Source organism: Leptospira bourretii, from assembly GCF_004770145.1.
Classification (GTDB): Bacteria; Spirochaetota; Leptospiria; order Leptospirales; family Leptospiraceae; genus Leptospira_A; species Leptospira_A bourretii.
Window position 1 is genome coordinate 287,219 of record NZ_RQFW01000012.1, and the last position, 57,671, is coordinate 344,889.

55 protein-coding genes (2 of these 55 running past the window's edge) are annotated in these 57,671 nt (G+C 38.0%); 23 read left to right on the forward strand and 32 right to left on the reverse strand.

The features are described 5' to 3' along the window. On the reverse strand, window positions 1-18 hold the 5' portion of the coding sequence (locus EHQ47_RS08780) for a HEAT repeat domain-containing protein (protein ID WP_208727415.1). The gene continues 1,860 nt to the left of window position 1, outside the view; 18 of the gene's 1,878 nt are visible here — the first part of the coding sequence; its start codon is at window positions 16-18; its stop codon lies beyond the left edge, outside the window. Between the two features lie 143 nt (window positions 19-161). On the opposite strand from EHQ47_RS08780, the gene hflX reads away from it, so the two are divergent. Beyond that, window positions 162-1,721: a GTPase HflX gene (gene hflX / locus EHQ47_RS08785; RefSeq protein WP_135776987.1), complete on the forward strand. Its 1,560-nt coding sequence runs from the start codon at window positions 162-164 to the stop codon at window positions 1,719-1,721. Here hflX and EHQ47_RS08790 read toward each other — a convergent pair. Together EHQ47_RS08790 and EHQ47_RS08795 are read right to left on the reverse strand one after the other, a co-directional pair. Beyond that, window positions 1,702-2,076 carry an STAS domain-containing protein gene (locus tag EHQ47_RS08790; RefSeq protein ID WP_135776988.1) on the reverse strand — a complete coding sequence of 125 codons (375 nt, stop codon included), beginning with the start codon at window positions 2,074-2,076 and terminating at the stop codon, window positions 1,702-1,704. The two genes, hflX and EHQ47_RS08790, sit on opposite strands and share 20 nt — an antisense overlap. Before the next feature lie 6 nt (window positions 2,077-2,082). Continuing rightward, on the reverse strand, window positions 2,083-3,366 hold the full coding sequence (locus EHQ47_RS08795; RefSeq protein ID WP_135776989.1) for a homoserine dehydrogenase: 1,284 nt from the start codon (window positions 3,364-3,366) through the stop codon (window positions 2,083-2,085). A gap of 144 nt (window positions 3,367-3,510) precedes the next feature. Between EHQ47_RS08795 and EHQ47_RS08800 the strand changes: the two genes are divergently transcribed. Then, window positions 3,511-4,161, forward strand: coding sequence for a hypothetical protein (locus tag EHQ47_RS08800; protein ID WP_135776990.1), 651 nt, complete (start codon window positions 3,511-3,513; stop codon window positions 4,159-4,161). Between the two features lie 3 nt (window positions 4,162-4,164). On the opposite strand, the gene EHQ47_RS08805 is transcribed toward EHQ47_RS08800, so the two are convergent. Next, window positions 4,165-4,776, reverse strand: a complete 612-nt coding sequence (locus EHQ47_RS08805; RefSeq protein WP_020776432.1) for a hypothetical protein — start codon at window positions 4,774-4,776, stop codon at window positions 4,165-4,167. Window positions 4,777-4,870: 94 nt separating this feature from the next. Between EHQ47_RS08805 and EHQ47_RS08810 the strand changes: the two genes are divergently transcribed. Beyond that, the gene (locus EHQ47_RS08810; protein ID WP_135776991.1) at window positions 4,871-6,139 is read left to right on the forward strand and encodes a formylglycine-generating enzyme family protein; all 1,269 of its coding nucleotides are present in this window, start codon (window positions 4,871-4,873) and stop codon (window positions 6,137-6,139) included. 1 nt (window position 6,140) lies between these two features. Here the strand turns inward: EHQ47_RS08810 and EHQ47_RS08815 are convergent, their stop codons facing one another. Genes EHQ47_RS08815 through EHQ47_RS08825 form a run of 3 tightly spaced genes read right to left on the reverse strand, consistent with a single transcriptional unit; the run spans window position 6,141 to window position 9,659 of the window. Next, window positions 6,141-6,602 carry a MarR family winged helix-turn-helix transcriptional regulator gene (locus EHQ47_RS08815; protein WP_135776992.1) on the reverse strand — a complete coding sequence of 154 codons (462 nt, stop codon included), beginning with the start codon at window positions 6,600-6,602 and terminating at the stop codon, window positions 6,141-6,143. A gap of 37 nt (window positions 6,603-6,639) precedes the next feature. Then, complete coding sequence (locus EHQ47_RS08820) at window positions 6,640-8,226, reverse strand: phytoene desaturase family protein (protein ID WP_135776993.1); 1,587 nt, start codon at window positions 8,224-8,226, stop codon at window positions 6,640-6,642. Next, window positions 8,226-9,659: a DUF4139 domain-containing protein gene (locus EHQ47_RS08825; RefSeq protein WP_135776994.1), complete on the reverse strand. Its 1,434-nt coding sequence runs from the start codon at window positions 9,657-9,659 to the stop codon at window positions 8,226-8,228. Before EHQ47_RS08825 ends, EHQ47_RS08820 begins: the two co-directional genes overlap by 1 nt. Window positions 9,660-9,751: 92 nt before the next feature. Here EHQ47_RS08825 and mtnP point away from each other — a divergent pair, with 92 nt between their 5' ends. Beyond that, the gene (mtnP, locus tag EHQ47_RS08830; RefSeq protein WP_135776995.1) at window positions 9,752-10,615 is read left to right on the forward strand and encodes an S-methyl-5'-thioadenosine phosphorylase; all 864 of its coding nucleotides are present in this window, start codon (window positions 9,752-9,754) and stop codon (window positions 10,613-10,615) included. Here mtnP and EHQ47_RS08835 read toward each other — a convergent pair. Together EHQ47_RS08835 and galK are read right to left on the reverse strand one after the other, a co-directional pair. After that, window positions 10,612-11,004 (reverse strand): STAS domain-containing protein, encoded by a 393-nt coding sequence (locus EHQ47_RS08835; protein WP_135695855.1) that lies wholly within the window; start codon window positions 11,002-11,004, stop codon window positions 10,612-10,614. The two genes, mtnP and EHQ47_RS08835, sit on opposite strands and share 4 nt — an antisense overlap. Next, window positions 11,001-12,170 carry a galactokinase gene (gene galK / locus EHQ47_RS08840; RefSeq protein WP_135776996.1) on the reverse strand — a complete coding sequence of 390 codons (1,170 nt, stop codon included), beginning with the start codon at window positions 12,168-12,170 and terminating at the stop codon, window positions 11,001-11,003. The genes EHQ47_RS08835 and galK overlap by 4 nt, the downstream gene beginning before the upstream one ends. 44 nt (window positions 12,171-12,214) lie before the next feature. Between galK and EHQ47_RS08845 the strand changes: the two genes are divergently transcribed. Continuing rightward, the gene (locus tag EHQ47_RS08845) at window positions 12,215-13,561 is read left to right on the forward strand and encodes a glucose-6-phosphate isomerase (protein WP_135776997.1); all 1,347 of its coding nucleotides are present in this window, start codon (window positions 12,215-12,217) and stop codon (window positions 13,559-13,561) included. Here EHQ47_RS08845 and EHQ47_RS08850 read toward each other — a convergent pair. From EHQ47_RS08850 to EHQ47_RS08865, 4 genes are read right to left on the reverse strand one after another with little or no spacing between them, the layout of a single operon-like run. After that, window positions 13,544-14,266 carry an NTP transferase domain-containing protein gene (locus EHQ47_RS08850; protein ID WP_135776998.1) on the reverse strand — a complete coding sequence of 241 codons (723 nt, stop codon included), beginning with the start codon at window positions 14,264-14,266 and terminating at the stop codon, window positions 13,544-13,546. The two genes, EHQ47_RS08845 and EHQ47_RS08850, sit on opposite strands and share 18 nt — an antisense overlap. Next, window positions 14,263-15,246: an aminoglycoside phosphotransferase family protein gene (locus EHQ47_RS08855; protein WP_135749126.1), complete on the reverse strand. Its 984-nt coding sequence runs from the start codon at window positions 15,244-15,246 to the stop codon at window positions 14,263-14,265. Before EHQ47_RS08855 ends, EHQ47_RS08850 begins: the two co-directional genes overlap by 4 nt. 8 nt (window positions 15,247-15,254) lie before the next feature. After that, window positions 15,255-16,766: a hybrid sensor histidine kinase/response regulator gene (locus EHQ47_RS08860; RefSeq protein WP_135749125.1), complete on the reverse strand. Its 1,512-nt coding sequence runs from the start codon at window positions 16,764-16,766 to the stop codon at window positions 15,255-15,257. Continuing rightward, window positions 16,759-18,549 (reverse strand): ATP-binding protein, encoded by a 1,791-nt coding sequence (locus EHQ47_RS08865; protein ID WP_135776999.1) that lies wholly within the window; start codon window positions 18,547-18,549, stop codon window positions 16,759-16,761. The genes EHQ47_RS08860 and EHQ47_RS08865 overlap by 8 nt, the downstream gene beginning before the upstream one ends. A gap of 61 nt (window positions 18,550-18,610) precedes the next feature. Between EHQ47_RS08865 and EHQ47_RS08870 the strand changes: the two genes are divergently transcribed. Next, on the forward strand, window positions 18,611-19,420 hold the full coding sequence (locus tag EHQ47_RS08870) for an alpha/beta fold hydrolase (protein WP_135777000.1): 810 nt from the start codon (window positions 18,611-18,613) through the stop codon (window positions 19,418-19,420). Here EHQ47_RS08870 and EHQ47_RS08875 read toward each other — a convergent pair whose 3' ends face one another. Beyond that, a complete protein-coding gene (locus EHQ47_RS08875) occupies window positions 19,421-19,654 on the reverse strand; it encodes a ferredoxin (protein WP_135749531.1) in 234 nt (77 codons plus the stop codon). It abuts the gene before it with no gap. Between the two features lie 49 nt (window positions 19,655-19,703). On the opposite strand from EHQ47_RS08875, the gene EHQ47_RS08880 reads away from it, so the two are divergent. After that, window positions 19,704-20,069, forward strand: coding sequence for a response regulator (locus EHQ47_RS08880; protein ID WP_135777001.1), 366 nt, complete (start codon window positions 19,704-19,706; stop codon window positions 20,067-20,069). Here EHQ47_RS08880 and EHQ47_RS08885 read toward each other — a convergent pair. Genes EHQ47_RS08885 through EHQ47_RS08910 form a run of 6 tightly spaced genes read right to left on the reverse strand, consistent with a single transcriptional unit; the run spans window position 20,066 to window position 26,079 of the window. Continuing rightward, complete coding sequence (locus tag EHQ47_RS08885) at window positions 20,066-20,848, reverse strand: TlyA family RNA methyltransferase (protein WP_135777002.1); 783 nt, start codon at window positions 20,846-20,848, stop codon at window positions 20,066-20,068. The genes EHQ47_RS08880 and EHQ47_RS08885 overlap by 4 nt on opposite strands. Then, a complete protein-coding gene (locus EHQ47_RS08890; RefSeq protein WP_135777003.1) occupies window positions 20,829-21,752 on the reverse strand; it encodes a polyprenyl synthetase family protein in 924 nt (307 codons plus the stop codon). The genes EHQ47_RS08885 and EHQ47_RS08890 overlap by 20 nt, the downstream gene beginning before the upstream one ends. Before the next feature lie 51 nt (window positions 21,753-21,803). After that, the gene (locus EHQ47_RS08895; RefSeq protein WP_100788832.1) at window positions 21,804-22,217 is read right to left on the reverse strand and encodes a nucleoside-diphosphate kinase; all 414 of its coding nucleotides are present in this window, start codon (window positions 22,215-22,217) and stop codon (window positions 21,804-21,806) included. Window positions 22,218-22,259: 42 nt separating this feature from the next. Beyond that, window positions 22,260-24,368: a cation:proton antiporter domain-containing protein gene (locus EHQ47_RS08900; protein ID WP_135777004.1), complete on the reverse strand. Its 2,109-nt coding sequence runs from the start codon at window positions 24,366-24,368 to the stop codon at window positions 22,260-22,262. A gap of 18 nt (window positions 24,369-24,386) precedes the next feature. Next, a complete protein-coding gene (gene coaD, locus EHQ47_RS08905) occupies window positions 24,387-24,869 on the reverse strand; it encodes a pantetheine-phosphate adenylyltransferase (protein ID WP_135695879.1) in 483 nt (160 codons plus the stop codon). A 1-nt stretch (window position 24,870) separates the two neighbouring features. Then, on the reverse strand, window positions 24,871-26,079 hold the full coding sequence (locus EHQ47_RS08910) for an argininosuccinate synthase (protein ID WP_135695881.1): 1,209 nt from the start codon (window positions 26,077-26,079) through the stop codon (window positions 24,871-24,873). Window positions 26,080-26,160: 81 nt separating this feature from the next. On the opposite strand from EHQ47_RS08910, the gene EHQ47_RS08915 reads away from it, so the two are divergent. From EHQ47_RS08915 to EHQ47_RS08925, 3 genes are read left to right on the forward strand one after another with little or no spacing between them, the layout of a single operon-like run. Continuing rightward, window positions 26,161-27,309, forward strand: coding sequence for a nitrilase-related carbon-nitrogen hydrolase (locus EHQ47_RS08915; RefSeq protein ID WP_208727416.1), 1,149 nt, complete (start codon window positions 26,161-26,163; stop codon window positions 27,307-27,309). Next, window positions 27,293-27,820, forward strand: coding sequence for a hypothetical protein (locus EHQ47_RS08920; RefSeq protein ID WP_135777005.1), 528 nt, complete (start codon window positions 27,293-27,295; stop codon window positions 27,818-27,820). The genes EHQ47_RS08915 and EHQ47_RS08920 overlap by 17 nt, the downstream gene beginning before the upstream one ends. A 1-nt stretch (window position 27,821) precedes the next feature. Next, window positions 27,822-29,375: an FAD-dependent oxidoreductase gene (locus tag EHQ47_RS08925; protein WP_135777006.1), complete on the forward strand. Its 1,554-nt coding sequence runs from the start codon at window positions 27,822-27,824 to the stop codon at window positions 29,373-29,375. On the opposite strand, the gene rlmD is transcribed toward EHQ47_RS08925, so the two are convergent. Together rlmD and EHQ47_RS08935 are read right to left on the reverse strand one after the other, a co-directional pair. Beyond that, on the reverse strand, window positions 29,368-30,564 hold the full coding sequence (gene rlmD, locus EHQ47_RS08930; RefSeq protein WP_135777007.1) for a 23S rRNA (uracil(1939)-C(5))-methyltransferase RlmD: 1,197 nt from the start codon (window positions 30,562-30,564) through the stop codon (window positions 29,368-29,370). The genes EHQ47_RS08925 and rlmD overlap by 8 nt on opposite strands. Window positions 30,565-30,566: 2 nt before the next feature. Further along, window positions 30,567-31,634 (reverse strand): quinone-dependent dihydroorotate dehydrogenase, encoded by a 1,068-nt coding sequence (locus tag EHQ47_RS08935; protein ID WP_135777008.1) that lies wholly within the window; start codon window positions 31,632-31,634, stop codon window positions 30,567-30,569. Window positions 31,635-31,735: 101 nt separating this feature from the next. Here EHQ47_RS08935 and EHQ47_RS08940 point away from each other — a divergent pair, with 101 nt between their 5' ends. Both EHQ47_RS08940 and EHQ47_RS08945 read left to right on the forward strand, forming a co-directional pair. Next, window positions 31,736-33,352, forward strand: a complete 1,617-nt coding sequence (locus EHQ47_RS08940) for a sensor histidine kinase (RefSeq protein ID WP_135777009.1) — start codon at window positions 31,736-31,738, stop codon at window positions 33,350-33,352. After that, window positions 33,349-34,278 (forward strand): response regulator, encoded by a 930-nt coding sequence (locus EHQ47_RS08945; RefSeq protein WP_135749541.1) that lies wholly within the window; start codon window positions 33,349-33,351, stop codon window positions 34,276-34,278. The genes EHQ47_RS08940 and EHQ47_RS08945 overlap by 4 nt, the downstream gene beginning before the upstream one ends. 7 nt (window positions 34,279-34,285) lie before the next feature. On the opposite strand, the gene EHQ47_RS08950 is transcribed toward EHQ47_RS08945, so the two are convergent. Together EHQ47_RS08950 and EHQ47_RS08955 are read right to left on the reverse strand one after the other, a co-directional pair. Further along, complete coding sequence (locus EHQ47_RS08950; protein WP_135749542.1) at window positions 34,286-34,927, reverse strand: HAD family hydrolase; 642 nt, start codon at window positions 34,925-34,927, stop codon at window positions 34,286-34,288. Then, a complete protein-coding gene (locus EHQ47_RS08955) occupies window positions 34,917-35,630 on the reverse strand; it encodes an RluA family pseudouridine synthase (RefSeq protein WP_135777010.1) in 714 nt (237 codons plus the stop codon). Before EHQ47_RS08955 ends, EHQ47_RS08950 begins: the two co-directional genes overlap by 11 nt. Window positions 35,631-35,802: 172 nt before the next feature. Between EHQ47_RS08955 and EHQ47_RS08960 the strand changes: the two genes are divergently transcribed. Next, window positions 35,803-36,996, forward strand: a complete 1,194-nt coding sequence (locus EHQ47_RS08960; RefSeq protein ID WP_135777011.1) for an EAL domain-containing protein — start codon at window positions 35,803-35,805, stop codon at window positions 36,994-36,996. On the opposite strand, the gene EHQ47_RS08965 is transcribed toward EHQ47_RS08960, so the two are convergent. Further along, window positions 36,988-37,581, reverse strand: coding sequence for a TetR/AcrR family transcriptional regulator (locus EHQ47_RS08965; RefSeq protein ID WP_135777012.1), 594 nt, complete (start codon window positions 37,579-37,581; stop codon window positions 36,988-36,990). The genes EHQ47_RS08960 and EHQ47_RS08965 overlap by 9 nt on opposite strands. Before the next feature lie 122 nt (window positions 37,582-37,703). Here EHQ47_RS08965 and EHQ47_RS08970 point away from each other — a divergent pair, with 122 nt between their 5' ends. The 10 genes from EHQ47_RS08970 to EHQ47_RS09015 are packed head-to-tail and all read left to right on the forward strand — an operon-like array spanning window position 37,704 to window position 49,233. Next, window positions 37,704-38,315 (forward strand): hypothetical protein, encoded by a 612-nt coding sequence (locus EHQ47_RS08970; RefSeq protein WP_135777013.1) that lies wholly within the window; start codon window positions 37,704-37,706, stop codon window positions 38,313-38,315. Beyond that, entirely contained in the window at window positions 38,308-39,849 is a 1,542-nt protein-coding gene (locus tag EHQ47_RS08975) for a GMC family oxidoreductase (RefSeq protein WP_135777014.1), read from the forward strand. The genes EHQ47_RS08970 and EHQ47_RS08975 overlap by 8 nt, the downstream gene beginning before the upstream one ends. 4 nt (window positions 39,850-39,853) lie before the next feature. After that, window positions 39,854-40,735 carry a bile acid:sodium symporter gene (locus tag EHQ47_RS08980; RefSeq protein ID WP_135777015.1) on the forward strand — a complete coding sequence of 294 codons (882 nt, stop codon included), beginning with the start codon at window positions 39,854-39,856 and terminating at the stop codon, window positions 40,733-40,735. After that, window positions 40,732-41,859, forward strand: coding sequence for an acyl-CoA dehydrogenase family protein (locus EHQ47_RS08985; protein WP_135777016.1), 1,128 nt, complete (start codon window positions 40,732-40,734; stop codon window positions 41,857-41,859). The genes EHQ47_RS08980 and EHQ47_RS08985 overlap by 4 nt, the downstream gene beginning before the upstream one ends. 1 nt (window position 41,860) lies before the next feature. Then, window positions 41,861-42,832, forward strand: coding sequence for an NAD-dependent epimerase/dehydratase family protein (locus tag EHQ47_RS08990; RefSeq protein WP_135777017.1), 972 nt, complete (start codon window positions 41,861-41,863; stop codon window positions 42,830-42,832). A 14-nt stretch (window positions 42,833-42,846) separates the two neighbouring features. Next, the gene (locus EHQ47_RS08995) at window positions 42,847-43,677 is read left to right on the forward strand and encodes an SDR family NAD(P)-dependent oxidoreductase (RefSeq protein ID WP_135777018.1); all 831 of its coding nucleotides are present in this window, start codon (window positions 42,847-42,849) and stop codon (window positions 43,675-43,677) included. An 8-nt stretch (window positions 43,678-43,685) separates the two neighbouring features. Further along, on the forward strand, window positions 43,686-45,611 hold the full coding sequence (locus tag EHQ47_RS09000) for an AMP-dependent synthetase/ligase (RefSeq protein ID WP_135777019.1): 1,926 nt from the start codon (window positions 43,686-43,688) through the stop codon (window positions 45,609-45,611). An 18-nt stretch (window positions 45,612-45,629) separates the two neighbouring features. Beyond that, window positions 45,630-46,409 (forward strand): enoyl-CoA hydratase/isomerase family protein, encoded by a 780-nt coding sequence (locus EHQ47_RS09005; protein WP_135749039.1) that lies wholly within the window; start codon window positions 45,630-45,632, stop codon window positions 46,407-46,409. Window positions 46,410-46,411: 2 nt separating this feature from the next. Next, window positions 46,412-47,974, forward strand: coding sequence for a methyl-accepting chemotaxis protein (locus EHQ47_RS09010; RefSeq protein ID WP_135777020.1), 1,563 nt, complete (start codon window positions 46,412-46,414; stop codon window positions 47,972-47,974). Window positions 47,975-48,003: 29 nt separating this feature from the next. Then, window positions 48,004-49,233 (forward strand): DUF2804 domain-containing protein, encoded by a 1,230-nt coding sequence (locus EHQ47_RS09015; RefSeq protein WP_135749041.1) that lies wholly within the window; start codon window positions 48,004-48,006, stop codon window positions 49,231-49,233. 1 nt (window position 49,234) lies between these two features. On the opposite strand, the gene EHQ47_RS09020 is transcribed toward EHQ47_RS09015, so the two are convergent. The 7 genes from EHQ47_RS09020 to EHQ47_RS09050 all read right to left on the reverse strand — a co-directional run. Then, the gene (locus EHQ47_RS09020) at window positions 49,235-50,434 is read right to left on the reverse strand and encodes an MFS transporter (protein WP_135777021.1); all 1,200 of its coding nucleotides are present in this window, start codon (window positions 50,432-50,434) and stop codon (window positions 49,235-49,237) included. Then, window positions 50,431-52,212, reverse strand: a complete 1,782-nt coding sequence (locus EHQ47_RS09025) for a Vgb family protein (protein ID WP_135777022.1) — start codon at window positions 52,210-52,212, stop codon at window positions 50,431-50,433. The genes EHQ47_RS09020 and EHQ47_RS09025 overlap by 4 nt, the downstream gene beginning before the upstream one ends. After that, window positions 52,202-53,167, reverse strand: a complete 966-nt coding sequence (locus tag EHQ47_RS09030) for an SDR family oxidoreductase (RefSeq protein ID WP_135777023.1) — start codon at window positions 53,165-53,167, stop codon at window positions 52,202-52,204. Before EHQ47_RS09030 ends, EHQ47_RS09025 begins: the two co-directional genes overlap by 11 nt. 2 nt (window positions 53,168-53,169) lie before the next feature. Beyond that, the gene (locus EHQ47_RS09035; RefSeq protein WP_135749045.1) at window positions 53,170-54,063 is read right to left on the reverse strand and encodes a bile acid:sodium symporter family protein; all 894 of its coding nucleotides are present in this window, start codon (window positions 54,061-54,063) and stop codon (window positions 53,170-53,172) included. A gap of 310 nt (window positions 54,064-54,373) precedes the next feature. Beyond that, window positions 54,374-54,853, reverse strand: coding sequence for an LA_3150 family lipoprotein (locus tag EHQ47_RS09040; RefSeq protein ID WP_135777024.1), 480 nt, complete (start codon window positions 54,851-54,853; stop codon window positions 54,374-54,376). A gap of 11 nt (window positions 54,854-54,864) precedes the next feature. Further along, window positions 54,865-56,535 carry a porin gene (locus EHQ47_RS09045; RefSeq protein WP_135749047.1) on the reverse strand — a complete coding sequence of 557 codons (1,671 nt, stop codon included), beginning with the start codon at window positions 56,533-56,535 and terminating at the stop codon, window positions 54,865-54,867. A gap of 348 nt (window positions 56,536-56,883) precedes the next feature. Further along, a protein-coding gene (locus tag EHQ47_RS09050; protein WP_135749048.1) for a methyl-accepting chemotaxis protein crosses the window boundary here: on the reverse strand, window positions 56,884-57,671 show its 3' portion. Its footprint extends 1,204 nt past the window's final position; only the last 788 of its 1,992 coding nucleotides appear in the window; the start codon falls outside the window, past its right edge; the stop codon is at window positions 56,884-56,886.

The following is a 57,671-nucleotide window of genomic DNA, read 5'->3' on the forward strand; positions in this document are numbered from 1 at the left end:
TTGACCCTTTTGAAACATCTGATAGCCTACTTCCATACTTTGAATATCGGATACTTACTATAAGTAAAATTAGCGGCAATCTAGCTGGTCTCAAGCCAAACCAGTTAAAAAAGTTAAAATCTCTCTCAGAAAGGCGACTTCGGGAGGATTCTATCATCTCCATGGACCTCGCAAGGCTTGTGGGTGAGATTTCAGTGGAAATTGGTAGGCAGGTCGGACTCCTCATCGAAAGGACAGGTTATGTCACTCATTTGATTGTAGGGAATGACCACTCCATCGAAATTCCTCATTTGGACCGTTATCGCGTTGCCCATTCCAGGCTTCGCGGCCTTCGACTCTTTCACACACACCTCAAAGAACATCCGTTAAACCAAGAAGATTTGATGGACCTTGTCCTCAATCGATTTGATTCCATCACGGCCGCTTGTGTAGGTTCTGATGGAATTCCCAAATTCTTTTTTTCTGCCTTTATCAATCCAGATCCCGATGCAAAGGAACCTTGGATCCTTTCTCCCAAACAATACCCAGGCCAGTTGAAGTATGGATACTCGGAACAAGTGGAAGCACTGGAATCAGAATTCACAAAAAAAACTTCCAACCTCAAAGAATCACAAAAAGAAAACCGAGCTTTCCTTGTAGGTGTGTATGATGTTAGGAAGATGAAACGATCTCCAGAACATTCGATGGCAGAACTCAAAGAACTTTGTCGCACAGCTGGAATCCATGTTGTAGATACCTATGTCCAAAAAAGAGATCCCGATCCCAGAACTGTTGTGGGAAAAGGTAAGTTACAAGAAATCATTTTAACTTCAGTTCACAAAGACATTGAACATTTGATTTTTGATCTGGAACTCACACCTTCCCAGGCCAAAAAAATCTCTGATGCAAGTGATTTAAAAATCATCGATCGCACCCAACTGATTTTAGATATCTTTTCCAAAAATGCAAAATCAAGAGATGGAAAACTACAGGTAGAACTGGCCCAACTCAAATATTTAAAAAACCGACTTTCGGAATTGGATGACAATATGAGTCGCCTAACGGGCGGTATTGGTGGAAGAGGTCCCGGAGAAACTAAGTTGGAAATTGGAAACAGACGTGTGGAAGAAAAAATCACTCGTTTGGAAAATGAACTAAAAGACCTCAAACGCCGTAGGGAATTAAACCGTAAGGCTCGTTCTAGAAACGAAATCCCCATTGTGGGAATTGTTGGTTATACGAATGCCGGAAAGTCAACACTGCTCAATGCCCTCACCAATTCGACTGTCATTGCCGAAGACAAATTATTTGCGACTTTGGATCCTACAACTCGTAGGATTCGTTTTCCAGAAGAAAGAGAAATCATTATTTCTGACACTGTGGGTTTTATCCATGACCTTCCGCCAGACCTTTCCCAAGCCTTTAAGGCAACTCTTGAAGAATTAGGGGATGCGGATTTATTACTCCACGTGGTCGATTCCACAAATGCAAATTATGCGGAACAAATGGAAGCTGTGGATACAATTCTCAATTCATTACAATTGAATGAAATTCCGAGAATGGTTGTTTTTAACAAAGCAGACGGGTTGGATGAGGAAACAAGAGCCTCCTTCGAAAAAAACGAAGCACTCCTAGTTTCTGCGGTAACCCGCGAAGGTCTTTCTCAACTTTTGGATTTAATTGAAGAAGAACTTTGGAAAAAAAAGGAACCGAGTCCGCAGGTTACGGTTCCCAGTTTGTAATGGCTTCTTGTTTGGTATTAAAAATCTGAACCTTCTGCGGTAAATCCATTAGCCGAATCACATTTTCTAGAAAATGATTGAGCCCACCAATCATAATTTTTCCATGATGGCTTTCTACTGTTTTGATGATACCGATGAGTGTCGCTACTCCAATGCTGTTGATATAATCCAATTTGGTTAATTCCAAAATGATATTAAACACAGAATCTCTGAAGATCACGGATATATTCCGATTGATCTCATATGCATTGGTATTGGTGATCTGGCCCACAAAGGAAACAACCAGAACTCGTTCTCCTTTGATATCAATGAATTCTGTTTTGAGATCCAGGGAGGGAAACTGTAAATCCGCCATGGCGAGTTACAGTTTTTCCAAAAGCCGGATGGCCACAGTTTTCTGTTTGATGATGGTCGACATAGTATCAATTTCCTGCAGAGATTTTTGAAATTCCCCTTCCGTCGCTCCGTGTGTGACAACAATCACAGACACAGGTTCTGAAGTGGACTCCTTCTGTTGGACGGATGCAATTGAAATATTATGACGGCCAAGCACCTGAGAAATTTCAGCAAGAACCCCAGGTTTGTCCACAGTGGAAAAACGTAGGTAATAACGAACCAAATTGTCAGGCTCTGGAAATGCTTTCGCTTCCGGAAATAGATTATTTTCTTTTGCGATATCTTTGCTCCCGAGTCGGGATGCGTAGTAAATGATGTCAGAGAGAACTGCACTTGCAGTAGGCATTCCCCCAGCTCCCTTTCCCGTGATCATTCCTGAATCGGCTTCTTTAGTTTTATAAAAAACTGCATTGGATTCATTCATCACATTTGCCAAAGGATGGTCGAGAGGAACGAGAGTCGGATGGACTTTGGTGAGAACACCCGCCGAACTTCGTTTAGAGATTCCTAAAAGTTTAATTCGGTATCCAAGAGAAAGTGCGGACTGGATGTCCAAAGATTGTAGATCGGAAATTCCTTTTACGGAAAGGGAAGCGAACGAAACGTACTCACGGAAGGCAAGACTTGCAAGCAAACTGATTTTATGACCAGCATCGATCCCTTCTACATCGAAGGTAGGGTCTGCTTCTGCAAATCCGAGTTCTTGTGCTTTTTTGAGTGCAATTGCATAATCCCAGGCCTCTTGTTCCATTTTGGTTAAAATAAAATTTGTGGTTCCGTTTAGGATTCCGCAAATGACTTCAAATTCGCAAGAAGAGAGTCCATCTCGTAAAGTACGGATGATGGGAATGGAACCGGCCACTGCTGCCTCATAACCAAGCTCAGCACCGGTTTTTGCAGCGATCGGATACAATTCCCGACCTTTTTCGGATAACAACGCCTTATTGGCCGTGATGACGGTTTTACCATTTTCTAATGCGGAACGAACCGCTTGGTAAGCTGTTTCCGTTCCGCCTATCAATTCAACAATCATATCGATATCCGAACGATTTGTAACAGATAGTACATCGTCTGTTACTGGAGCGTTCGTTTTACCTTGGAGTTTTCCCGGGCTACGGGTGGCAATGGTCGTTAGTTGTAAGTTGATTCCATAATGACGTTGGATTTTTTCTCGGTTTTTATCCAAGAGTTGGAGTAAGCTAGTGCCGACAACTCCGGCACCCAATAGACCAATACGAACTTCTTTCATCTAGGATCACGATTTCTTAGGAGAAAGGGAAACACACTTAAAAAAAATTTAAAAAAAAACAAATTTGAGAAGAAGTTCTTCAGCTTTTTTTGTTTTTATGTGATAACTATAATTAGAATTGTCTCGGCAATAAGGATTATCATTATGGCAACGAAAAAATCATCATCTGCCGCTAAGAAGAAGGCTGTTAAAAAAGCGGCTAAGAAAACAAATACGGTTAAGAAACAATCTACAAGAAACGAAAGTGCATCGCTTTTCAGAAACGATGAGTCCGCGCAAGTTTCCCTTCAATCCCCGGTATCTCATTCCGAAGGATCATCCCAAACAAAAGAATCAGGAAATGGAGTGTATCTATTTTTGGTTCTCGCCGGAGTACTTGCGATCGGGTACTTAGGATACGTGAAATATTTCAAAACAAAGGCACAAACTCCAGTGGCGACCGCTTCTGTTCCAGCAGATGCACAAACAAAACCAGTGGCTGCAGAACCTGAGAAAAAAGCAGAAGAGGCTCCCGCTGCAGAAGAATCTACTGCTGGGTTCCTAGTAGACAAAGTAGCTTCTAAAAAATGGTCAGAAGCAGCTGCGTATTGTAAATCAGTAGGTGGTGTGGTTCCTTCTAAAGATGATCTCGTAAAATTTGCTGCAACAGCTCCAAAAGAGATCAAATCTAGCGAAGAGAAATATTGGACCAAAACTGAAGTGGACAAGAAGTCCGGTTTGGCTTACCGTTTTTCTAACGGAAAGGCTCCCAAAGTAGACAAAGCTACTTCTTTGAAAGTTCTTTGTAAAAACTAATCTCTAACGAGAGTTCGATTGGATCGGGGCTAGAATTTCTCTTCTGATTTTGTCTGCAAGATCAGAAGAAGCAAACATCTTCCCCGATGCATCTGTTAAATAGAAACTATCTTTGGCCCGGCCTGTTTCAAAGTCCGTTTCAATGGTCGCACTACGAATGTTAATTTGGTTTTGCATTAAAATGCGAGATACATAATACAACAAACCTCTTCCCGCACTACTTTCCAAATACAGACAAGTTTCATTTCGTTCGGGAAGATCGCTAAAAATAAATTCTGGAGTTTCACGAAAGAAGGTCGCAACGGCTGGTTCTTGGATTTGTAATTTCTCCAAAATTTCTTCAAACTTGGTATTTTTGGAAAATAAGGAATCCATCATCATTCCAAGTTTGAATGCGGCCTGGGTCGTATCCCCGCCATCTGCTTGTAAAATGAACGAATCGATTGTAAATTCTCTGCCTTTCTCAATAACTGTACTAAGTTCGCCGGAAAGGATGTCCATTTTAAGTGCATAAATGATCGTAGCGATTCGGTGGAACGTACCAATCTGGGTAGAATCCGTTTTGAGGGAAATTAAGATATTTTCCTTCTCTCGTTTGTACTGAAACTCGATCAATTTCGCATTTTCCTTTCCCACAGATTGTATACATGCACAGGAAATTTCAATCAAAAGGTTTCTGCAAAATAGGCCGATGATGATAAAAGACAGTATGAAAAACTTGTTAATGATTCTATTCGTTTGGGGAATTGTGATCTCACCCTTGGTTTCACAAGAGGAAACTTCGGAAGAATCACCTTTTGCATCGACTAAAAGGAAAGTTCAACTTTGGAAAGGCGAAGTGGTCGGTGTTTATAAAAATAGACTTTGGATCAAAGTTCGAATTTATCGTAACCAAAGGATTTCCAAACTTTCACTTGCTGAAATTAAGTCTCTATTTGCTGATACAAAGGAATTTCCCGTGTATCAAAAACTTACCAATATCAAACAAGGGTCTCTTGTGGTTCGAGATACAGTTTGGGAAGAGAAACATATAAATAAAAAAAATCAATTCATTGAAGTGGTGTTAGTAGGTGATTACAAACCTGATCTAGATTCAAAAATGAAAGAGATCACAACAGACGCTTATATTTCTAGTTATATTGAAGAAGATTTTTTTACAGAACCAGATGCTTTTTTTAAAGGAAGATTTACTCCCCCTAGAAAAACTGTTTTTCATCCTAAGGATAGAAAGGAGATGGTTCTTGTTACCCGAGGTCTTTTTTTATACGGCCAAGGAACGGATCCTTCCAGTGATAGTTTTAATCCTTATTTTTTAGAACCAAAACCTTCCAGCTTAAAAGAGATCCCATCCTTTTACATTGATAAGTATGAAGTCACAAATGCAGAATATGCTTATTTTCTAAAACAGACAAATACCCAAAGCCCCCCTCATTGGATAGGTGGAAAATATCCCGAAGGAGAAGGGGACTTTCCTGTGGTCCATTTGACTTATAGGGAAGTGGAGCGGTATGCAAGTTGGGTGGGAAAACGCGTTCCTACAGAATGGGAATGGGAAAAAGCGGCCCGTGGGCCAGGTGTGATTGAATTCACCAACAGAGATGAAACCTTAGGTTACCAAATCATTGCGACCAAATATCCTTTTGGAGATGAATACGATTCTTTATATTGCAATACAAGAGAATCAAAAATTGGGAAAGCTCAGTCTGTATTAGAATTATCCACAGAGGGCGCAAGTCCCTATGGAGCAATCGGAATGTGTGGCAATGCACCGGAATGGACATCCAGTGATTATCAATTGTATCCAGGACATCATATCAAAAACTTTTCTTTTGGAAAAATTTACAAAGTAGTTCGTGGCGGTTCATATTCCGACTCAGCGAAAAATTCGACGGCAACGGCTAGATCTTACGGTGGGATTCCCAACCTATCCGAAGATAGGCGAGCAGGATTTCGATTGGTAATGGATTACCGTGATTAATTTACTTACAGATGGCTTCGGATTTTTTTCCGAGTTTTTTGCAGATCTTTCCTAGAACTTCTTGTTCCTCGGGTGATAAAACAGCGAACTCTGAAGTGATCCGTTTTACATGATCAGGGAAAACTTGTTCAATGAGTTTTTTCCCATCGTTTGTTAGGTGGACAGAAATAAACCTTCTGTCTTCCACCCCTCGGACACGCTCCACTAAACTTCTTTTTTCCAAGTTATCGATCACAAGTGTGATGTTTCCTGTACTCTTTAGAATTTTGTCCCCAAGTTCTTTTTGGCAAAGTGGTCCCAAATGGTACAAGGTCTCCAAAACTCCAAACTGACTTTCTGAAATATTCCATTTGGTAAATTCAGAAATGAGTCGGGAAGATAGAGACTCGGCAGCTCGTTTCAACTTAATGAACGCATCCAGCGCCTGTACTTCTTTTTTAGATCCTTTGAATTTTGTTCCCATTAATTTAATATCAAACTATCAAATCTTAAACCAATTGTCAACTGCTTTCTTGGCTCTTTTGGAAAAGTTCTTTCATGAGCCGAAGTGTCCCTGTCAGTCCTAAAACCACAGAGGAAGCAGCAACACCACCCATTAGGGCACCTGCCACTCCAGGAGAGCAGGCATCCGCTCCCGTTAGGTAAAGATTTTTGATCGTTGTCCTCACACCTAACCATTCTTGTTTGAACCGTTCCGGTGTACAGGAAAGTCCATAAATGGACCCTTCTTTATGTCCGGTAAAAAATTCCGTAGTGATGGGCGTGGAGAGTTCTGTGAATTCGATTAAATCGCGGAACCCAGGAAATCGTTTTTCTAAAAATTCTAACATCCCTTCGGTGATGGTTTCTTTGAGTTGGCTGTATTCTTCTCCCCGTTTTTTCCAAGGTTCGTCTTTCCATTTGGCAAATAGAGAGTAGTCGGCAAAACTAATCGCTTCGGCAGTGTGGCCTTCTGCTTCCGGGTTTTTTAAAGAAGGAAAGGAAAGATACATCATAGGAGGTTTTCCCTCCGCCAAATCATTTCGTTTCGCATAACTAGCGTCATGGTTTATGTCAGGGAAAATCCAATGATTTTCTCCGTGGAATCCGAGTTTTGTCGGAGATTCTTTAAACCCAATATACAACGTGATGGATGTCGTCCCTTGTGTGCTAAGAGTTTCCAAAGGTTTTTGAAAGGAAGAGGAATATTCTTTTGGTAATAGTTTGTTGTAAGTGGTATAAGCACCAGCATCCGAAACAATCACATCAGCAAAAAATTCCTGTTCAGAAAAAGTTTTACCTTTTTGAACTTCTACTTTCACACCAATCGCCTTGTCTCCTTCGAGTAGGATTTCTTTAACCGTATGGAGGATTTTTAAGCTCCCACCGTTTTCTTCCACAATCGGTTCAATGGATTCGACAATTTTGGACGAACCACCAATTGGAAAATAACCACCATTAAAGTAATGAGCCACAATCATGGAATGAATAGCAAAGGAAGATGTAGCTGGAGGCAGACCGTAATCACCCCACTGTGAACAAAGAAGTGCCCTTAAGTTTTCATCCTGAATGTGGGTATCCATATATTCTTTGGTTGTGATATAAGGAGTGGGGATATGGTTTAAGTTTAAAAACTTGGCTGCCTTTTCAAATACGGATGGTAAGGCTTTGAGAGTAAAATGCCTTCCAAACCATTGGGTAAAGATTTCGACATCCCGAAAGTATCTGTCAATGGCTTCGGATTCTTGCGGAAACTTAAGTTTTAAGTCCGATACAAATTTTTCTTTTTTTCCATACACAGGAAAACTAAAACCGGGATAATCGAAAACTTCGAATGGCTCTTGCATTTTGTTCCACTTCACACCTTTTTTTGTGATGGAATCAAAAAGAGTTCGTAACATCGAACCTTCCCCCAAGTCCCCAATATAATGAATTCCCACATCCCATTCAAACTTTCCAAGTCGTTTAAAGGTATGAGTGAAACCGCCTAACTTAAAATGACGTTCCAAAACGAGTACTTTCTTTTTGGCAACTTGAGAAAGGATAGAGGCAGCCGTGAGGCCACCTATACCAGAACCGATAATGATTACGTCATATTTATTTTCCATTAGTGGTACTTAGTCTCTACGGTGTATTCTACAGTGACGGTTTCGTTTGGTTTTAAAGGAACATCTGCATAAGCTCTTGTTGCTGATTCTTTTGTAAATTTATGAGAGGATTTTGTAATGGTCCAATCACCCCATAGGCTTGCATAAAACCGAACTTCGATTTCTTCTTTTTTTCTGTTTCGGATTTCTGCGGAGTAGGTTGATTTATCTCCACGAGAAAGTTTGAACACTTCGTTTGAGAGTCGTTTTCCATTTGCCACTACATCAAAGGCCTGGCCTGTTCGAATTTTCACTTCTTCGTTTTCAGGAGTGTGATCGATTGTATCTTCGCCTAGTAGTTGTTGTCTTCCTTTGGAATCTGCTTTGAAAACACGTATGGTTCCTTGTGGGAGAGGGCGACCTAAATTGTTTTTCTTCGCATTTTTAAAGATGTATTTGATGGTTGCGTTATTGAAATTTTTTTCATTTCCTTCATACATAGGTAGGTTTTCAAAAACAAAATACTTTTTGATTTCGATTCCTTCTGATTGAAAGAGTTGAACCTGTTTGGTTTGGTTGTAACCAATGTTTGTTGGCTGGTCCAAAGTATATAAATAATATTCAGACAAATTCTCTTGGTTGAATTCCGGTGCAGCGACAGATTCATCATACTCTTTCATCATTGTTTTTTTGACGGCGCGAGGTTGCATTGCGTAGGTGTTGCTTTGATTAGAAATTAAATTCACCTTTCCTGCCACGAGTTGCAAAGTTGCATTCTTAAATTCAGCGCCTGAGTTGTTATTCAAAGTCACCCAAGAGTTCAGTCCGCAGAGATTTTCTTCTTTATCCAAAACAAGGATATAATCAGCTGACCAACCAAGTCCATTCGTTTGGTAAGAAACTTCTAAGGTTTGGTCCTTTTCTAAATCGTTTTTCAATTTCCAAACGAGTGTAGGTTTCGCAAAAAGATTTTCAGGAATGGTAGGAACGGTCACTCGTCCGTTGTATCCAAGAGAAATTTCATCTCCAATTTTATACACTGGGTTTCCATTGTTTGAAATTAACGTCGCTTTGACGGATGTTGTTTTCTCTTTGGTTTCATTGTAAAGGGTGACTTCCTTGCCAATGTATTTGTCCATCAATCGTTCTGGTGAAATTAAATCGTATTCGTAGTTTTGTTCAAAGACTGTGAGTTTTTTAGGATCTTCTCCCTTCACTCGTACTGTTTGTGGGATGATTTGAGAAGGAACATCTTCGAAACGTAAAGTTCGAATTCCTTTTGATAAATTCAATTGACGAGTTTCCCTTACAAGGCCAATGCCTCCATTGTAAATGGTAACACTGACTGATTTGCGGTCCGATTGTGTGGACATATCAAAAGCAGAATCAGAGGTAACCCCTGCTGTAAAAATCAGAAGTGTGAGAGTGGTTAAGGACAATATTTTGGATTTCATGAATTCTCCCATGAGCATTCTACAGTCTTCGAATGTAAAAAACGAATGCAACCAAAATCGTTGGGGGAAAACTGCACTTTAAGAGGATTCATATGGCAAATGTAGTGAAAATCGGGGTCATTGGTGGAACTGGCCTATATTCAATTGATGGAATGGAAATTATCAAAGAAATCCATCCAGAAACTCCCTGGGGCAAACCATCTGACACGATAACCATTGGTCGTTTTAAAGGGAAAGAAATTGCGTTTTTGCCAAGACATGGAAAAGGACATTTTTTAAATCCGAGTGAAGTTCCGGCCCGAGCCAATATTGCCGCATTAAAACAGTTAGGCGTAGAAGAAATCATTGCATTTAGTTCTGTAGGAAGTTTACGCCAAGAAATTGCTCCAAGAGATTTTGTGATTCCTTCACAAATCATTGACCGCACAAAAGCACGGGCAGCAACTTTTTTTGAAAATGGAATGGTGGCACATGCTCCCTTTGCAGATCCATTTTCACCTGGCCTCGGTAACAAAGTAGAAGAAGCAGCAAAACTCATCAACCTTCCCATTCATTCCAACAAAACACTCATTTGTATGGAAGGTCCATTGTTTTCAACAAGAGCCGAATCTCATATGTACAGATCTTGGGGAGCAGATATCATCAACATGACTGTCCTTCCAGAAGCAAAACTGGCAAGAGAAGCAGAGATTCTTTACCAAATGGTTTGTATGTCAACCGATTACGATTGTTGGAAAGAAGATGAAGCTCATGTTACTTTGGAAATGGTTCTTGCGAACTTAAGTGCCAATGCAGACACAGCAAAGAAATTACTCTCTGCACTCATTGATCTTTTAGGAAAGTCAGATGACACGAGTCTTGTGGGGAGCACAAAGTTTTCGTTGGTGACTGCTCCTGAAAAGAGAAACCAGGAACAAATAAACAAATTAAAATATCTTTTTCCGACCTACTTTTAGTCTGAACTGACAGCTTGTTCCAAAGTGGGAAAAATTTGGAGCAGGCTTCTTAGTTTTGTTAATTCCAAAACGTATCTTACTTTTTCAGAAGGGGATATGATTCGAATGTATCCTTTTTGTTTCATCAGTCTAGAGTGAATTCCCAGACAAACTCCAAGTCCAGAACTATCAATATAACTGACTTGTTCAAAGTTTAAGAAAACATGATTGATTCCTTTGGAAATAAGAATTTCCAAATTTTCTTTCATCACCTGTGAATTGTATAGGTTGATTTCTCCTGACAATTCAAAGTAAACAGCAGTTTCTGGGAGGGGGACAAATCTCTGTTGGAGGACTTCCATTTTGAAATCTCCACTTTCAACTGTGTAATCACTCCAGTTTTCGATCATATCAAAACTTCCTTTACCCCGTCTGAAATTTGAAACTTGTAAAAGTCTATCGCAACGTTAAACTTTTGTTGATAACTTTTTTTCAAATCTTCTTCAATTTTAGAAAAATGGTCTTTGGTATCTAGTACGAGTACGCATCCACCGAATCCGCCACCAATCATTCTCGCACCAGTGACGCCTAGCCTCTGCAAAGAATCAACAATGAAATCAATTTCGGGACAAGAGACCTCAAATTCTTTGGATAAAGACCAATGAGTTTGAAATAGTGCAGAACCAACTTCTTTGAAATTACCTGATTCCAAATTTTCAATCACAACTTTGGTTCGTTCTCGTTCAGAAGTTACGTGTTTGGTTCTTTTTGTTTCTTCTTTTGTTAGGTGACATTGATCAATTTCGGAGTCTGAAAGATTCACATCGTACAATTGTGTAAAATTTGGATACTTTGCTTTAATTTTTACCAATGCCGATTCACATTCCGACCTGCGTTTGTTATAAGCACTATCTTTTAAACTATGTTTAACATTAGAGTTGATTAAATAAAATTCGTAATTTCCTAAGTCGAAGTGGTGGTATGTATACTTTAGAGTTTCAGTATTTAAGGAAATACAATCATCCTTTTTGCCTACCGCAATGATGAATTGATCCATGATCCCACATTTTGTTCCCACAAAATTATTTTCAGCTTTTTGTCCGATTAGTGCAATCTCCTCTCGAGATAACGAAAACCTGAAAGTTTCTTTGATCGCATAACCCGTGACCACTTCAAAAGCTGCTGAGGAAGAAAGTCCAGAACCCTGTGGAATATTTCCATCTACTAATAAATCGAATCCAGGAACAACATGGCCTTTTTTTTCAATTTCAAAAATGACACCTGCAATGTAGTCAACCCATGGAGATTTTGAATTTGGTGATAATGGTTTTTTGAGTTCTACTGTTTGATTATAGGAAACCGAATGCAAACGATAGTTTTGAGATTCATTGGGTCGCAATAATACTTGGACAAAAAAGTCAATGGCTGCAGGGAGAACAGTTCCACCCAAATAATCAACGTGTTCCCCTATTATATTGATTCTAGCCGGTGCCCGAAATAAACGAGGCGGTTGATTTGTTTTTCCAAATATTGATTCAAATTGATTCAAATTTTCTTTACTTCTAAAAGAATCCACTTCATCTTCCTTTCGATGCTATACTTTATTCAAGGACTGGTGCTATGTCGAACTTAAAAATTTCGGATAGATTTGCGAAATCTTTTCTTACTGAAACTCTGATTCAAAATGAATTGGAAAAGGCGGAAAAAGCGCGCCAAACCTTACTCCAAAAAACAGGACATGGAAATGAATTTTTAGGTTGGGTTGATCTACCAGGAAAAATTAGCGGGGATGATCTCCAAAAGATAAGAGTAGCCGCAGAAACCATTCAGTCCCACTCACAGTATTTGGTCGTTGTTGGAATTGGTGGTAGTTACCTAGGGGCACGAGCAGTGATCGAAGCATTAACTCCTGAATTTAGTGCTCCAGAGACTCAAAAGAAATCCGTAAAAATCATTTATGCAGGACATCATCTGGATGCTGATTATCATTCTCGACTTTTGGCTTTTCTGGAAAATAAAGAATTTTCCGTAAATGTTATTTCAAAATCGGGAACAACAACGGAACCGGCGATCGCCTTTCGTCTGTTACTTTCTCTTTTAGAACGTAAATATGGAAGGGAAAATGTAAAAAAAAGAGTTTTTGCAACGACTGACAAAGAAAAGGGAGCTTTAAAACAATTAGCTGATGAATACGGGTTTCCTACCTTTGTGATTCCTGATGATGTGGGTGGACGTTACTCTGTGTTTACTCCTGTTGGGTTGTTGCCGATTGCTGCGGCAGGTTTCAGCATCAACAAACTCATTGATGGCGCAAAACAAATGGAAACCGAATTAAAATCAAAATCGGCATCTGATGGAAATATAGCCACTATCTATGCTTCGATTCGAAATGCTCTATATACAAAAGGGAAAAAAACTGAAATATTGGTAAGTTATAGTCCTGCTTTAGGCTTTTTATCCGAATGGTGGAAACAGTTGTTTGGCGAAAGTGAAGGAAAAACAGGAAAAGGAATTTTTCCTGCATCAGTTCAATTCACCACAGACCTACATTCTATGGGTCAATACATTCAGGATGGAGAACGACTTTTGATGGAAACTGTCATCAAAGTGGAAGCTCCCAAACAAGATGTTTATTTAACAGAAAAAACAGACGATCGTGATGGTTTGAATTATTTGGCAGGAAAAAAACTTTCTGAAGTGAACCAAAGTGCTATGTTGGGAACATTGATTGCCCATAGAGACGGTGGAGTTCCTTGTTTGGAAATCACTTTACCAACTTTGAATGAAGAGATTGTTGGAGAATTATTGTATTTCTTTGAATTTGCTTGTGGAGTTTCTGGTTATATGTTAGGTGTAAATCCATTTGACCAACCAGGTGTTGAAGACTATAAAAACAATATGTTTGCCCTACTTGGCAAAAAAGGATTCGAAAAAAGAAAAGAAGAAATCTTAAGTCATATAAGATGAGTTTACAAACGATTGAATTTTGGAGAGTTCCGTTCCAAATATATCTTTTGTGATATAAGAATCCCAAAGTTCTTTTGTTCCTAAATCAAGAACCGTACCGGAGAAAATTTCTCCGGTAATCTCTCCTTTGTTTGCACATTCCTTAAAAATATCAGACAGATCATAATATTTATTTTTTTCTAAATGGATAAGACAATTTGGATTTAATAATGCTAGGCCAATATAATAATTGGATCCTTTTCCAAAGTTCAATTTTCCGTTTTCACCGATATCGATTTTCGTATAATTTTGATTTGGTGGTATTGGAAGTAGGTATAAATGAATTTTTATCGGTTGAGGTAATTGGAATTTTGGAAAAAAATTAGGATTTGGAAAAAGTAATGTATCCGGATTGATTAACAAAATTGGTTCTTCATAATAATTTTCAGGTAAACCAGTTCGAATTCCTCCCGCTGTACCGAGAATTTCTTTTTTTTCTTCTAAAACCTCAATTGGGAATTGCGAAAAGTTCTGAACATGAGATTTAATTTGGTCACCTAAATAATGTGTGTTGATCCAAACCTTTGAAGTATTCCATTTTTTCAAAAGATACAAACTATAATCCAGAAGGGTAATATCTTGAATTTTTAACAGAGGTTTCGGGTTACTTTCAGTGAGAATTCCCATACGTTTTCCAAATCCAGCTGCTAAAATGAATGCATTCATAAATTCTTAAAGTCCTTATGGCGGCTTAATTCATCACGGAGACTTCTGACAAAAATATATAGTGAATCGGCAAACATTCCTAATTGAATGATTTCTTCCAATTGGTTCAAACAAGATATGATCGAAGGTTTAAATTTATTTTTTCCATGATCAGTCACCATTCGAAAATATGTTCCTAGAGCCTTAAATGATCTCTGTAAGGCCTGAAGATAAAAAGTATCGTTGAATTTTTTGGATTGGTCGATATTTCGTTTTTGAAATTCCTTTAACATTAAAGAACGAAAATCTCTGGGCAGCGGGTAATAAGCATCGTATAAGATGGAAGCTAAATCGTATTGTGGGACTCCCATTCTTGCATCCTGGAAGTCAATTAACGCATAATCAGAATTTGGCGATATTAAAATATTTCTACAGTGAAAATCTCTGTGAGTAAAAACATTAATAGGGTATTTGTTTAAATACCCAACTGTTTCTTCAATAAAGGCTCTCCCTTCATTGGATATTTCTGTTTTGATTTGAAATAATTGTTTAAATCCTTCAAATTTTTCCAAAGTTAAATTAGTTTCAAAACTAAGTTTTTCAGTATCAAATTTTCGGTTTTTTACTAGAGAAGGTGGATCGAGTGATTGGAGTTTTAAAATTAGATCAATTAGTATTGGAAACTTATTTTTATAATCATTTAGAGCATAGGAACTAAAATCTTTTAATCCTTCAAAACTCATAAATGTAAGTCCGAGTTCTTTATTTGTTTCTAAAACTTTTGGAACGTGAACTCCATTTGCATTCAGAAACTCGGATAGAATGATAAAGTCTTCATTTACTGTTTCATCGGCGCAAACAACTACTTCTTTTTTTTGAGAAGTTGTAATTCGAAAGTACCTACGTGTGGATGCTTCTTCTTGTAACGGTTCTATGTTTGGGTTTTTACCATAACGGGAAAGAACCAATTCTAATTGTGAGTCATTTAATCCTGGATACACTGAAGCTACTATGTTTCTAAAAGCTTAGGAAAAATAAAATGAAATTTAGAACCTTGGCCTGGTGAAGATAAAATTTCTAATTGAATATCAAAATTATCAACGATTTGTTTGACAACAAACATTCCAAGTCCAGTACCTTTTCCTAATTCTTTCGTGGTAAAGTATGGTTCATAAATTTTGTCTAAGGTTTCTGGAGACATACCTTCCCCATCATCTGACACGATTAGGTGAGAGTATCTTTTATCCTGATAGGTTGAGATTTCTATTGTACCGATGTTATTGGTAGCATCCGCTGCATTAAGAAGAATGTTGGAAAGTAATAAGGCAAATTGATCCGAATTCATTTGGATCGGAATTTCTTCCGAAGTTTCTTCTCTTTTGATGTGGCAGTATTTTAATTTAGCTGTTTCTTTGAACACTTGGAGGACGGCAGAAATTTCTTTGTTCAAATTCAAAGTTTTGGATTGTTCATTGTTTGATTTCAATGATTTCCCAAGTTGCAATAGGTTGGAAGTTAAAGCTCTTAATTTTTCTGTTTGGTTTAAAGTAACTTTTAATGCCCGATCTTTTAACATTGTGTCCGCATTTTCTCGAGAGGCCATCTCCACAAAACCTTGAATGGCGGTAAGGGAGTTGTTGATTTCGTGTCCAATGCTTGCGGCCACAACAGATAAAAAAGCCCTTCTTTCGGAGTGAATGAGTTGTTCCACCATCACTTTTTTTTGTGTTACATCTCGAATGACACCCGTATAATACGTATCTCCATCTAAACTATAGGAACAAATTGCAATATCTGCTAAAAAAGTGGTAAGATCAGAACGAAGTAAAGTTACGTCAGATAATTGAAGGGTGGATTTGTTTTCCTCTTCACTTAAAACTTTAGAAACCTGCGCCATATACTTTTGCATTTTATTTTCAGTGAACAAAAGATGAACAGACTGTCCAATGAGATCCAGAGGTGTATGAAAACGAAACATTTCAAAACTAGCTTTGTTTGCAGAAACAATCGTTAATTTGGAATCAATAGTGATCACTGCATCGGAAGTTGCATTTAATATAGCAGCATTTTGTCGATTTAAATCTAAATTTTGAGTTCGTAGTGCTTTTTCTAATTTTTCCGATAACATTAGTTTTTCTAAATCGGAATCTTTTTGATTTTTGACCTCTAATGCTCGTTTTACGACAGATAGAATCTGAGTTCTGTCTACAGGTTTTGATATATACTCGAATGCATGATAACGAATTGCTGATTCTGCCGAAGAAAGATTAGGATTTCCAGTGATGAGAATTACCGGCAAATTGATTTGTTTTTCGGCGATAAATTTTGTAAAATCAATGCCAGACATCCCTGACATTAGAATATCAGAAATAACGACTGAAAAAGGTTCACCTGAGGATATCCTTTGGATAGCTTCGGAAGCAGATTCGGCGAGTTCAATTTGATAGCCTTCGCGAGATAAAACTCTTTTTAAAGCAACTCGAATGTCTTCTTCGTCATCGACGATTAAAATTTTATCCATTGTCATCTGTGTGAGCAGGAAGATAGATTTCTACCTTTGTCCCCGTTCCTTCCTTTGTCTTGATATAGATCTCACCGCCATGATCGGTGATGATCTTTTTAGAAATAGAAAGCCCCAAACCTGTTCCTTGTTTATTTCTTCTAGTTGTGAATAATGGCAAAAATACTTTTTCCAAAGTATCGTCATTGATTCCAGGTCCATTGTCTTCTACTGAAAATACAACCCACTCTTTTTTTTGATTTTTGACTAAATCGATGCCCAATTCGATTTTTGGAAATTGCCTTGTTGTTTCCATTTCTGAAAGAGCATTGATGGAGTTTACCACACAATTAATCAGTACTTGTTCAATTTCCTGCCAACGAACAAAAATTCCTGGTAAATTTGGGCCAGCATGGCGTGTAAAACTGATATTTTTCTTTCGACAACTTACCTCCACCAGTTCACTTGTTCTCACCAAAATATAATAGGGTGATACAAAATCACGGTTGGGACTTTCCATCCTACCTAAATCAAGCAATGCCTTAACTAAATCTCGGATTCGTAAATTAGCGGATTCAATTTTTTTGAGAATGTTCCTACGTTCGTTCGGATCGGTTTCATCGACAGTAATCAAGTCATCTAAATACAAAAGAGCACTTTGAAGTGGGTTGTTGATTTCATGAGCAAGTCCTGCTGCAATTTCCCCGATGCTTGCAAATTTCATAGACTCAATAAGTTGTCGATCCATTCGTTTAGCTTCCGTGATATCGGAAAAAACCAACATTATTTTTCTATCATTTGGGTCAAATCGCCTTACAGGAATAAAGCGAATTTCAAAAGTTCTTTCATCACCTAGAAGAACATAATCAAATTCAGTAGTTTGGATATTTTGATTTTCAACAACATTATGTAACACATTCATTAGTTTTGATTTCATGTTTTCATCAAAAAAATGAAAGATATCTTCACCAACTTCAAAGGCAAAAACCTGAAACAGTAAAAACTTAAAAATCGGAGCAATTTCTAGTATTTTTGCATCTTGATTTACAATGACAAATCCATTGTTCATCGTAGCAAAGAATGTCCTTAGTTTATCTTCACCATACTTTATAATTCGTTCCGCATTTTGTAATTCAGAGAGATCAAGTAAAAGAACAGTTATCCCATTTGGTTTTCCATGTTCCGTTGTGATAAAACTTTGTAATTGTAGGGTAATCAATTCTCCATTGTACAATTTGAATTCAAAAATTCTTTTTGTATTTTGAACTAAGAGTTCTTTGGTAAATTCTTCTGATAATGGAAGAATGTCCGAAACATGATATGATTGAATTTGATTTGCTGATAAACGAAAAAAATCTACGAATTTTGTATTTGCATATTTTAAGTTTCCTTCTAGGTCTGCTTGGAAAAATGGAATTTCTAAATGGTCAATGACTTCCGACTGTTCCTTTGTAAACTCATGAGTCCAATTGATTGTTATGGCGTAAATTTCCGTATCAGAATCAAAAAATTCAGCTAAGGAGGAAAAATGAACAGAGGTAACAATCCTTTCTGAATTTTGTTTTCTTAGGAACCACTTATATTCACTTTTCGATTGCGGGTGAGTGTGGATTTCAGAAATTAATAGTTCGTGGTCACAAAAGATGTTTTGAATTTTCAAAGAATTTGGATTTTGAATCTCCAATCGTTCCTTTGTGATTTCATCTAGATAAAGAATTTGGTTCGATTTAAGATCGACGAAAACCAAACCATTCTGGGAATGGGAAAGTAGCTGCGATAGTCTTTCAATTTTTGAATTCAACATTATGATTAAATATTTTTACCGAAGCCTTTTTCGAAACTATCAGTCCCAGAGACGTAAATCAATGAAAAATATGGGCGGCGAACCCTGTTTCGTTGCGATGGGAGGCCATAAAATTTTTTATTGGAAATTTGGAAAGGGAAACAAAAAACCAATTGTTTTTTTACATGGATTACTTGACGAAAGTTTTGGTTTTCGTCGAGTCGTCAAAGAACTGTTAAATGATGGTTATCCTCTATATGTTTTCGATTTACCAGGATATGGGAAAAGTAAACTACCTCTAGTAAAATATCTCTATCAAATTGATGTTTGGGCCGACCTTCTGCTCGAATGTTTTCAGAAATTGGAGCTAAAAGATATTTGTCTTGTGGGTCATTCGATGGGTGGCCTCACATCACAGCATTTAGTTTTGCAGGATACTCAACACCTAGTGGCAAAACTAATCCTTTTGGCTCCGGGTGGAATCCCACATCCTGAACGCGAAAGAATGCGCAAAATCCTTTTCCCAAAGACGGAAAAACAAGTTATTTTATTGTTACGTTATTTATATGGAGAAGAATTCCCCGAACCAGGATATTTATTTCGCCATACGCTTGTTACTATTTGGAACGAAAAACCAAATGAATATTTGCAAGAAAATACATTACGTAGAGAAGATGAGATTTTTTTTGATGCAAAAATGAAAGGAATCAAAATTCCAACCTTGATTTTAGCAGGGGCAGAAGATGAGATTACCCCACCTTTTATGATGAAAAAAATAAATTCCTATATTAAAAAAAGTAAATTGGTATGGATTCCAAAAGTTCGGCATGCAATTCATTTGGAAAAACCTGATGTGGTGGCAAAGAATATTAGGATATTCTATAATACTTAATTATTCACCATCGTCGCCAATTGCATCGACAGGGCACATCGCCATAGCTGCTTTTGCCTGTTTTTCTTCGGCAGGTGTAGTTGGCTGTTTTTTAAAGAAAATATGGCTTTCGTCGTCATTGTACTGCATTAAACTAGGGGCTTCCTTAATGCAGTCGTTACAGGGAACACAAGTCTGGTCGACATAGTATTTTCCTGGGACATTTTCGGGTTGTTTGCTACTTTTATCTGCCATAGAGTATTTTTACTTTTTAACAGACCCCCCCCTATAAAATAAAGCATATATGACGAAAAAGAACATCCTCATCGTCGAGGATGAACCCTTCCTCGGACTCAATATCAAACAGAAAATCGAATCATTCGGTTTTCATGTGATTGCGGTCGTACCTTCCGGGGATGAGGCATTTCAAATTGTTTCGGAAAAAGTTCCTGATCTGATTTTGATGGACATCAATTTAGAAGGTTCTTTAGACGGGATCGAAACAGCAGAATCTTTGCGAGAGCAGTTCTCTGTTCCTGTGTTGTTTCTTACGGGTTTTTTAGATGATACCGCCAGACACAGAATCAACCAAAACGCATCCTATGCTTATCTAATGAAACCTTTCACCTCCGAACAACTGAAAGAAGCGGTTTCCAGTTTTACTGCTTAAGATTTTTCAATCGACCCTTTCCACTCCCATCGAATCAAAAATTCCCGATTTCCATCAGCACCTTGGATGGGGGATTCTGCGAGTCCTAAAAATTTTAATTTAGGATCTAAATTTTTGATTTTTCGCCATACAGATCGAATCGTATAACCAATATGATGCGAATCTTTCAAAACCCCTTTTTCCAATTTTGACGGATGCACCTCAAATTGGGGTTTAAATAAGGAAATTCCTCGCCAAACGATTTCGGGTTTCGATTGAAAAAGGATAACTAGAGATTGAAAGACAGGCACAAGGGAAATAAAACTTAAATCCATTGTAATCCATGTTTCTTTTGTTAATGGTTCTAACTGGTTTATTTTTAGGTCTTTTAAATGTGTGCGATCAAATACTGTGACTCTTGGATCATTTGCAATTTTTTGTGCCAATTGTCCATAACCCACATCCACAGCAATCACGCGGGAAGCACCTTTTTCCAAAAGAACCTGACAGAATCCTCCGGTAGAAGCACCTAAATCGATGCAGGTTTTGTTTTGGATGTTGGCATTTGGAAAGGAATCAAAGGCACCAAGAAGTTTATACGCACCCCGAGAAACATAGGTTTTGATTTTTTCTTTGGTCCGAACGATATCTTTTGAACTAATGTTTGTCCCTACTTTTGAAATGACTACATCATTGACAAGAACAGACCCAGAAAGGATTAACGATTGTGCTAGTTTTAAATCGATCGCATAACCTTCGCGAACGAGGTATTCATCCAGTCTAATTTTTTCTTTCGGCAATGTATTTAGGTAATCCTAAAAAGAATTCATTGTTTAGGGAAGGAAGGTTGGCAACAAGAGAAATGGCTTTCGATACGGATTCATCTCTTAACCTTTTGGCAGTTTCCATCCCATAAAGACTAGGATAGGTTAATTTGCCGGCTTTGGCATCTTTTCCAGGTGTTTTTCCGAGATCCTTCAGGTTTCCTTCCACATCTAAAATATCATCGGTAATTTGGAACAATAAGCCAATCTCTTTCGCATAACTTGCGATCACGGACTCTCTATCTAACCAATCAGGGCGCAAACGATTTCCCAAAAGGAAGGAGGCTTCAATCAGAGCACCCGTCTTTTTTTCATGGATGGATGCGAGTTTTGATTCTTTATCATTGGAGCTGGGATTTTTTTCTTCTTGGATGTCTTCCATTTGTCCCAGGATCATCCCATTCATTCCAGAACCTTTGTGGAGGATTTGGATGGAATCTCGGATGGCAGTGGAGTCAATGTTTTCAAATAAAGACAACAAATAAAAACTCAAAGAGTTCAGGGTGTCACCAGCAAGGATGGCCGTTGCTTCATCAAATTGAATATGGCAAGTGGGCATTCCTCGGCGGGTGTCATCATTGTCCATCGCAGGTAAATCATCATGGATGAGAGAATAGGTATGAATGCATTCGACAGCAAGGGCCGCTAAGTAAACGGAGAGATGTTCTTTGGTATTGAGTTTTTTTGGTAATTGGTCTGGATGAAAAAAGGAATTCAGAACAAAGATAGGTCGAATTCGTTTTCCACCGGCCTGCAAACTATATAGACAAGCATCTGTTATGCGAGTGCGAGGTTGAAACAATTCTTTTGTATAGGACTCAAAAAAAGAATCAAAGAGTTGTTTGGAATTTGTTAAGATATCAGAAAACTGAGTGGGCACGCGAAAAAAGAACCGGCTCCCTAAAGAACCGGTTGTTTGTTTGGTTCGAACTTAGTTAAGTTCATACCCTTTGAAGAAAAACGCAATTTCTTGAAGTGCGTTTGCCACAGAGTCAGAACCGTGAACCGCATTTGCTTCTTTGCTTTCTGCAAAGAGTGCACGGATAGTTCCCGCTTTTGCTTCTTTAGGATCAGTGGCACCTATCACATCTCTCCAATGTGTTACCGCATTGTCTCTTTCAAGAGCACAAGCAACGATTGGGCCAGAAGCCATGTAAGTGCAAAGGTCATTGTAAAATGGACGAGCTGCATGAACTGCGTAAAATTGTTTTGCGTCTTCGAGGCTGAGTTTTAGGAATTTCATTCCTAGGATTTTAAATCCTTCTTTTTCAATTCTTTGAAGGATGTCACCGATGTGTTTGTTTTTCACAGCATCGGGTTTAAGCATGATAAAAGTTCTTTCCATATCTCCAAAAGCATGGAGAAACCGAAAAAAGCAATCGAATCTTTAGGTGCTTAAAAAACGAACCAAAAGAAATGAAGTTGGAAGAAGATCCATTTTCTCAAATCCCATTTCTTCCCAAACATTTAGATCGATGAGAATCAATGAATACCCGGTGATTTTATTTAAGGCGATCGGATAGGGATTTAGATCTGTTTCGGGTTGTACTAGGTCTTCCACCTTGATTTTGTTCGACTTCATCCCCTTGAGGGATGTTAGCTTCTGGGCAAATCCAAGGATGGGATCCTTTTCCCCTTTGTAAAGGATGGCTACTTTTTCCACTGATTCCAGGCCATTATCAATGAGCACTCCAACCGTTGCAGGGCAATAGTTGAGAATTCCTTTGATTTTTCCACCTGTATAACTGCGAGAAAACAGGGGTTTGGCAGCACCAATGAGTAAAATGTCTGTATGTTTGATTTTGGCAAAATTGACAATTTCATAAGTGACATTGTCAGTGATGCGATATTCTGTTTGGACTTGGAGACCCATTTGTGCGCCTGTTTGGCGAATGGATTCAAAACTGGCATCACGGTAACGACGAATTTCTTCATTAGACAAAGAGTCATTTGGCGAAATGTGTAAAGCAGTGATTTCCAAATTTTTCTTTTGGTTACCGGAAAGGGAATAAGCAAATCGAACTAGACTTTTTCCCATTTTTTCTTGGGCAAAGGCCACTAACACTCGTAATTTGCGATCCACAGGTTTTTCAGTAGGAACTCGTTTTTCTGATTTAGAGTAAAACTTTTGGATTCCATCGAGTAAAGGTCCTGTGGAAAGGGTGGTGACAAGAGCCATTAACACAAAAACCGCAAAGATTTCAGGACTTAAAATTCCAAGATCATATCCAATATTGAGGACCACAAGTTCCATGAGTCCTCTCGTGTTCATAAGGGCTCCGATGGAGAGGGCATCTTCCCAATTCGAACCTGAAACTTTGGCAGCAAAGGCACTTCCCACAAATTTACCCACCACAGCCACAAGGATGACAAGACCAAATACCATCCAAAGGTGAGAACCATTGAGTAGGCCAATTTCTGTTCTAAGGCCTGTGATCACAAAGAAAATGGGGAGAAATAAAATAACAGCGATGTCTTCTATCTTTTCTGCGATGAGTTTTTTAAGATTTCCCTCCGCTGGCATAATCACACCAGCAAGGAAGGCACCAAATAGTGCATGGATTCCTATGACTTCTGTCGCCAGAGAGGACAAAAATAAAATCATCAAAATAAGAGCCACTGCGGTTCTTGTTAAGTTTTCCCTGGAAATATAAATGGAACCCAATCGTTTGAGGAAAGGTGCCACTAGATAAATCATTGTTAGGATATAAGCAAAAGACAATCCAATGGTAAAAAGTGCCGTGTTGAGATTTCCGGCTTTGGAGATGGTGACTATGATCGCAAGTAAGATCCAAGCAGTGATGTCATCTGCAGCTGCACAAGTGAGAACCATCGCTCCAAGAGGTGTCCTTGTGAGATTTCTTTCTTGGAGGATCCTTGCGAGCACTGGAAAGGCAGTGATACTCATTGCAATTCCCATAAAAAGTGAGAAGGACAAAAATCCTACATTCTCAGGTGCATAATCTGTATAAAAATAATAAGCCAAAATCATCCCCAAAAAGAAAGGGAAGATGATACTGGCATGGCTAATCACAACAGCGGAATGGGCTTTGTTTTTAAGAACGGAGATATCAAGTTCCATCCCAATGATGAACATAAAAAGCACCAAACCAATTTGACTGAGGGTTCCAAGAGTGGGGAGGCTTGATGGTGGAAACAAAAATCCCATCGTTTCTGGGAAGTAGTAACCAAGAAGTGATGGCCCAAGTAAAATCCCGGCTACAATCTCTCCCATGACGGAAGGTTGTTTCAGTTTTCTTGAAAATACATATCCTACAAATCTTGCAGCACCACAGACGATGATGATTTGTAAGAATAGAAGTGCTAATGGATGATGGAAACGATTGAAAAAATTTTCCGTATCCAAATGTTCATTGGTAACAATGACAATGTTTTTTGCTGCTTCAAGAAGAGTTCCTGCTTGTAAAAGAAAGTATCCAAGGGAACCAAACAGTAGTATGGTGAATCCATAAAAAAAAGAAGAACGTGTTTTCATAGAATCCTCATTTCCAAATTAAATGGAGAATTTTTTGGTAAGGGCTTCGCCCACGATGTCCGGAACTTGATTGGATACTGCTCTTCCATGTCTCGCTACTTCTTTGACGATTGTCGAAGACACAAAAGAGTATTCATTGTCCGCCATCAAAAAATAAGTTTCGATTTCAGGTGCTAATTTTTTGTTCATAAGCGAAATCGCATATTCGTAGTCAAAGTCAGTTACCGCACGAAGCCCACGTAAAATCACACGTGAGTTTTTTTCTTTGCAATAATCGACAGTCAGACCTTCGAAGGTATCAATTTTGATTTTGTCCCAACCTTTAAAAACTTGCCCGATCATTTCTACACGTTCTTCAGAAGAAAATAAGGAAGTTTTTTTTGAGTTAATGGCCACAGCAATAATGATCTCTTCAAAAAGCGGATGGGCTCGCCGTATGATGTCGAGATGACCGTTGGTGAACGGATCAAAAGAACCTGGATATACGGCGATATTTTTCATCTTATTTGTTTACCCTTGCCCATTCTTTCATAGGCAGTCCGTAAAGGTTGATAAAACCTTCGGCATCGTATTGGTTGTACAATTCTTCTTTTTCAAATGTAGATAATCCTGCATTGTAAAGAGACTTGTTGGATTTACGTCCGACAACAGTGCAACTTCCTTTGTACAATTTGATTCGTACAGTTCCATTGACATACTTTTGTGTATAATCCATATAAGCACGCAAAGCATTCATTTGGTTGGAATACCATTGGCCATTGTAAATGTAACGAGCAAACTCTTGCGATAGTTCATCTTTTTTGTGTTGGGTATCGCGATCGAGAGTGATGGATTCTAAATCGCGGTGAGCAATATGAAGGATAGTTCCACCAGGAGTTTCATAAACCCCTCGAGATTTGATTCCGACAAGTCGGTTCTCCACGATATCAACTCGGCCCACTCCATTTTTTCCACCTATATCATTTAAGGTTTCCATCACTTCGAGAGGATTCATTTTTTTTCCGTCGATAGAAACGCAGTCTCCGTTTTCAAAATCCAATTCCAAATAGGTTGGTTTGTCAGGAGCTTTTTCAGGAGATACGGTTAAGATAAACATATCTTCTTTTGGTTCATTGAATGGATCTTCTAAAATTCCACCTTCAAAAGAAAGGTGCATTAAATTTCTATCCATGCTGTATGGTTTAGCAGCTGTTACAGGAACTGGAATTCCTTTTTTCTTTGCGTATTCAATCAGGTCCGCACGGCCACCAAAATCCCAAGTCCTCCAAGGAGCAATGATTTGTAAGTTAGGCGAAAGGGCTTTGAAGGTGAGTTCGAAACGAACCTGGTCGTTTCCTTTTCCTGTCGCTCCATGTGAGAAAGCATCCGCACCTTCTTTCGTAGCAACTTCTGCCATTGCTTTTGCAATGAGAGGACGTGCCAGAGAGGTTCCGAGTAAATAACGCATTTCATAAATGGCATTCCCGCGAATTGCAGGGAAAATAAAATCTCGTGCAAATTCCAAACGTAGGTCTTGGATGTACACTTTGGAAGCTCCGGTATTTTTTCCTTTTTCTTCCAGACCAGTAAGTTCTTCTTTTTGACCAACATCGGCACAAAAAGCAATGACTTCACAACCGTAGGTATCTTTCAACCAAGCCAGGATGACGGACGTATCGAGTCCTCCGGAGTAAGCGAGAACGATTTTTTTGGGAGCAGGTTTCTCTTTCATAGAATAAGGTCAAAATAAAAGAAAAAACCAAGAACACAATTAAATATTGTCTGAAACGAAATTGTGTAGTAGATTTGGTGGATGCGTTTTCCCGTTTCTTTTTCTGTTTTCGTAAGCATTTTCATTTTTACGATCCACTGCCAAAAGCAAATTGTTCCACAAGAGGAAATCTCCCGATACGTACCTAACCCAAAGATATACATCCAAAAAGAGGGAATGGCAAAACGTGGAAGTTTTGTAGGGATGGAACCCTATCTCAACAAGTATAGTTACGCAACAGAAGATAGTTTTTATCTGGCTTTGAGCGAATACTTTCGGATGGCAAAGGAAAATGAACTTCTCTTTGTGGATCGTAGCATCGTTGTTTTACCGGAATACATTGGAACCTGGCTTGTGGTGACTGCCGAGGATAAATCCATTTTTGCAACCAACACAATCCAAGAAGCAATGGAAGTTTTGGTAAAACATAACCTCGGTTCTTTTCTTTGGCACTATCTCTTCAGTAACTCTTACTCAAGTGACAAATTAAAAGAAACACTCTTTCGTATGAAGGCATGGCAAATGTCTGACAGATACCAATCTGTTTTTGCAAGACTTGCCAGAGAATATCGAGTATCCATCGTTGCCGGTTCGATTGTTTTGCCTCACCCAAAAGTCATTGAAGGAAAAATCACTCCTACAGATGGGCCTTTAGAAAACGTAAGTTTTTATTTTCATCCCGATGGTAGAGTGGATGATCAGATGGTTCGCAAACTCTTTCCCATTGTTGATGAAAAAGAATTCCTAAAGGAAGGTAAGTTAGAGGAAAATCCAAGTTACCAAACCCCATTGGGAAAGTTATACACAATGGTCTGCGCTGATTCCTGGTTTCCTGAAGTATATACGGAATTTAAAAAATCAGAATCAGAGTTACTTGCAGTTCCCTCTTTTGTATCGCCGGCTGATGCCTGGACAACCAAATGGCAGGGTTACAACGGTTATGCGAATCCAAAAGATGTAGATCCCAAAGACATTGGTTCCATTTCTGAGCGTGCCGCTTGGAAAAAATATGCGATGAATGGTCGCCTCAAAGATCCAAAGGTAAAAGCAGGAATCAATGTGTTTTTTCGAGGTGAAATTTGGGACCTAGTCGCCAGCGGAGATGCCTTTTTGACATTAACTGGAAAATCAGTATTAAATCTTGTGAAAGAAGAAAAAAACCAAGGAAGAATCTATGTACTCTATCTCTAGAAAATCCTTTTTGACCTTGTTACTTTTTTGTGCGGGCATTAAATCCAAAATTCGTTATTTTTATTTTAGTGATTCAGAAACAAAAACTGTCACTGCATTTTCGGAGGTAGTCCTTCCCATCAATGAGCCGGGAATGCCAAATTTAGAAGAAACAAACATGATGCGAAGATTGGATGAAGAGTTGTATTTTGTTTCCGAAGAGATCCAGGAAGACTTTCATTCGGCAGTTATGGTTTTGGAATACCTTCCTTTCTTTTATGGGCATTTTAGTTTTTTCTCAAATCTCTCTCGAGAAAAACGAGAAGAACTTTTGTCCCTGTTGGCAGAGACTGATTCGGATATTGTTCGTGCAGTGGTTGGAAATTTAAAACTACTGGTCTGCCTTGTTTACTACGGTCACAAGTTGACTTGGGCACCCATATCTTATCCAGGTCCCTTTGCCAATCCTCCTGAAAAATGGAGCGAAGCAAGAATCCACTACCAAAATTTAGTGAATGGGAAGGAAGTTTAAAGTGAAACCGGGAATATATAGAGATTACAAAAGTTATGCGAAGAAGGAAATCATTGTTGTTGATGTAGTAGTGATTGGTTCGGGATGTGGTGGTTCGACAATGGCCTATGAACTTTCCAAAAAAGGGATCAAAGTCGCTCTCCTGGAACAAGGAGGAAACTACCACACAGGAACCTTTGATAACAATGAACTCAATATGGCTGGCAAGGTTTCTGCGGAGAGAAATTTTCATACGACGGCAGATGGTGGGATCAACCTCGTGTATGGAAATAATTTGGGTGGGGCCTCAGTTCACTACTGGGCTGATAGTTACCGAACCCCAGATGACAGGCTGTTATTATGGAATCGTAAATATGGAATCGAAAACCATCTTCCGGAAGACCTACATTCCTATTGGTCGGAATTGGAAACGGACCTTCATGTAACTCCTGCAGGTGAAGAATCCTTTAACCCAATGAACCGATTATTTCGAAGCGCCTCACAACGATTAGGTTGGGAAGGCCATGCCGTCCCACAAGCTCGTAAAAACTGCCAAAAATCTGGGCATTGTATGCAAGGATGTATGTTTGGGGCCAAACAGTCACAACTTGTGACTCATATTCCTAGAGCCGTGCAACTGGGAACCGATGTGTATACCGATCTGCGCGCGGAAAAGTTAAACTATGTTGGTCAGAAAGCCACTGGCCTCGAAGCCGTGGTGATAGACAGAAGAACCCTTAGGCCAACGGCGACTAAAATCACTTTTTTATCCAAGGCCGTTTGTGTTTCGGCAGGTGGATTTGGTAGTTCTACTTTTTTACTTCGCAATGGACTCAAAAAAAGATTACCGGCACTTGGTGAGTTTTTGGCGATCAATCCTTCTCCCATGGTACATGCGTTATATGAAGAACCCATCGTACAATGGAGAAATATTCCCGCAGCTTATGGTGTTGAAGATTTCCGATTGGCCAGATACCAAAATGGAAAGTACAAAGAAGGTGGGTATATGCTTATGCCAAACCAATTGCAACCAGCCACTCTTGCGGCTCTTATTCCTAGTTTTGGAAAAGACCACTATTCTTATATGAAACAAATGGAACATTTGGGTGGAACCATTGGTTGGATTGATGATGTGGATGGGGAACTTGGTTCTATCGAAGTGGATCTGTTTGGAAAACGGAAAATAAACTATCCTTTTGGAAAGGTCACCAAACAAATCTTTAGCGATCTTACTTACAAACAAATGAAGTTAAACTTTGAAGCGGGTGCCAAAGAAGTTTTCCTTGCAGGTATGAAACTTCGTAAATATTCCAAACTTCCCAAAAAGGAAGAAATTGATGCTCTGGCATGGAGGCCTGCGGAATTTCCAATGGCGGCTCCCCACCCTGCCGGTGGATGTCGGATGGGAAAATCGAGCGAAAATTCCGTTGTGAATTCTCGCCACCAAGTGCATGGGTTCCAAAATCTATTTGTGGCTGACTCTTCTGTTTTTCCTACAGGAGTCAGTGTGGACCCAAGTTTTACCATTATGGCTTTTAGTAAAAAAGCCTCTGAGTTTGTAATGGATGTTATGTGAGGTTTTTGTTTCTAAAAACGGCTACGGTTTCTACGTGGTCGGTTCTTGGGAACATATCCACTGGTTGCACAGAATTTAAGAAGTATTGCCTTGCCAAAAGATTTGTATCTTCTCTGAGACTCATTGGATCACAAGACACATAGACAATTTTTTTGAAACCCATACCCAAAATGGTTTCTGCCACTTCGACACCGAGTCCTGTGCGCGGAGGGTCAAGGACTAAGGTATCATAGTTTTTTCCAAAAAGAGTTGGTAACACTTCGGCCACCCTTCCTTTACGAAATCGTACATTATGTACGTGATTGTATTTAATCGATTCTAGTGCGGTTCTATGAGAGTTGGGATTTTCTTCAATTCCCATTACTTCTTTGCAATTTCCTGAAATCCAAAAAGAAATGGTTCCAATTCCTGAATAAGCATCAATGACTCGGGAGTTTGGTTCGATTTCATCTAAAACCAAATTGTACAAACTTGGTGTTTGGATGGGGTTGACTTGTAAAAAAGTAGAAAGGCCCACACGGAATTTATGTTTTCCAAAATGTTCGTGGATATAGGGTCTACCCCATAACAGATGTTCTTCGCGGCCAAGTGCCATTGTTGTGTGTTTTGTATTGATGTTTTGGATGATCCCAACAATTTTTCCAAACTTTCCTGTTTTCCCAATTCGGTTTTGGATGGCAGTGTGGAGTCTTTTGGAAGCATCTTTGGCATGAGGTATATCTTCTTTGGCAGTGACAATCCCCAGAATGATTTCTCCTGTGGAAAAAGATTTTCTTGCTACGAGGTATTTCATCATCCCTCTTTTGGATTTTTCGTTGTAAGGGAGAAGTCCTTCTCGCCTAGCCCATTGTTTGACGGCCAGAGCAATTTCGGTAAGGCCAGGGTCTTGGATTTGGCATTCGGTTTGGTCGAGAACAAAAGTAGATTCTTTATTAAATAAACCTAATGTGAGTAAGGTTTTGTTGGCTATGTTTCTACGTCCAAAAGGAAGTTGGATTTTGTGACGATAATATTCCGGTGAGGGACTGGGAACAATCGTACGAAATTCTAAATGGCGATAGGTTTTAAAAAGTTCTTTGATGTTTTGTTCTTTTTTTCGAAGTTCTTTGGTGTAATCAATGTCTAGATAATTACAACCACCACAGATTCCGAAATGAGTGCAGATTTTTGTTCCAGGACTTGTTGTCATAATTAGTTTCCTGATCCCACAAGTTCAGAGATGTTATTTAGTTTTTTTTCTTTTACCACTTTGTCGAGATAGGAACAAATTTGGTAAGGAAGAAACGGTCCTTCATAAATATAACCAGTGTAAATTTGGACTAGGTTGGCACCGGCTTCCATCATCTGTTTTGCTTTTTCTCCTGAGTCAATTCCTCCGACACCAATGATCGGAATTTTTCCCTTTAGAGTTTTGTAAGCAAGGGAAACAAAATGAAGTGACCTTTCGAAAAGTGGTCCACCAGAGAGTCCACCTTCCTCTGGATTTTTTTCACCAAGGACTTCTTTGTTAAGTGTGGTATTGGTGAGAATAACTCCGCTGATTTTATAATCCAAACAAACCTTTAGATTTTCGATTAACTCTTCTTCTGATAGATCAGGAGCAAATTTTAAATACAAGGGAATTGGAAACTTGTGATCAAAAGCAGATAGGATACCTTCGATGAGATCGATAAGAGTTTTTTTCGTTTGGAGTGTTCTTAAGCCTGGAGTGTTGGGAGAGCTGATATTGATCACAGCATAATCTCCATAGGGAACCAATTTTTTTAATGTATAAACATAATCACCAACAGCATTTTCTAATTCAGTGACCTTTGATTTTCCCGCATTGATTCCACGTACACCCGACTTTTGTTGTTTTTTGATATTCGATTCGGCAATGTCGGCCCCAGGATTATTGAATCCCATTCGGTTGATGAGGGCTTTGTGTTTGGGATAACGGAAGAGTCTTGGTTTGTCGTTGCCTGGTTGTCCTTTGGCAGTAATGGTTCCTACTTCGATAAATCCAAATCCCATATGGATCATTGTGGGAAAAAGTTCTGCTGTTTTGTCAAATCCTGCGGCAAGTCCTAATGGATTGGGGAAATGGATTCCCTGAATAGTTTGTTCCAGTCGTTTCGATTTGTATTCAAAGATTGAAGAAAGAGTCTTATGGAAAAAAGGGATCTTTTGTGAAAGAGAAAGGAAGGTTGCTGCCAAATGGTGTGCAGATTCTGGATCTAAATGAAACAGGATAGGTTTGATAAGATGATTGTAAAACAAGAAGAGAATCCTTACGTTGATTCTTTTTTCGCACTCTTTTCTTACAATTTCTTTCCGAAAATAGCGTTCTTTCAGAGACTCATTATCAGGACCTTACGAAAATGGCACCAAATTCTTCATTTGCCCGTATTTGGCAGAATCCTTCCGACTTTCCACCGGAAGCTGTACTTCGGGAATTAGAAAACCTACTCAGGTCCAATCCAGATTTTTGGCTCAAAATCAACCGAGATGGAATCATCGTTGATTATAAAACATCCAGGTTTGTCAATATTGGAGATAAACCAGAAACACTACTTGGCAAACACATCGATGTGGGCCTACCTCCTTATTTACGTGAAATTACTGCAGAAGCATTGGCTTATTTATCTGAGAAAAAAAGCCAAGTCTTTTGGAAAGAATACTCTTATGGTGAAGAACCAAACATACGACATGTGGAAGTTCGATTTGTAGTTCTCTATGAAGGATATATCATGTCCAACCATAGGGACATTACGGAAAGAAAACGTTTGGAGAATGCGTTTTTAGAAAGTGAATCGCGGTTCCTATCTATGGCACAAAATGCTGCCGATTCCATTATCATCATTAATGATGATGGCATTATCCAATTTTTTAACAAAACAGCAGAAAATACCTTTGGATATACTCATGATGAAGTCATTGGTAAAAATGTTACGATGATCATTCCTGGTGAATATAAAGAAAAACATGATGAGTACCTACGAAGATATAAAGCAACAGGAACTCAACATATCATCGGTGTGGGAAGAGAGCTTGTCGCATTACGAAAGTCTGGTGAAATTTTTCCTTGTGAATTATCTGTGGGTGAATTTAAAACAAAATCAGGGAAAATGTTTACAGGGATATTACGAGACATTAGTCAAAGGAAAATCCAAGAAGAAGAATTATACCAATATAGAAATCATTTGGAAGAGTTGGTAGAAAGCCAAACAATGGACTTAAAAATGTCCAAAAATATTGCGGAAGAAGCTTCCTATATGAAATCTCTTTTTCTAGCTAATATTTCTCATGAACTAAAAACACCAATCCATGCCATTTTAAGTTATGCTGAACTAGGAGAAGAAAAATCAGCAACTGTTACTCCAGAAAAAATTAAGGAGTATTTTCAGATTATTGATTCTTCCGGTAAACGATTGTTAGGTCTACTGGAAAATTTGTTAGATATTGCCAAATTAGAATCTGGCAAAATGCGTTATTTATTTGAGAAAAATTGTCTGAAAGAAACTGCAAAGTTTGTGATCAACGAAATGCGAGTCATTTTGGAAAAAAGAGGGATTACAGTTGTCTTACTAGATAAGGAAGAACGATGGGAAGCCGAGTTCGACTACGAAAGAATCCAACAGGTGATACGAAATATCCTCTCAAATGCATTAAAATTCATCCCAAATGACACTAATATTGAAATTAGTATGTTCAGAAGAGAATTTATTCCGAGAAAAACTCAGTCATATGTCAACGGTATCGGAATACAGATTCGCGACTTTGGACCGGGGATTCCTCCGGAAGATTTGGATAAAATTTTTGAAAAATTCATCCAGTCCAAACAGGTGAAAGCAGGGACAAAAGGCACGGGGCTTGGATTATCCATATCCCGAGAGATTGTCAATGACCACCACGGATTGTTGTATGCCGAGAACCATGAAACAAAGGGAGCAATTTTTACTATGTTAATTCCTTGTTCTCGTGAGGAACTCCGATGATTAACTTACTAGCAGTAGACGATGAAATGATCAATTTGATGATCATTGATGAGTCACTTTCTGACAAAGGATTTACTGTCGTTAAAGCAAAGGATGGTGAAGAAGCATATCAAATCCTTAGTTCTGGTTCTACACTTTTTCATGCAATCATTTTGGATCGACTTATGCCAAAGATGGATGGGATCGAACTTTTAAAAAAAATCAAACGCTCTGAAAAGTACAAAGACATCCCTGTTATTTTCCAAACAGCCATGAGCTCAGTCACGGATATGACGGAAGGTTTGGATGCTGGTGCTTTTTATTATTTAACCAAACCATATTCCAGAACTTTATTAATTCGTATTGTCCAAACAGCGGTTGAACATTTTATTAAACTGCAAAGAGCCAAAGAAGATCTCCATAAAGGAATGGGCGCTCTTCGTCATATGGTAACCGGTGAATTTCGGATTCGTTCCATTCGCGAGTCGCATGAGTTGGCACCACTCCTCGCAAATGCTTGTCCAGACCCAGAACGTGTGTTAACCGGAATCATGGAAATTCTGAATAATGCCATTGAACATGGAAATTTAGGTATCTCATACCAAGAAAAATCAGAACTTCATGACAATGATAAACTAATGGAAGAAATTTTTAGAAGGTTGGATACTCCAGAGTTTAAAGATAAGTTTGTAAAAGTTACCTTTGAAAAAAATGAGGAACGAATTGAAATTCGAGTGAGTGACCAAGGGAAAGGGTTTGATTGGCAGAGGTATTTGTCAGTGGAAGCAATGACCAAAAATGCTTTCAAAACTCATGGTCGTGGAATATTTATGGCTCGAAAGTTATCTTTTGACGACCTTTCTTATACAGACGAAGGTAGAACAGCCGTCATTCGAATTGATTTATCCAATAAACAAGGAAATTTACTCACCGACTTTCAAGAATAACAAAAGTTTATAAAAGAAACACTTTTGGACTAGAGAAGTTTGGTATGATTTGGTTTACATGATTTTTTAGTTCTGCTTCTGTATGGGAAGTGGCCACTCCGATGATGGAACATCCAGCTGATTTTCCTGATTGTAAACCTGCGAGTGAATCTTCAAATACCACACATTCTTTTGGTTCGAGTCCCAATTCTTTTGCACATAATTGGTATACTTGGGGGTGTGGTTTGCCTTGGTCAACCCTCGTTCCATCCACAATCACATCAAAAAAATGTCGAAGTGAAAGATTATCTAAAGTAAAATCTACATTCATAGGAGGAGCAGAAGTTCCTAATGCAATTTTAACTTTTTTATCTTTCAAAAAATATAAATACTCAATCAGGCCTGTATGTGGTTTCATTTCTTTTTTGTATAAAGTTTGATACCAACTTTCTTTTTCATCACCATACTGTTTGCATTCTTTGTCAGAGATATCTCCAAAAATCATTCTAAAGAGATCGGCATTGGTTTTGCCATTGAAGGTATCTCTATAGATTTCAGAGTTTAACGGAAAATTATATTTTTTAGAAAATTCCATCCATGCTTTGAAATGAAAAGAATGATTGTCTACAACCACACCATCCATATCAAAAATAAATCCTTTATGATTCATTTATCTTCCTTTCATATCCGCCAACAAGACCCGAAATATAAGTTGGGATTTTGGTTTCAAATGTAAGTACTTCTTTTTTGAAGGGATGAGTCAATTGAATTGAAAAAGAATGTAATGCCATTCTTGGATAAGATCTTGTGTCATTCCCGTATTTTGTATCACCCACAATTGGATGTTTTTTATCTGATAAGTGGACACGAATTTGATTTTTGCGGCCTGTTAATAATTCTATTTCTAATAATGAATATAAATTTGTTTCTTTGAGGACTTTGAATTTTGTTTTAGAAAGTTTTCCTAATTCTTGGTCGTCAGTGGAATAAACTCGATGGGCTTTGGATTCGACAAGATAAGATTGAATCATTCCAGATTTTTCTTTCCAAACACCATGGCAAACAGCTAGATAAATTTTTTTTGTTTTCTCCCAAGATTCTTGGAGAGTTTGTTTTGCAGTTTCTGTTTTTGCAAATACCAATATTCCTGAAGTTTCTCTGTCTAACCGGTGAACAATGAAGATTCGATTTTTGGATCGTTCGCTCCCTTTTTTCACATAGTCCATAAGTGCAGCGTAGGCAGTTTTTGATTTTTCAGATTCGGTCGCAATGGTGAGAAGGCCGTGGGGTTTGTCTACGACAAGTATGTCTCTGTCTTCATAAAGGATGGTTAAGCCCTTTGGCAAAAATCGGGTATTTGTCTTTTGTTTCATTCTTTCCAGAGGTTTGCTCTTTGCCTCTCCTGTGAGTCTAAGAAGGGCGCAGATGGGGTCAAGACTTGTCCTGTTCCGAACTGCAAGACCCAGAACTGAGTTCAGGGAAGAAAATAGTTTAATTTATTGAATATTATTCCGTTAAAACGGATACTGGTTCCCAAGGAAACCCATGCAGACTTTAGAATCTATGCAAGTGAATCATTATGTCCCTTTATTCCAACCGATCTTTTCCGTTGAGGAACAGACGGTGGTCGCATATGAATCCCTCGGTCGGAAACGAGATGAACGTGGGAATTTGGTTTCGATTCCTGAATTCAGCGACCCACATGTTTCAGCCCTTCGGATGAGTTTGATTGATAGGCAATTGCTTGGACTGGCCCTGACAAAAATTCAAACAACGAATGATTTACTCTTTGTCAATATGTCTCCGGACCAAGTGATTTTGGAATATGAAGAAAGCCGTTCTAATACCTTACCCATTTCAGATTTGGTCAATAGTTATGGAATTCCGTTAAATCGAATCGTCATTGAGATTACAGAAAAGTCGGGAAGTTATGGAACTGATGTTTTGGCAGCAGGGGTTGAACTTTTACGAGAACAGGGTTTTGGAATTGCATTGGATGATGTTGGTTCTGAATCTTCCAACTTAGAGCGATTAGGTGCTATTAAACCCGATATCATAAAAATTGATTTGAATTTATTAAAAAAATCAATCGAGAAAAGAGAATACCAATCGATCTTAGAATATTTAAAACAAATTTCGTTGAGCATTGGATCTCAATTACTCTTTGAAGGAATTGAAACAGAAGAAGAGTTGTATCGAGCAATTAGTTCTGGAGCAAGTCTTTTACAGGGATATTTTTTAGGAAGGCCTTCTGATTTAGCTCATGATAAACAAGGTATTTGTGATACTGTTGTTCCACATCTACAATTGTATCATGAAAAAAAACGTAAAGAAGTTGCTAGTGAGATTGAATTTGAAAAACAAATCAAATCGAAATTGAATACTATCAATTTAAAAACAATAAAACTGGATAATCGAGTCATCATCGACCCAAATTCTTTTTTTAAAATTGATACGCATGTAAAAAGAGTTTATGTGACAGATTGGTTGGGCACTCAAGTGTCACCGTATTATGAACGTACAAGTGAAATGGGATTTAACGAAAACCTTTTGTTAATTCAGAAAAACTGGTCTTATATGCCTTTCTTTTATAAACATGTGAAACAAGTATTTCGTGATTCAGAGAATTGGCAAGTGAGTGATCCGTATTGGGACAAGGAACTAAAAAAGAATGTCATCGTATTCTCACGTGTGAATGAGATGGGTTATTCTTTTTTTGTGGACTTGGCTTTAGATTGATGTTGATTCGTTTGGCAATCGAATCGCATTCCACATTAGTTCTTCCGATTCCTTTAAAAAACCAGGATCCAATTTAATTTTTCCACTTCTGGAACCTTTGACCAACCCAACAAAGGCACCCCAAACAATTGCAATTAAAGCATCTGGTGGCAATTTTCTAAATATAGAACGATTATTATGTGCGAAACGAGTTAGAAATTTTAACAAAGTAGCTCGTTTTTCAATACTCTTCTTATCCAAATACGGAAGATTATACTGCATTTCCAAAAAATCAAATGCCAGTGGATTTTCTTTTTGGAACTCGGCCATTGATTGCCAAATGAAATGAAACTGTTCCCTGGGGCTTTGATCGATCGGAAAATTCGTTTTGATTTTATCATATAGATTCTCTTGCCAACGTTGGAAGAGGCTATTGACTAGTTCTTCTTTACTAGCAAAATATCGATAAATAGTTCCTGCAGCTACATTGGCTCGTTCTGCAATGAGTGGCACTGCGGTTCCATCAAATCCTTTTGCAGTAAATAATTCTAAAGCTGCCGTAAGGATCTCTTCACTTTTATTTAATTTTGACGACTTTTCAATCAATGGTGCTCACTACCATCCAAACAGATTGGATATATTGTTCCTTTTTGAATAGAGATCATTCAATCCCTAAATCTTAAGTTTCATTCTTTTTTTAAAAAAGTACTTGTAAAGTAAAAAAAGGAATGAATATTCATTCATTATTTTACGAGGATGAAGACGAGTTGGTAATGGCAATTTCGAGAAAAAATCTGATATCTAGGCGAACTGTTGTCAAAACATCAGCTTTTGGGGCGGTTTTTTTGTTCCTATCCACTTGGAATTGTAAACCATCACCAAGCTCTGTGATCACAGGAAGAGGGATCTCCTGTCGATTTTTAGATCCAGAAGCTCAGGAAGTTTTCTTTCATTTGAGTGATGCTTTATTGTTTTCATTTCTTCCCAAGGATGATTTGGAAAAAGAAAAGGTGATCAATGAAGTGATTCTTGGAATTGATTCCTATTTGTATACCTTACCAATCCACACACAAGATGAAATTTTAGAAGCAGTTCAATTTTTAAAGTTAAGAGTTGTTAGATGGTATTTGTTTGGGTCTGGAAATGATTGGGCACAGAGTGATCGCACTATCGTCATTAGAACCTTAAACCAATGGAAAATGTCTTATATCACCTTGTTTCGTTCATTATTCTTTTTATTACAATCAATGATCACAATAGGGTTTTTTGAAACATCTTATTCGTGGAAACATGTCGGTTATCCCGGCCCAGAACATGCTTTAGGATTACGCCATGGATAAATTAATCAACGCTTCATATTTGCAGAAAGATTTAGATTTAGAAGCAGATTTTGTCATAGTTGGATCTGGTGCTGGTGGTGGAACCAGTGCAGAAATTTTATCCAAAGCTGGGTTCAAAGTTATCATCGTTGAAGAAGGAAATTATGAGACGAGTAAAGATTTTGATCTAAAGGAACTATCTACTTTTAATCGATTGTATTTTGAAGGTGCAACTCGGCCAACAAAAGACAAAGCATTTACAGTTGTTCAAGGAAGGACTGTCGGTGGATCAACAGTGGTCAATTGGACTACTTGTATCAAAACGCCAAAGGAAACTTTAGATTATTGGGAAAATGAATTGGGGATTCAGGGTTATAGTTCAAAAGAGCTGGAACCTTGGTTTGAAGTTGCATCCAAAAGACTTTCCATTCATACGTGGGAAGCACATAATCAAAACAATAATTTACTAAGTCTTGGTGCAAAAAAGTTGGGATGGCGTTATAGTTCAATTCCGCGAAATGTTAAAAATTGTCATATGTTAGGTTATTGTGGATTGGGTTGTCCAGTTGATGCCAAACAAAGCCAACTTGTGACGACGATCCCTTCTGCATTAAAAGAAAAAACAACCTTACTCTATAATACGAAAGCAGTTCGTTATGAATGGAAAGACAATCGAATCGATTATTTAAATTGTACACCAGCCACTGTTTACGGAATAAAAACTCCAAAAATACGTTTGTTTGCAAAACATTTTATAACCAGTGCAGGAGCGATCAATTCACCTGCATTATTGTTACGATCAAAACTTCCCGATCCTTACCAATTGATTGGGAAAAGAACTTTTGTACAATTACACAATTATTCAGTGGCAGAAATGCCTTCTTCCGTTTTCGGATTTTTTGGAGCTCCACAATCAGTCGCATCAGATGAATTTTTATGGAAGGATGGAGTCACAGGAAGAGCTGGTTACAATATAGAAGCAGTTGGAGCACAACCAATTGTTTTGATGAATTTACGTAAACTGGTGGGAGAAGAATTTGAAGCGTATGTGAAAAGTTATCCAAACTTGCATGTGTTAGTATCGCAAATTCGAGATGGATTTAATGAAGATAGCCAAGGTGGAACAGTAAGTTTAAATGATGTCGGATATCCAGTCCTTGATTATCCATTGAATGATTACATGATTGATGGAATCAGACGGTCTTATCTTTCGATGGCGGAATGTCAGTTTGCTGCCGGAGCCAAGACAGTTGTTCCTGCAAACAATGCAGTTTCTCCATATTCCTCTTGGATGGATGCCAAAAGAGGAATTGAATCAATGACCATTCAATCTCCTAACACAGTTGTGAATTCCACTCATCCGTTAGGTGGTAATCCAATGGGTAAAAATCCAAAAACTTCCGTAGTTGATACTTCTGGTAAGTTTCATCATTTAAAAAATTTATCAGTGATTGATGGATCCATTTTTCCTACAAGTCTTGGAGTGAATCCAAGTTTTACAATTTATTCTATTGCTTCGAAATTAGCTAATCAACTGGCAAGGGAGATGACCTAATTCTATGTTAACGCGAGTAGAAGAAATTTTATTTGCTTCAATGATTTTTTTTCTAATGGTTGCGATGGGCACAACCTTAACCTTAGAAAATTTTAAAAAAGCAGTTCAATCTAAAAAACCATTGATGATTGGAATGTTGTCTCAATTCGGTTTTATGCCTCTCATCGCCTTTGGATTGTCCAACATCTTTGCATTGTCACCTATGTTTTCGATCGGACTGATTTTGGTTGGGTGTACACCTGGTGGTACCACTTCAAATTTATTAACTTATTACGCAAAAGGTGACGTTGCCTTAAGTATCAGTATGACGATTACTTCAACGGTTCTAGCAGCAATCATGATGCCATTTTTGTTTTGGTTGTATTGTTCAGGATTTAACGCAGAACAAATTCAGATTCCTTATAAAAGTATAATTGGTTCTATTATTATTTTAATCATTCCAGTTTTACTTGGTATTAAAATAAGATCATCTAATCAAAGATTGGCGCTAAAAATTGAAAAGATCGGAAGTTTTTTAGGAATTCTGATGATTCTATTTTTATTGATCGTTATGATTCCAAAAAACTTTGAATTACTGAATAAAACAACTTGGGAAATGTACATCTCTGCTATTCTTATTACGGTTTTAGGTTATTTCTTTGGTTATGTATTTAGTAAATTTCTCAATTTAACGGAACGTCAAAGTACAACAGTATCACTTGAAACAGGAATTCAAAATGGACCACTAACGATAGCTGTCATCTTACTTAGTTTTCCTGAAAACCAGATTAATGAAATTCTTTGGATGCCACTTTTATATGCTCTATTTGTTCCCGTAACTTCATCACTTGCTACATATTATTTTTACTTAAAATCAAAAAAAAATCAGAAGGAACTAGTTTCATGAATTTCTATTTTTCGGAAGAACAAAACCGATTGCGAGAAGCAGTGGCAACTTATGCGAAAATTGCGGGAGCAGATCCACAAAGAGACATCGAAGAAAGAGACAGTGAGTTTTCTTGGGATGTCTTGAATGCGTTAGGTGAGAAGGGTTGGACTGGAGTGATTGTTCCGGAAGAATACGGCGGTTTGGGTAAAGGTGCTGTTGAATACACCATCATTATGGAAGAAACAGCAAAAGAGCTTATTTACGGTCCTCAAAATTTAATCCAAGCACAACAAGGATTGTTAGCGGTTGGAACGGAAGAACAAAAACGGAAATGGTTACCTGAATTAGCAAAAGGAAAAATTATGGCAGCTCAAGCCATCTCTGAGCCAGATGCAGGTTCTTCCTTTCAAAACATTCAAACGACAGCAGTCAAAGATGGCAATGAATGGGTGTTAAATGGTCTTAAAGTTCATATCAATTTGGGGAAGGAAGCTCAATTGATGATGGTTTTGGCAAAAACTGATAAGGGTTTAACGGAATTCTTAGTCGATAAAGATTCAAAAGGAATTCGTTATGAAAAACAAGACCCTATTGGTTTACGTTCAGCTCCTATGTATGACGTATATTTTGAAAATTGTCGTATTCCTGCCGATACTGTTTTGGGGAGAGAAGGCAGAGGAATTGAAACCTTTATGGCAATTTTTAAACTAAGCCGTTTGGGTGTAGCTTCACAGTTAATTGGAATTGCTCGAGGTTGTTTAGAACATGCAGTATCCTTTACAAAGTCTAGAAAGGTTGGTGAAAATAGAGTTTCTGATTTCCAAGGAATCCAATGGATCATTGCTAAATTGACAGCTGAGTTAGAAGCAGCCAAACTTGCAAGAAACCAAGCAGCATGGTTACATGATCAAAAAGTGAATCATAATTTGGAAACTTCAATTGCTAAATACTTAGCAGGAGTGATTGCTGATGAAACAGTCAACAAGGCATTTACATTAACTGGTTCACATGCATGTTATCGCAACCGTCCTTATGATCGTTATGTGAGAGAAGTGAAATCACTTTTAGCCGGTGGTGGAAGTTCAGAAGTTATGTTAAACAATGTAGCTAGAGAAATTTTAAGACCATCCTATCACTATTAAAATGAAATTTTCAGGAATAACATTAATCACGGGTGCAAACGGCTTTATTGGTTTTGCACTTTTAAAGGAACTTTCGAAAGATTCATCTTTGAAAATTCGAGTTACGGATCTTCACAATGATAGAATCAGTTCGTTAGGTAACAAAAATATAGAATACATTCGCTCTGATATTCGTAATGAAGAAGATTTAAAAACTTTATTTACAGGTGTGGATCGAGTATTTCATGTGGCGGGAATTTGTAATCTTAGCACTCCATATGAAACTTTGAAACCTATCAATGTAAACGCTGTAGATAAAATCACTGATTTTGCTTTAGAAAATAAAGTAAAAGCTTACATTCACTTTAGTTCCTCAAGTGTGTACGGAACTTATCGCGGGTCTCCTTTTAAAGAAGCCGATTTCTGTAATCCTATGGATGCTTATGCGAAAAGTAAATATGATGGGGAACAAATTGTATTAACCAAAATTGCAAAAGGATTGAAGGCAGTGATTTTAAGGCCATGCACTGTTTATGGTCCAGGTTGTAATGATGGTGCAGGAAAAGTGTTTTCTCGACCAGGAAATATTGCCGGGATTCCAGGGACTGGCAACCAGAAATTAGCAAACGTTAGGGTAGAAGATGTTTCTTCATCCGCTATTTTTTTATCGGAAAAGGAAAATGTTTTTGGTGAAATTTTTAACATTGCTGATGATAGCCAGCCAAGTTTAGGAGAAGCATTGGATCTTGCTTCAATTGCATTTGGTTCGAAGATTAATAAAATCAATATTCCTCTGGGTATTCTAAAGTTGTTAGCCAAACTAGAGGCACCATTTGCAAAGTTAAGGGGAAAGATACCTGACTTAGAATTTGAAGCAATTAAATACTTATATAAAGATTATTGTATGGATAATCACAAATTAAAATCAGTTGGTTATACCTTTCAATACCCTGATTTTAAAAATTCTATTTTAAAAATGAAATCTGTTTCTTAAGGAGAATCAACAAAATGAGTAAGGTAATTGTAATCAGTGGAATTGCACAAGGGATGGGCAGAGAAGTTTCTCTTATGTTGGCTGCAAAAGGTTATACTATTTGCGGTTTTGATATTGAAAAAAAACATTTGGATAGTTTGTCATCCGAATTAACAAAGTTAAACGCTAATTTTCATTTAGAAACACTCAGTATTACTGAATCAGAAAAAGTCCTGAAGTTTAAAGATAGTGTAATAAAAAAGTTTGGAACAGTCGATACAGTCGTTTCTAATGTGGGAATTGGCTTTTTTGGTCCATTTGAAGAGGTAGATTTAAACAAAGCTCTACAATGTTTTGATATCAACGTTATTGGTTGCGCAAGATTACTCCAAGCATTTATCCCTTCGATGAGAAAGGCAAATCAAGGAAAACTGATCGTTATGTCTTCGCTTGTGGGACAAGTCCCATTTCCATTTGAATCCATTTATTCTGCTACTAAGTTTGCGATAGAAGGAATGGTCTCTTCTTTACGTTATGAAGTAAGTCCTTTTGGAATCCAAGTTGCAATGATCCAACCGGCTCAAGTTTCGACAAATTTTGCGGCAAAGGCTCAAAAGTTACCGGAAAAAGATTCTCCATATTTCGAACGATGTGTGCGGTTTATTGATAGAGATAATGATTTAATTCGTTCGGCAACAAATCCAAAACAAGCGGCAGAAAGAATTGTGAAAGTAATTGTGTCTAACCGACCAAAACTATTCAATCAAGTTGATTTTATGAGTACTTTCTTTTTGGGACTCAATCGCTTTTTGCCTCAAAAGCTAAAAGATAAAATCTTATTAGATCATATGAACATAAACGTTTAGGAATGATTATGAAAGTTCCCAATCTAGAAAAAAGAACTTTGTATTACTTGTCACAGGAAGGGAGACGTCTTTATGGTTCTCTGCCTGTTCAAAGTTTTAAAGATCATAAAAAAGAATATCAAGATATAAATTATAATGAATTTGTTTCTAATGTTGAAAATATAGCAAAGGGATTGCTATATCTAAATGCAAAGGCGGGAGATCGAGTAGGGATCATAGCGGATGTAGGCCATCAATGGTTACAAGTGAGTATGGCAATTACTAATATTGGCTGTGTTGATGTTCCTCGTGGGACGGATGCAACACTTGATGATATAGGTTATATTTTAAAACATGCAGAATGTAAAATTGTTTTTATTGAAACAGAAAAAGCTCTGCAAAAGTTTCTTCCTGAATTAAAAAAGTTAAAAATAGAAACCATCATTTTATTTGGAGATACAAAAAGTGATAAAACTGATTTAGCCATTCCAGTATTAAACTTCTCAGATTTAAAAAAATACGGTGTCACGATAAACGATGAAAATTTTCATCAGAGAGGAAAAGAAATTCAGGAAGAAGATTTAGCCACTATCATTTATACATCAGGGACTACCGGAAAACCAAAAGGTGTAATGTTGACCCATGGAAGTATTCTTTTTGAAATTAATTCTTTAGTTGCTGAGTTTCGAAAGACTGGTGTACAAGTTGGCGAAGGTGATGTCACATTAGGATTTTTACCTCCATGGCATAGTGGAGAAAGAATCTTTGAAACTATTTGTTTTTACTCGGGAATTAAGATTGCATTTACAAGTGTTCCTGAACTTGGAAAAGATCTAGCAAAAGCAAAGCCAACGATTTTGTTTACTGTTCCACGCGTTTGGGAAAGTTTTTACGATAAAATCAAAGATACGATTCACAAAAGTAGTTTTTTCAAAAAATATTTTTTAAAGACACTCTTATGGAATTCAGTAAATTTTTCCATTTGTTATGACAAGGCCTTCGATCGAATCCCCCGATTGAATTCACCAAAAACAACCTTCCAAATTTTATCACAAATTTTTCATTTAATCAAACTTGTTGTTTATTTTCCTTTGTTACCAATTTCGAAATTAGTGCTTTCAAAAATATTATCTGTATTAGGTGGAAAGTTACGGTATGCTTTTGCCGGCGCAGGAGCTTTGCAAGCGGAAGTGGATCGATTTATGTATGCGATTGGTATGCCTATATTAGAAGTTTATGGTATGACCGAGAATTCTGGCGTTTCAACAATAAGACACTATAATGATTTTTCTGTTGGGAACGTTGGGAAACCAATTCATGGGGTAACTATCAAATTGATTGATGAGTTAGGAAACGTAATAACGAAACCAGGAATCAAAGGTGTAGCTCATCATCATGGATTTCATAATATGAAAGGATATTATTTAGAAGAAGAAAAAACTAAGGCTGTATTAACGGCTGATCGTTGGTTAAATTCCGGTGATCTACTTGTTTATACCGCACAAGGAACCCTGAAATTTGCTGGTAGAGCAAAGGATACAATTGTTCTTTCTGGTGGAGAAAACGTGGAGCCGGAACCAATTGAAATTTGTTTAAAACAAAGTGAATTTATCGACCAAGCAGTTGTTGTAGGACAAGATAAAAAATCATTATCAGCTCTGATCCTTTTAAATTTAGATAAAGTTCAATCTTACCTTCATTTACATTCAATATCCCTGGATTTGAACAATTGTATTTTTAATGAAGAAGATGATTTATTAAAAATAATAAAAGAAGAAGTGAAACGATTTGTTTCAGATAAAAATGGGTTCAAATCTTTTGAAAGGATTACAAATATTTTTATCTTACAAAACCCATTTGTAATTCATGATGAATTGACACAAACGCAGAAAGTGAAGCGGAATCGTGTGCAAGAAAAATATCATAATGAAATTGAATCGATGTATCGCAAATAGGTGGAGAAAAAAATATAAATGTATAAATCTTGGAATGTAGAAATTGAGGATAGGATCGCAACAGTCAGATTACAAACCAATGATTTGAATGTGATGGATATGGATTCTCTTTTCGAACTCAAAAGTCTGAGTAAAGAATTAGAGAACAACAATAAAGTTTGGGTCATCATTTTAGAAGGAGCTGGTAAACACTTTTCATCTGGAGTGAATATTGAAATTTTAAACAAAGCAGCAGAAATCAATGCAGAAGAATTTAAAAGACATATGCGCGAAATGCAAAGTTGTTTTACCGCCTTTGAAAACATTCCCAAACCTACAATAGCCAAAATACAAGGTTTTTGTATGGGAGGAGGATTTATGTTAGCACAATGTTGTGATTTTAAAATCGCCAGTGAAAAATCTGTTTTCTCTGTTCCTCTTGTGAAATTGGGATTAACTGTTCTTATGGGAACAAATCGTATAACACGAAATGCAGGTATTGCTGCTACAAATGAAATAGTAATGTTAGGTGATAAGTTTAATCCTGAAAAAGCACTTCAACTCAATTTGTTAACTAAGGTAGTAACCCCAGAAAATTTTGATGATGCTGTAATTCAGTTTGCAAATAAATTTAAATCATTACCACCGCAAACCATTTCAATCACCAAACAAATAATCAAACAGGGTGACAAAATTCCTTTGGATCAAAGTTTAGAACTCGAAATTGAGTTACAATCAAAACTATTGGGCTCTGATGATTTAAAAGAAGCATTAGATAGTTTCACCAACCGTCGAAAACCAGTGTTTACTGGAAACTAACAATGAGTATAGAAGCTCTTTGGCAGAACGGAAAAGTAACAGTTAACCGCATACGGATTGTATTGTTTTTTCTTTTTTTTGCCGCTTTGCTCGGAACAAAAGAAAGTATGCCTCCTGCTGTGTTTTTGCTCCATCTGACTGGAACAATCATAATGGGAATTTATGCTTTAGTTTGTTTTTTATGGCTTCGTTATGGTACACCACCAGAGTGGTTTCATAAACTCTTAATCATTCTCGATATAGGAATACATTTAATCAACACATCCATTGATTGTAGTATGGGACCCGTCGAAGCAAAATCAGCATTAAACAACACTGCGGTATTACTTGTTGTATATTTTTATTTGATATATTCTGGTTTTTTGGGTAATCCAGGTTTTGTTTTATTTAATGGATGTTTGGCTGGAGTCGGCGTATTTTTATCATATTTTATTTCTGTGACTTATGGAGGTTTGTTTCCAACTGAAGATCCAACATTATATATACAAACTGGGTACGTTGGTACTTCTGCGGAGATAATGAAAGGAATATTTATTATCGTGAGCGGAGTTTTACTTTCAAGGTTAATTGCTCTTTTGATTCGGATTAGTGATAAAGGAATTGAAAAAGCAAATGAATCGGAAGAATTATTCAAAAGATCCATCCAACAAAAAAAGCTATTACAAGATGCAGCGAAAAATTTGGAATCTTCCATTCAAAACTGCGGTAACTATATTTCGCAAACTGCAGAAAGATTGGAATCTCAAGCTGCTTCTTTAGAACAAGTGACAGCGATCAATACAGAACTTTTTTCTTCCTTTGAGTCCAATGCGAAAATCATCGATGATCAAAACATAAAAATAACAGATTTATTTTCAGGATCCAATGATCTAAATCAATTGGTCGCAACCATTAGCAATATCAATCAAGAATTGATTTTGCTCGCCGGTGAAAACAAAAAAGATACAACGGAAATTGCAAACGTTTCAAAACGTACGAGTGAATACCTAAGTTCAATAAAGTCTTCCTTCGATAAAGTGGATGAAATCAATCAAATTGTTGCAGAGATAGGTGAAAAAACCAATTTACTAGCTCTCAATGCATCAATTGAAGCGGCTCGTGCTGGAGATGTGGGGAGAGGATTTGCAGTGGTCGCAAGTGAAGTCAGTAAACTTGCGGACTTTACTGCAACAAATGCAAAAATCATTTCTGAGGTTGTTGGAAATTCGAGAAAATTTATATTGTCCGGCACCGAAGTTTCAGCACAAACAGGAAATTTAACTACAAATCAAATTCAAAAGTTAGAAAAAACAATGGAACGTGTCGGTTACATGTTTGAGCTGTTTGAAAAACAAAAAAAAATCATTTTTCATACTTTAAGTCGTTTGAATGAAATCAACGATTTGTCCTCTCAAATCTCTTTCAGCACAAAAGAACAAATTTCAGGACAAACTGAGGTCAATCGAGGAATTCTTGCCTTGGAAGATGAGGTAAATCAAATTTCAAATGCTTCCAGAAATTTGGAGCAGTATGTGGAACAAATTAGATTTCAATCGCAAGAGTTATTGACTTTGAGTGAATCCTAAGTTAAGATTTGTATTTTTGGAGAACATACATGTTTCAATTGAAACCACAACTGATAAGTATCTTAGGGATAATATTCCTAAGTTTCTGCATATTCAATTGTTCTAATGCAAAATTAGAACCTGGTCAAATTGTAGACCAACACGGGAAAACAATCATTCTGATTCCTGAACCCGGACTGGAAGCCACCATTCAGAAAGAAATCAAAAGCCCAATTTCTCTTTTGTTAGCCGATGGAAAACTAAATGTATCAGGTTGGTCTAGATATCCTAATTTTCAAATCGAAGAATCTCGTATCAAAGTAGATCCCAAACGTTACAAACGATGGGAACATTATACGTTTTACAATGAAAAATTTGGTGGAGCCGTTACCGTTACAGATATTGGTAATTTGGCAATGGGCAGCATTGAACTTTTAGATTTTTCTACAGGAAAAATTATTTTTTCAAAAACTGAATTGGTAAGACCGGGTGAGATTTTTTTCCCAACCAATACAACCGATCCAATTGAATTCAAAAAAGGAGATCAGTTCATTCGGATTACGAAACAAAAAGGAAAAAGACTCATTGAATACTCTATCGTTGGTGACTCAAAATCTGAGGTAATTTTAGGTAATTTGGAATTAGAAGAAAAAGCTCCGGAGGCACTGGCTGTTATTACTCCTTTTTCGGAATCTACTTTTTTTTATGAATATAAAATGCCTAGTTTGCTTTGCAAAGGTTCTATCCAATACAACAAAACAACATATGAATTTGATAACAAAAGTTATGCGGTATTGGATTGGGGTAGGGGAACTTGGCCTGAAAAAAACAAATGGTTATGGGCGGCAGGTGCTGGCCTTGTCCAAGGGGAATTACTCAGTTTAAATTTGGGTTATGGATTTGGAACTCCCAAAGATGCCACAGAGAATGGAATTGTATACAAGGGAAAGGTTCATAAATTAGATAAAGTTACTTGGAAATATGATGTAACTGACTATAAAAAACCTTGGAAATTCATTAGCAATGAAGGTCGTCTTGAATTAGAATTTACACCGGTTTATCTCTTACATTCGGACATTGACTTAATGGGAATGATCGGATTCTTAAAACAATTGTACCAAAACTTCACTTTTTCTGAAATTTTAGACTTACTAAAAACAGAAGCTTATTTGAATAAAGCATTTGGTCATTACAACGGTTATGTGGTGCTTGACAACGGCACAAAATTAGAAGTTAAAGACCTTGCTGGTTTTGCTGAACAAATGTACCAGCAGTGGTGATTTAAGTTTTATAATTTCTCAATGTTTCTAATCGGATTGCGCTTAGAACTACAACTAAAGTGATTACGGCACCTGCAGAAATAACTGCTGCCGTAATCGAAACTTTTACTAACAATAGTCCCGACAACAATCCAGACAAAGCAGGAATCACTTGACTTGTGATTGTATATAAACTCACAAGCCTACCTCTATATTCTGTGGTGACTTCTGATTGTAGGATGGCGACGATAAGGCTTATGCTTGCTCCGGCACCAAACCCACTGAATAACAAAAACAAAACGGAAACCCATACGATTGTGCTAAAGCCAATTCCTAAAAAACCCAATCCACAAAAAAGTCCTGCTAGGAAAATCATCTTCCCATAACCGACTTTTTTTGCTAGTTTCAAAGAAACTCCTCCACCGAGTAAGAGAGCAAGAGCAAGACCTCCTAAAAAGAAACCACGCTCTAACTCCCCAAGTTCTAAGACTCCTTTGGCAAACCGGGGCATCATCACTTGCACAGGCCCCATCGAACAATAAATAACAATAGAAAAGAGTAAGGTTTGTTTGAGCAGAGGATGATTTTTTGCGTATGATACCCCTCTTCGAATTCGGTCCCAGGCGGAAGAAGATTTTCCGAGACCATCTGTTTTAATTCCCAATAGAAGAACCATTGCAATTAAAAATAAAATAATTCCAGTTAGGTGAACCATTTCCCAGGAATGAATTTTTCGACAAAAAGCTAAGATAGGGGGCGCTGCTCCAAATCCAAGCATTACTAAAATATTAAAAACGACTGCCAATTTTACTTGGCGCTCCCCGGCGAGCCTTCCCAAAAGTGACATCCTTGCAGGAGCAAGTACTGACCAACCCATACCAACAAAACAAGCACCAAATAAGAATAATACGATCGATATTTGTCCTTCCATTTGCGAAGAGAAATGTAACAAACCCAATGCAATTAAAAAGGAAAGATGGGCAGCTTGGGCTAATTTTTGTGGGGAATAGGAGTCACACCAAGCTCCGGCAAACCATCCAAGAATTAGGGGAACACCAAAACACAATCCAAAACCGATTCCAGCAAGCGCATCTGCATTCCAAACGTCTTGTGCGTATAAAATGACACTGTAGTTTGTTAGGTGGCCTGCTAAAAATCCTAAAAAAGAGGCCATCAAAAATCGAACAATTTGTCCTTGTTTGTATTCTTGATTTGTATTCATTTTGATTGTTTTATTTCCATTAGAGTTGGTTGGCCATCTTCAATTTGCCAACTTGGAAAGGCTCCATTACAGGTGTAAGCTTTGCCGTCTGGACCAAATTCAACATCTCTTGTAAAGGTAACCTTTCGGCTCATTGGATATACTTTCCATTCTTCTGTTTTGATATCCATTGCCATAAGATTGTCTGAAGACGTACCATTTACCCATACAATGTTTCTTGGTCTGTCAACGTTAAGAGAATAAGGAGTTTCCACTCCATCTATGGCTGTTGGCAAAGGATATAGTTTAAATTTCCCATCTTCAGGTGTATACTTTGCAATAGAACCTTCTGGAAATGCTGAGATCCAAATGTGGTTGTCTTTATCTATTCTTAAGCGACGCGGTCCTTGGAATGGAGTTTCAATTAATTGGAAACTATCATCTTTTGGATTGATTACTCCAATGGTATCTGCATGCAAACGAGTGAACCAAACATTTCCATTCGGTGCAATGTCAATCCCATAAGGAAGTGGCATTCCACTCACTCGTTCATCCACAGGCAACAAATGCATAGGGAATCCCCAGTTCATTAGTTTTACAATGAATCCACTAATCCATAAACTAAAACTTTCCTTTTTGGTTCTTGCAGGTAAGGTATAATTTTTGAATTTGTTTGATTTGCGATCGAACATTCCGATTTGGTTTGAAAGTGCTAAAGTAAACCAAACACGATCTTGGTCATCAATACGAACGGTATGAGGATACAATCCATCATCAAACATATGGTCAGTGAATTTTTTTGTGATTGGATCAAATTCGGTAATTCGTTTTTGAAGAGAAGGTGTGATGAATATATGACCATCAACAGGTGATTCTGCTAAGGAATGTAATCCAACATAAGTTTCATGTTTCTGAAAAGAACGTAACCTTCCTGGTAAGAGTCCACCCAATTCGTCATCCGGTTGTTTTGGTACTTTATATACTACCGTTTTACCAGTGTTAGGATTAATTTCCCAAAGTCGATCTTGGATATTATCACCAACATATACAAGACCTGTTTTTTTATGGTAGAGTAGATCATGCATTTGGGAAAAACTATCTCCCATTGGCCATTCTCTGATGACAGCACCGTGGAGTTCTTTTCCCCAGGCCCGGCCAGGTTGGACTCTTTCTGGATGTTTGAGTAAATCGATATAAGCATTGGATAAAAGGGTGGGGAGCTTTTTTTTGGCTTTGCCATGGGGCCTTGCTCCATAACCCATCATTCGATTGATGATTTCTTCCCAGTCACCAGCGGTAAAGGCACGTCTCATAAAAAAACTACCTTGTTGGTGGCAAAATCCACATTGTTCTAAATAGGTTTTTCTTAAGTCCTTGTCCTCACCAAAATCAAGTGCGGCCACCCAACTATTGGAAGGGTATTGGCTCACAAGAAGATTGATGTCTACAACCTTCTCCATTCGAAACGATTGGAATGAGTTTGAGGAGAAGGTCCTTAGGTTTTGGTCTTTGTATCCAATTTTTCGCAGTCGAACAATTACAGACGGTGCATAAGGAAAGGGTAAGTTGATTCGTCCATTGGGATTTGTAAACATAGTTACTTCTGGAGTGATGGTAAATTCCAATCCTTCTGGTGGATACCCATGGTCATCTCGTGGAGGCACTTGTGGTTTTTCAGCTTTCACTGTCACCATCACAAGATCCAAAGGTTTTCCAGATGAATCTTTTACTTCAATCTCAATGGCAAATAACGGAACATAGGCGAACAAAACAAAAAACAAAATATGTTTAAGTTTCATGGTAAGGAACTCCTTTGGCTTTTAAATATAAAATGAAAGTTTCTTTAGATGTAAATTTTGGTGTGTATCCAAACACAGTTTTTAACTGTTTGTTAGATAAAACAGGTCGGTAACGCAAAAAATCAATTTGGTCTGGACCATACTGGGTCAGGCGTAATAACCTTAGTACAAAAAGCGCTGCCTGCAAAAAAAAGGCGGGAATGGGAACGTATGGTTTCCCGATCATAGAACTAATTTCTTTGAGAGTCATTGCTCCATCGCCAGCAAGATTAAATGCACCTTCTTTTTTTTCTAGAATCCCCTTGGCGATGATTTGAATGACATCTTCGTCCCAAATAAAGACAAAAGGACTTAAATGCCCCCAAACACCCATTACAAACGGTTTTCGGAACATATCAGTGATTAGGTTATTCACTGTGGCTCCTAAAATGGTTCCTGGTCTTAAGATTAGTTGTTTCAATTTAGGGTGCTGGATGCGGTATTCAGAAAGGATTTCTTCGATTTCTCTTTTGTGTCTGGAATAAGCAAAAGCGGAATGCCCTCGGATAGGGTCTGTTTCTTCAATCCAATCTTTGTTTTCTTTGTGGTATCCATAAGCTGCGCCAGAGCTTGTGATGATCACTTGTTTGGTTTGAGCCAAAATGGCACCATCTAACACATTTTTTGTGCCTTCGACATCGATTTTATGTTGGATGGCTTCACTCATTCCTGGTGGCGGATTTAAAATCGAAGCAAGGTGAACAATGGAATCTGGTTCCCATGTTTGGATTAATTTGATTACCTCATCCCTTTGGCTAATGTCTAGAGTTTGAAATTCCAAATGGGGAATAGGATCCAATCCTTGGAGTGGTCTGATATCTGTCGTAAGAATTTTCCAATCGGGAAAGTGTTTTGATATATGTTTGATGAGTGTAGTGCCGATATAACCGGCACCACCAGTGATTAAAACCCTCAATCTTAAGTTCCTTCTATAGGGGAAAATTTTCGCCAAAACAAAACTAACAAAAGCCCAGAGACAATATGCCAAATTCCCCAAAAGGCTGCCACCAAAGCCATGTTTGGTTCTGCTTGGAATTGTGTGAGGATGAGACCAAGAGCAAGTCCCGAATTTTGCATACCCACTTCAATGGTAATGGCACGTCGATTGGGAATGTCTTGTTGGAAGGCCCTGGCAATTAAATTACCAATGCTCAGGGCTACTAAATTATGAAAGACAACAATCAAAAAAACAAATCCAATATTGTCTAAAAATACTTTCCAGTTGCCACCGACAGCCACCACTAAAAACACCAAAAAGATAACTGATGAAATCCGTTTGAAAAATGGAGTGATTTTGTGAGCCACTTTCGTTGCAAAATTACCAATCGACATTCCTAATGCCAAAGGAAGCAGGAGTAAAATAATTAAACCTTTGATAATCATGAGACTATCAATATGTAATTCACCAGTTCCCGAAATCATTGCTTTTGTAACGGGATTGCTATGTGCCGTTAAAGTAAAGTTAAGTGGTAATGTGATGATTGCAAAAGCACTAGAAACAGCAGTCATACTAACGGACAGTGCTGTGTTTCCATGAGCTAAGTGAGTGATAATATTCGATAGGTTCCCACCTGGACTTGCTGCGACGAGTAACATTCCCAACTCAATTCCTGCGGGCAAATCAAGGAATAGTGTGATGAGTAAGGTGATCCATGGTAAAAAAAGTGTTTGGCCGATGAGTCCGGCAAAAACTGATACAGGGCGTTGTAAAACTGCTCGAAAGGCTATGAACCTAAGTTCTAATGCAACACCGAAGATCATCAGTGCTAAGATAAGACCTAAAACGATTTGGTAGTCGTTATTATAATTCATCCTCATTGATTCCTATAAAAAATCTATTTCCAATAAAGAACGTACATTCGATTTCTGTACGTTCGCCGGACGATATCTTCTTCTATAGAAGTTTCAATTCTATCTTTTTTTGAATGAGAGTTAAGCCGAACCTAAGTTATTTCTGAACAGTAACTTCTTTTCCAAAGAAATTTTTTGTTTTAAGTAAGTTGAGATCATTACAAAATTCACAAAAGGATAGTGATTTTATCCTTTTGTGAAGAGAACCCTATTTGCCTATTTAGGCTTTCTTTTCCTAGGATCTAAAATATTAGGAATACAAATAACAAATTCAAAATCCGGATGCAGTGATTGCTGCTTTCGTACAAGGATTGTTATTTGGATCACAAGTAAACATTTTGAATGTAAACAAATCATTTTGATTGGGTCGTTGTGAAGTAGATCCAAAATTGGTTCCACTAGCAAATCCCAAATCGGAACAAGAAGAAGTGGAAACTGCATACTTTTTAATGTTCGTATTCAGAAGTCCACCAGCACCTCCTTGCGGGGTGTTGAAATAAGCCGTTGGCCCAGTATTTCCTCCGTTCAACTGAAATGTATCAAAACAAGTTCCGGTAAACGATCCTCCAAGATCCGCCACTTCCATCACAACCAGTGATTTATTTCGATCTGCAACACCATTGAGTAAGTTATTGATCACGAGGGAAGAGATATCTTCTCTGTTTTGTTCTTTCGATTGGCAATTCCAAACAAAGTTAGAAACCACTAAGATAATCAATAATCGTATCATTAAATTTAATTTTATGTTCATTTGCGTTCCTCTTAGTTTGGTCTATAACTGTAAGCTTCAGGAGAAACAACTCCGGTCCAAAAGTTCGCCTGGAATTGTAGGTAAACTCTTCTATCATCAATCGGCATTGCATTTCCAGTGCTTGGATTTACATCAAACTGATTGCCAAGGACTTGGTAATAAAGTTGAGCTTTAAAATGGTGTTTGTCACCGAACAAGTTCAAACCAGCCCAATACACTCGTAATGAATCGGTAGGATCCACTTTTCCATTTCGATTGAAATCACCTTGGATATATTCATATTTAAACACAGGCATGATGTAGTAACGATCCAAAATAGGAATATTATAACCAATCGTTCCATGGTATCCAAATAAATCATTGGAAGCTGCTCCACCAAACTTTGTATAGGCGCCAGACAAGTAGAACCCTTTATAAGTAAAGGTACTATCGTATGTATGACCCACAAGACCCATTTTCGGTCGAGCCAAGGTTGGAACAGAGTTCTGAACCAAAAAGTTAGGATTTCCATTGGCATCCAAACTTCCTCGATCGGGATTGGATCCTTGGGCAGTTAACAATTGAATACCACTGGTTGTCCCTGGAGTGTATTCTGGAACATAAAGTGCTGGAGTGATTAAATTCTGAGTTTGGACATAACCCGCACCCACAGACCATTTCAATTCACGTTGGAAAATTTCTTCCCCTTCTTGCCAGTTCACAGTTTTCCCATCAGACTCTCGTTTGAGTCCACCAAATACGTTTACTTGTGCTCGAGCGTAGTAAATAGGAGAGGTGTTCACTGCACCATATCGGTTAGCGGTCGTTAAATCTTGTCTTCTTCCTGTTCCGTAGTCACCACCACCACCTTTTCCATTACTCACCATCAATGAAAGTTGTAAGTATCTCTCCCATTTATGATCAATTTCTTTTAGTGGAGTTGCTTGGATCATCACACCATTATCAAACTGAGGGATGGCATTCGCGATCATACTTCGTTCTAAAGTAACAAAGTTAGCAGACGATTGTAAATACTCCCGGCTGAATTGAGTAGGCAATTGTCCAAACACAAATCGCAAACCACCGTACGGAATTTTTGCGTAAGCAAAAGCTTCGTGAATATAACCACGGTTGTCTTTTAATCTGGTATTTGTCACATAACTAGTAGTAGCTGGTCTACCGTTGGCATCCAAATAGTTTAAAGTGCTGGTTGTTTGGACCACATCAGGACGGTTCAGCATATTTTCCAAACGAAGTTGGATGTTTGTTCCCCACCAATCGTTTTCGTATTGAGCACCCAACCGTAAACGTCGGAAGTTCCAATCCACGGTATTAAAATCACGATGTCCATTATTGAAAAGAGAGTCCTGCGATCCTGAAACTCCACGAAATTGAATCCGACCATAAATCGTTAATTTTTCTTTGGTCGTATCATCAGGCCTGTGCGCAAAGGCATCAGGAAGGGTAGTTGTATTCCCATTCTTCAGAGGACGGTTGTATTCTACTTTTACTCGGTTGGGCCCTGGCTTTGTAAAAATTTGTCCCGATTCCGTGTCTTCGTAGAGTTCTTGGTAAACTTTCGCTTGTGGTTCTTTCGTTTCTTTTTTATGTTCTTTGGCTTCCGTTTGGGGAGCTTCTGGTTCTGCAGAAACCGTCCCCACAAAGATAAGGAAGGCCAAAATGGCTTTTGAGATAGTCTTCATTCGATTCTAGTTTTGACTGATTTGGATTTATGACACCGGCGGTTCTCGTCCGATTCAATGTTTCAGTCTGGTTACAAACGTATTGAAGTACTGTTGGGATTGGATGACAGAATTGTTACAATTTGGTTACAGGCCCCGAGATAGGGGAAATTTTGTTCGTTTTTTTAGCAAAACTTCGGTTTGTTACAAACCAAAAGGAAGATTATTACAAAAACATCACGGATTGATGATCAATCAATTGGTGATTCATTTGGTTTGTTAGGCGGCTCCGCTGGCGCGGACCGGGCTCTCCGCTCCAATCTTTCCTTTCGGAAAGGATTTCCGCTACGATCCCTACCGCTTTAGTCCCTACAATTGAAACTGGTCGCAAATCCCTTTCAATTTGTCTGCCGTATTGGAAAGATTTCTCGCTGAAGAAGACATTTCTTCTGCCCCTGCAGCCGTGTTGACGGTATGTTCATTGATTTGGGTGATGACATCGGTAATTTCTCTGACGGCCCCTCTTTGTTCATCTGCAGCCACTTTGATTTGGTCCGATTCCCCTTTCACAACAATTGAGTTTTCTAAAACTGATTGGTTGATTTCTGATTGGGAGCCCATAACCGTATAGAGTGAATCCATAGCTTCGGAAACTCCATTGATGTTTCGGATGATCTCTTGGATGAGAGAAGTGGAAGACTGAATGCTTTTGGCCCCTCCATCCAACTCCTTAGAGTTTTTGCCAATCATTTCTGAAATCGATTTGATAGAAGAGGCGGTCCGAATGGAAAGTTTGGAAATCTCTTCCGCCACCACAGCAAATCCTCTTCCTGCATCTCCGGCCCGAGCCGCCTCAATGGCAGCATTGAGTGCCAATAGTTGTGTTTGGTCTGAAATTTCGTTGATAATGGCAATGATCGCTTTCATCTCGTCAGATGATTTTAAAATATTGCTAATCATATCATTCATACCAGTGAGCGACTCTTCGCCTTCTTTTGCCTGGTTGGATATGGATTTCATTCGACCCAAAGTCAAATTGATTTCATCAGCAACACGTTTGACACTATCTGCAAGTTCTTGGATTTTAATTTGAAATTGAGAAATGTTATGGTGTTGGATATCAATTGAACCCGTAATGTTTTCCATACTGGCAGACA

Coding starts and splice junctions, on each gene's coding strand:
- hflX (WP_135776987.1), top strand. CDS start 162: ATGGACCTCGCAAGGCTTGTGGGTGAGATTTCAGTGGAAATTGGTAGG.
- EHQ47_RS08790 (WP_135776988.1), bottom strand. CDS start 2,076: ATGGCGGATTTACAGTTTCCCTCCCTGGATCTCAAAACAGAATTCATT.
- EHQ47_RS08795 (WP_135776989.1), bottom strand. CDS start 3,366: ATGAAAGAAGTTCGTATTGGTCTATTGGGTGCCGGAGTTGTCGGCACT.
- EHQ47_RS08800 (WP_135776990.1), top strand. CDS start 3,511: ATGGCAACGAAAAAATCATCATCTGCCGCTAAGAAGAAGGCTGTTAAA.
- EHQ47_RS08810 (WP_135776991.1), top strand. CDS start 4,871: ATGAAAAACTTGTTAATGATTCTATTCGTTTGGGGAATTGTGATCTCA.
- EHQ47_RS08815 (WP_135776992.1), bottom strand. CDS start 6,602: ATGGGAACAAAATTCAAAGGATCTAAAAAAGAAGTACAGGCGCTGGAT.
- EHQ47_RS08820 (WP_135776993.1), bottom strand. CDS start 8,226: ATGGAAAATAAATATGACGTAATCATTATCGGTTCTGGTATAGGTGGC.
- EHQ47_RS08825 (WP_135776994.1), bottom strand. CDS start 9,659: ATGAAATCCAAAATATTGTCCTTAACCACTCTCACACTTCTGATTTTT.
- mtnP (WP_135776995.1), top strand. CDS start 9,752: ATGGCAAATGTAGTGAAAATCGGGGTCATTGGTGGAACTGGCCTATAT.
- EHQ47_RS08835 (WP_135695855.1), bottom strand. CDS start 11,004: ATGATCGAAAACTGGAGTGATTACACAGTTGAAAGTGGAGATTTCAAA.
- EHQ47_RS08845 (WP_135776997.1), top strand. CDS start 12,215: ATGTCGAACTTAAAAATTTCGGATAGATTTGCGAAATCTTTTCTTACT.
- EHQ47_RS08850 (WP_135776998.1), bottom strand. CDS start 14,266: ATGAATGCATTCATTTTAGCAGCTGGATTTGGAAAACGTATGGGAATT.
- EHQ47_RS08860 (WP_135749125.1), bottom strand. CDS start 16,766: ATGGATAAAATTTTAATCGTCGATGACGAAGAAGACATTCGAGTTGCT.
- EHQ47_RS08865 (WP_135776999.1), bottom strand. CDS start 18,549: ATGTTGAATTCAAAAATTGAAAGACTATCGCAGCTACTTTCCCATTCC.
- EHQ47_RS08870 (WP_135777000.1), top strand. CDS start 18,611: ATGAAAAATATGGGCGGCGAACCCTGTTTCGTTGCGATGGGAGGCCAT.
- EHQ47_RS08875 (WP_135749531.1), bottom strand. CDS start 19,654: ATGGCAGATAAAAGTAGCAAACAACCCGAAAATGTCCCAGGAAAATAC.
- EHQ47_RS08880 (WP_135777001.1), top strand. CDS start 19,704: ATGACGAAAAAGAACATCCTCATCGTCGAGGATGAACCCTTCCTCGGA.
- EHQ47_RS08895 (WP_100788832.1), bottom strand. CDS start 22,217: ATGGAAAGAACTTTTATCATGCTTAAACCCGATGCTGTGAAAAACAAA.
- EHQ47_RS08900 (WP_135777004.1), bottom strand. CDS start 24,368: ATGAAAACACGTTCTTCTTTTTTTTATGGATTCACCATACTACTGTTT.
- coaD (WP_135695879.1), bottom strand. CDS start 24,869: ATGAAAAATATCGCCGTATATCCAGGTTCTTTTGATCCGTTCACCAAC.
- EHQ47_RS08910 (WP_135695881.1), bottom strand. CDS start 26,079: ATGAAAGAGAAACCTGCTCCCAAAAAAATCGTTCTCGCTTACTCCGGA.
- EHQ47_RS08915 (WP_208727416.1), top strand. CDS start 26,161: ATGCGTTTTCCCGTTTCTTTTTCTGTTTTCGTAAGCATTTTCATTTTT.
- EHQ47_RS08920 (WP_135777005.1), top strand. CDS start 27,293: ATGTACTCTATCTCTAGAAAATCCTTTTTGACCTTGTTACTTTTTTGT.
- rlmD (WP_135777007.1), bottom strand. CDS start 30,564: ATGACAACAAGTCCTGGAACAAAAATCTGCACTCATTTCGGAATCTGT.
- EHQ47_RS08940 (WP_135777009.1), top strand. CDS start 31,736: ATGGCACCAAATTCTTCATTTGCCCGTATTTGGCAGAATCCTTCCGAC.
- EHQ47_RS08945 (WP_135749541.1), top strand. CDS start 33,349: ATGATTAACTTACTAGCAGTAGACGATGAAATGATCAATTTGATGATC.
- EHQ47_RS08950 (WP_135749542.1), bottom strand. CDS start 34,927: ATGAATCATAAAGGATTTATTTTTGATATGGATGGTGTGGTTGTAGAC.
- EHQ47_RS08955 (WP_135777010.1), bottom strand. CDS start 35,630: ATGAAACAAAAGACAAATACCCGATTTTTGCCAAAGGGCTTAACCATC.
- EHQ47_RS08960 (WP_135777011.1), top strand. CDS start 35,803: ATGCAGACTTTAGAATCTATGCAAGTGAATCATTATGTCCCTTTATTC.
- EHQ47_RS08970 (WP_135777013.1), top strand. CDS start 37,704: ATGAATATTCATTCATTATTTTACGAGGATGAAGACGAGTTGGTAATG.
- EHQ47_RS08975 (WP_135777014.1), top strand. CDS start 38,308: ATGGATAAATTAATCAACGCTTCATATTTGCAGAAAGATTTAGATTTA.
- EHQ47_RS08980 (WP_135777015.1), top strand. CDS start 39,854: ATGTTAACGCGAGTAGAAGAAATTTTATTTGCTTCAATGATTTTTTTT.
- EHQ47_RS08985 (WP_135777016.1), top strand. CDS start 40,732: ATGAATTTCTATTTTTCGGAAGAACAAAACCGATTGCGAGAAGCAGTG.
- EHQ47_RS08990 (WP_135777017.1), top strand. CDS start 41,861: ATGAAATTTTCAGGAATAACATTAATCACGGGTGCAAACGGCTTTATT.
- EHQ47_RS08995 (WP_135777018.1), top strand. CDS start 42,847: ATGAGTAAGGTAATTGTAATCAGTGGAATTGCACAAGGGATGGGCAGA.
- EHQ47_RS09000 (WP_135777019.1), top strand. CDS start 43,686: ATGAAAGTTCCCAATCTAGAAAAAAGAACTTTGTATTACTTGTCACAG.
- EHQ47_RS09005 (WP_135749039.1), top strand. CDS start 45,630: ATGTATAAATCTTGGAATGTAGAAATTGAGGATAGGATCGCAACAGTC.
- EHQ47_RS09010 (WP_135777020.1), top strand. CDS start 46,412: ATGAGTATAGAAGCTCTTTGGCAGAACGGAAAAGTAACAGTTAACCGC.
- EHQ47_RS09015 (WP_135749041.1), top strand. CDS start 48,004: ATGTTTCAATTGAAACCACAACTGATAAGTATCTTAGGGATAATATTC.
- EHQ47_RS09020 (WP_135777021.1), bottom strand. CDS start 50,434: ATGAATACAAATCAAGAATACAAACAAGGACAAATTGTTCGATTTTTG.
- EHQ47_RS09025 (WP_135777022.1), bottom strand. CDS start 52,212: ATGAAACTTAAACATATTTTGTTTTTTGTTTTGTTCGCCTATGTTCCG.
- EHQ47_RS09035 (WP_135749045.1), bottom strand. CDS start 54,063: ATGAATTATAATAACGACTACCAAATCGTTTTAGGTCTTATCTTAGCA.
- EHQ47_RS09040 (WP_135777024.1), bottom strand. CDS start 54,853: ATGAACATAAAATTAAATTTAATGATACGATTATTGATTATCTTAGTG.
- EHQ47_RS09045 (WP_135749047.1), bottom strand. CDS start 56,535: ATGAAGACTATCTCAAAAGCCATTTTGGCCTTCCTTATCTTTGTGGGG.